The 57,671-nt window shown below is 60.7% G+C and carries 50 protein-coding genes (1 of these 50 running past the window's edge); 19 read left to right on the plus strand and 31 right to left on the minus strand.

The window, feature by feature from the left end; genetic code table 11:
• The first annotated feature begins 173 nt into the window (after nt 1-173).
• Together MCB86_RS15910 and MCB86_RS15915 are read left to right on the plus strand one after the other, a co-directional pair.
• Nucleotides 174-1,301: a DUF3182 family protein gene (locus tag MCB86_RS15910; RefSeq protein WP_239611457.1), complete on the plus strand. Its 1,128-nt coding sequence runs from the start codon at nt 174-176 to the stop codon at nt 1,299-1,301.
• Nucleotides 1,285-2,058 (plus strand): alpha/beta fold hydrolase, encoded by a 774-nt coding sequence (locus MCB86_RS15915; RefSeq protein ID WP_239611458.1) that lies wholly within the window; start codon nt 1,285-1,287, stop codon nt 2,056-2,058. The genes MCB86_RS15910 and MCB86_RS15915 overlap by 17 nt, the downstream gene beginning before the upstream one ends.
• 43 nt (nt 2,059-2,101) lie before the next feature.
• On the opposite strand, the gene MCB86_RS15920 is transcribed toward MCB86_RS15915, so the two are convergent.
• Genes MCB86_RS15920 through MCB86_RS15940 form a run of 5 tightly spaced genes read right to left on the minus strand, consistent with a single transcriptional unit; the run spans nt 2,102 to nt 7,669 of the window.
• Nucleotides 2,102-3,130 carry an ion transporter gene (locus tag MCB86_RS15920; protein WP_239611459.1) on the minus strand — a complete coding sequence of 343 codons (1,029 nt, stop codon included), beginning with the start codon at nt 3,128-3,130 and terminating at the stop codon, nt 2,102-2,104.
• Complete coding sequence (locus tag MCB86_RS15925; protein WP_239611460.1) at nt 3,123-3,713, minus strand: cob(I)yrinic acid a,c-diamide adenosyltransferase; 591 nt, start codon at nt 3,711-3,713, stop codon at nt 3,123-3,125. The genes MCB86_RS15920 and MCB86_RS15925 overlap by 8 nt, the downstream gene beginning before the upstream one ends.
• Nucleotides 3,714-3,734: 21 nt before the next feature.
• Nucleotides 3,735-5,744, minus strand: coding sequence for an ATP-binding protein (locus MCB86_RS15930; RefSeq protein ID WP_045163328.1), 2,010 nt, complete (start codon nt 5,742-5,744; stop codon nt 3,735-3,737).
• A gap of 42 nt (nt 5,745-5,786) precedes the next feature.
• On the minus strand, nt 5,787-6,704 hold the full coding sequence (locus MCB86_RS15935; RefSeq protein WP_045163327.1) for a putative 2-dehydropantoate 2-reductase: 918 nt from the start codon (nt 6,702-6,704) through the stop codon (nt 5,787-5,789).
• Nucleotides 6,704-7,669 carry a response regulator gene (locus tag MCB86_RS15940; RefSeq protein WP_239611461.1) on the minus strand — a complete coding sequence of 322 codons (966 nt, stop codon included), beginning with the start codon at nt 7,667-7,669 and terminating at the stop codon, nt 6,704-6,706. The genes MCB86_RS15935 and MCB86_RS15940 overlap by 1 nt, the downstream gene beginning before the upstream one ends.
• A gap of 141 nt (nt 7,670-7,810) precedes the next feature.
• On the opposite strand from MCB86_RS15940, the gene MCB86_RS15945 reads away from it, so the two are divergent.
• Both MCB86_RS15945 and MCB86_RS15950 read left to right on the plus strand, forming a co-directional pair.
• Nucleotides 7,811-8,290: a YajQ family cyclic di-GMP-binding protein gene (locus tag MCB86_RS15945; protein WP_239611462.1), complete on the plus strand. Its 480-nt coding sequence runs from the start codon at nt 7,811-7,813 to the stop codon at nt 8,288-8,290.
• Between the two features lie 84 nt (nt 8,291-8,374).
• Entirely contained in the window at nt 8,375-9,199 is an 825-nt protein-coding gene (locus MCB86_RS15950) for a mechanosensitive ion channel domain-containing protein (protein ID WP_045163324.1), read from the plus strand.
• Nucleotides 9,200-9,241: 42 nt separating this feature from the next.
• On the opposite strand, the gene MCB86_RS15955 is transcribed toward MCB86_RS15950, so the two are convergent.
• Together MCB86_RS15955 and MCB86_RS15960 are read right to left on the minus strand one after the other, a co-directional pair.
• Nucleotides 9,242-10,942 carry an AmpG family muropeptide MFS transporter gene (locus MCB86_RS15955; protein WP_045163323.1) on the minus strand — a complete coding sequence of 567 codons (1,701 nt, stop codon included), beginning with the start codon at nt 10,940-10,942 and terminating at the stop codon, nt 9,242-9,244.
• A 34-nt stretch (nt 10,943-10,976) separates the two neighbouring features.
• Nucleotides 10,977-11,336: an MGMT family protein gene (locus MCB86_RS15960; RefSeq protein WP_045163322.1), complete on the minus strand. Its 360-nt coding sequence runs from the start codon at nt 11,334-11,336 to the stop codon at nt 10,977-10,979.
• Between the two features lie 139 nt (nt 11,337-11,475).
• Here MCB86_RS15960 and MCB86_RS15965 point away from each other — a divergent pair, with 139 nt between their 5' ends.
• On the plus strand, nt 11,476-12,480 hold the full coding sequence (locus MCB86_RS15965) for a DUF481 domain-containing protein (protein WP_045163321.1): 1,005 nt from the start codon (nt 11,476-11,478) through the stop codon (nt 12,478-12,480).
• 65 nt (nt 12,481-12,545) lie between these two features.
• Here MCB86_RS15965 and MCB86_RS15970 read toward each other — a convergent pair whose 3' ends face one another.
• Nucleotides 12,546-13,304 (minus strand): SDR family oxidoreductase, encoded by a 759-nt coding sequence (locus MCB86_RS15970; protein ID WP_045163320.1) that lies wholly within the window; start codon nt 13,302-13,304, stop codon nt 12,546-12,548.
• A gap of 99 nt (nt 13,305-13,403) precedes the next feature.
• Here MCB86_RS15970 and MCB86_RS15975 point away from each other — a divergent pair, with 99 nt between their 5' ends.
• The 5 genes from MCB86_RS15975 (at nt 13,404) to MCB86_RS15995 (ending at nt 17,418) form a co-directional block, all read left to right on the plus strand.
• Complete coding sequence (locus MCB86_RS15975) at nt 13,404-14,108, plus strand: DUF2470 domain-containing protein (protein WP_045163319.1); 705 nt, start codon at nt 13,404-13,406, stop codon at nt 14,106-14,108.
• A gap of 126 nt (nt 14,109-14,234) precedes the next feature.
• Complete coding sequence (locus MCB86_RS15980; RefSeq protein ID WP_045163318.1) at nt 14,235-14,699, plus strand: FxsA family protein; 465 nt, start codon at nt 14,235-14,237, stop codon at nt 14,697-14,699.
• Nucleotides 14,700-14,949: 250 nt separating this feature from the next.
• Nucleotides 14,950-15,243, plus strand: a complete 294-nt coding sequence (locus MCB86_RS15985; RefSeq protein ID WP_239611463.1) for a co-chaperone GroES — start codon at nt 14,950-14,952, stop codon at nt 15,241-15,243.
• A 57-nt stretch (nt 15,244-15,300) separates the two neighbouring features.
• On the plus strand, nt 15,301-16,953 hold the full coding sequence (gene groL, locus MCB86_RS15990; protein ID WP_045163317.1) for a chaperonin GroEL: 1,653 nt from the start codon (nt 15,301-15,303) through the stop codon (nt 16,951-16,953).
• A 234-nt stretch (nt 16,954-17,187) separates the two neighbouring features.
• The gene (locus MCB86_RS15995) at nt 17,188-17,418 is read left to right on the plus strand and encodes a hypothetical protein (protein ID WP_025242763.1); all 231 of its coding nucleotides are present in this window, start codon (nt 17,188-17,190) and stop codon (nt 17,416-17,418) included.
• 56 nt (nt 17,419-17,474) lie between these two features.
• Here the strand turns inward: MCB86_RS15995 and MCB86_RS16000 are convergent, their stop codons facing one another.
• The 7 genes from MCB86_RS16000 to MCB86_RS16030 all read right to left on the minus strand — a co-directional run bounded on the left by MCB86_RS16000 (nt 17,475) and on the right by MCB86_RS16030 (nt 28,901).
• Nucleotides 17,475-20,525, minus strand: a complete 3,051-nt coding sequence (locus MCB86_RS16000; RefSeq protein WP_045163316.1) for a multidrug efflux RND transporter permease subunit — start codon at nt 20,523-20,525, stop codon at nt 17,475-17,477.
• 28 nt (nt 20,526-20,553) lie between these two features.
• Nucleotides 20,554-21,708 carry an efflux RND transporter periplasmic adaptor subunit gene (locus tag MCB86_RS16005; RefSeq protein ID WP_045163315.1) on the minus strand — a complete coding sequence of 385 codons (1,155 nt, stop codon included), beginning with the start codon at nt 21,706-21,708 and terminating at the stop codon, nt 20,554-20,556.
• Nucleotides 21,709-22,009: 301 nt separating this feature from the next.
• A complete protein-coding gene (locus tag MCB86_RS16010; protein WP_239611464.1) occupies nt 22,010-23,635 on the minus strand; it encodes a methyl-accepting chemotaxis protein in 1,626 nt (541 codons plus the stop codon).
• A gap of 122 nt (nt 23,636-23,757) precedes the next feature.
• A complete protein-coding gene (locus tag MCB86_RS16015) occupies nt 23,758-24,852 on the minus strand; it encodes a DUF1513 domain-containing protein (RefSeq protein ID WP_239611465.1) in 1,095 nt (364 codons plus the stop codon).
• Nucleotides 24,853-24,854: 2 nt separating this feature from the next.
• The gene (locus MCB86_RS16020; protein WP_239611466.1) at nt 24,855-25,928 is read right to left on the minus strand and encodes an imelysin family protein; all 1,074 of its coding nucleotides are present in this window, start codon (nt 25,926-25,928) and stop codon (nt 24,855-24,857) included.
• Between the two features lie 42 nt (nt 25,929-25,970).
• Nucleotides 25,971-27,386 carry a di-heme oxidoredictase family protein gene (locus MCB86_RS16025; protein WP_239611467.1) on the minus strand — a complete coding sequence of 472 codons (1,416 nt, stop codon included), beginning with the start codon at nt 27,384-27,386 and terminating at the stop codon, nt 25,971-25,973.
• 171 nt (nt 27,387-27,557) lie between these two features.
• The gene (locus MCB86_RS16030) at nt 27,558-28,901 is read right to left on the minus strand and encodes an imelysin family protein (protein ID WP_239611468.1); all 1,344 of its coding nucleotides are present in this window, start codon (nt 28,899-28,901) and stop codon (nt 27,558-27,560) included.
• Between the two features lie 184 nt (nt 28,902-29,085).
• On the opposite strand from MCB86_RS16030, the gene MCB86_RS16035 reads away from it, so the two are divergent.
• Together MCB86_RS16035 and MCB86_RS16040 are read left to right on the plus strand one after the other, a co-directional pair.
• Entirely contained in the window at nt 29,086-29,658 is a 573-nt protein-coding gene (locus MCB86_RS16035) for a LemA family protein (protein ID WP_045163309.1), read from the plus strand.
• Nucleotides 29,659-29,672: 14 nt separating this feature from the next.
• A complete protein-coding gene (locus MCB86_RS16040) occupies nt 29,673-30,545 on the plus strand; it encodes an E3 ubiquitin ligase family protein (protein ID WP_239611469.1) in 873 nt (290 codons plus the stop codon).
• 45 nt (nt 30,546-30,590) lie between these two features.
• On the opposite strand, the gene MCB86_RS16045 is transcribed toward MCB86_RS16040, so the two are convergent.
• The 4 genes from MCB86_RS16045 to MCB86_RS16060 form a co-directional block, all read right to left on the minus strand.
• Complete coding sequence (locus MCB86_RS16045; RefSeq protein ID WP_239611605.1) at nt 30,591-31,994, minus strand: diguanylate cyclase; 1,404 nt, start codon at nt 31,992-31,994, stop codon at nt 30,591-30,593.
• Between the two features lie 124 nt (nt 31,995-32,118).
• Nucleotides 32,119-32,802 carry a hypothetical protein gene (locus tag MCB86_RS16050; RefSeq protein ID WP_045163307.1) on the minus strand — a complete coding sequence of 228 codons (684 nt, stop codon included), beginning with the start codon at nt 32,800-32,802 and terminating at the stop codon, nt 32,119-32,121.
• Nucleotides 32,803-32,867: 65 nt separating this feature from the next.
• Nucleotides 32,868-34,928, minus strand: coding sequence for a bifunctional diguanylate cyclase/phosphodiesterase (locus MCB86_RS16055; protein ID WP_239611470.1), 2,061 nt, complete (start codon nt 34,926-34,928; stop codon nt 32,868-32,870).
• 200 nt (nt 34,929-35,128) lie between these two features.
• The gene (locus MCB86_RS16060; protein WP_045163305.1) at nt 35,129-35,752 is read right to left on the minus strand and encodes a TetR/AcrR family transcriptional regulator; all 624 of its coding nucleotides are present in this window, start codon (nt 35,750-35,752) and stop codon (nt 35,129-35,131) included.
• Nucleotides 35,753-36,002: 250 nt separating this feature from the next.
• Here MCB86_RS16060 and MCB86_RS16065 point away from each other — a divergent pair, with 250 nt between their 5' ends.
• Nucleotides 36,003-36,821 carry a transporter substrate-binding domain-containing protein gene (locus MCB86_RS16065; protein WP_045163304.1) on the plus strand — a complete coding sequence of 273 codons (819 nt, stop codon included), beginning with the start codon at nt 36,003-36,005 and terminating at the stop codon, nt 36,819-36,821.
• A 277-nt stretch (nt 36,822-37,098) separates the two neighbouring features.
• Nucleotides 37,099-39,030, plus strand: coding sequence for a methyl-accepting chemotaxis protein (locus MCB86_RS16070; protein ID WP_239611471.1), 1,932 nt, complete (start codon nt 37,099-37,101; stop codon nt 39,028-39,030).
• 278 nt (nt 39,031-39,308) lie between these two features.
• Here MCB86_RS16070 and MCB86_RS16075 read toward each other — a convergent pair whose 3' ends face one another.
• The 9 genes from MCB86_RS16075 to puuE all read right to left on the minus strand — a co-directional run bounded on the left by MCB86_RS16075 (nt 39,309) and on the right by puuE (nt 49,760).
• Complete coding sequence (locus MCB86_RS16075) at nt 39,309-40,133, minus strand: DUF5020 family protein (RefSeq protein ID WP_239611472.1); 825 nt, start codon at nt 40,131-40,133, stop codon at nt 39,309-39,311.
• Between the two features lie 78 nt (nt 40,134-40,211).
• Complete coding sequence (locus MCB86_RS16080) at nt 40,212-41,711, minus strand: nucleobase:cation symporter-2 family protein (RefSeq protein ID WP_155397663.1); 1,500 nt, start codon at nt 41,709-41,711, stop codon at nt 40,212-40,214.
• A 237-nt stretch (nt 41,712-41,948) separates the two neighbouring features.
• Entirely contained in the window at nt 41,949-43,499 is a 1,551-nt protein-coding gene (locus tag MCB86_RS16085; RefSeq protein ID WP_045163300.1) for a cation:proton antiporter family protein, read from the minus strand.
• Between the two features lie 167 nt (nt 43,500-43,666).
• Nucleotides 43,667-45,013, minus strand: a complete 1,347-nt coding sequence (locus tag MCB86_RS16090) for a nucleobase:cation symporter-2 family protein (RefSeq protein ID WP_045163299.1) — start codon at nt 45,011-45,013, stop codon at nt 43,667-43,669.
• A gap of 210 nt (nt 45,014-45,223) precedes the next feature.
• Nucleotides 45,224-46,474, minus strand: coding sequence for a urate hydroxylase PuuD (locus MCB86_RS16095; RefSeq protein ID WP_045163266.1), 1,251 nt, complete (start codon nt 46,472-46,474; stop codon nt 45,224-45,226).
• Between the two features lie 140 nt (nt 46,475-46,614).
• A complete protein-coding gene (locus MCB86_RS16100) occupies nt 46,615-47,139 on the minus strand; it encodes an ureidoglycolate lyase (RefSeq protein WP_045163298.1) in 525 nt (174 codons plus the stop codon).
• A 140-nt stretch (nt 47,140-47,279) separates the two neighbouring features.
• Nucleotides 47,280-48,275 (minus strand): allantoicase, encoded by a 996-nt coding sequence (gene alc / locus MCB86_RS16105; RefSeq protein ID WP_045163265.1) that lies wholly within the window; start codon nt 48,273-48,275, stop codon nt 47,280-47,282.
• A 40-nt stretch (nt 48,276-48,315) separates the two neighbouring features.
• The gene (gene uraD, locus MCB86_RS16110; protein WP_239611473.1) at nt 48,316-48,831 is read right to left on the minus strand and encodes a 2-oxo-4-hydroxy-4-carboxy-5-ureidoimidazoline decarboxylase; all 516 of its coding nucleotides are present in this window, start codon (nt 48,829-48,831) and stop codon (nt 48,316-48,318) included.
• Nucleotides 48,828-49,760, minus strand: a complete 933-nt coding sequence (puuE, locus tag MCB86_RS16115) for an allantoinase PuuE (protein WP_045163263.1) — start codon at nt 49,758-49,760, stop codon at nt 48,828-48,830. Before puuE ends, uraD begins: the two co-directional genes overlap by 4 nt.
• A 354-nt stretch (nt 49,761-50,114) precedes the next feature.
• Between puuE and uraH the strand changes: the two genes are divergently transcribed.
• Nucleotides 50,115-50,468, plus strand: a complete 354-nt coding sequence (gene uraH / locus MCB86_RS16120; protein ID WP_045163262.1) for a hydroxyisourate hydrolase — start codon at nt 50,115-50,117, stop codon at nt 50,466-50,468.
• 214 nt (nt 50,469-50,682) lie between these two features.
• On the opposite strand, the gene MCB86_RS16125 is transcribed toward uraH, so the two are convergent.
• Nucleotides 50,683-51,309 carry a LysE family translocator gene (locus tag MCB86_RS16125; RefSeq protein WP_045163261.1) on the minus strand — a complete coding sequence of 209 codons (627 nt, stop codon included), beginning with the start codon at nt 51,307-51,309 and terminating at the stop codon, nt 50,683-50,685.
• Between the two features lie 160 nt (nt 51,310-51,469).
• A complete protein-coding gene (locus MCB86_RS16130; RefSeq protein WP_045163260.1) occupies nt 51,470-52,816 on the minus strand; it encodes an NCS2 family permease in 1,347 nt (448 codons plus the stop codon).
• Between the two features lie 371 nt (nt 52,817-53,187).
• Here MCB86_RS16130 and MCB86_RS16135 point away from each other — a divergent pair, with 371 nt between their 5' ends.
• From MCB86_RS16135 to MCB86_RS16150, 4 genes are all read left to right on the plus strand, one after another.
• Nucleotides 53,188-53,943, plus strand: a complete 756-nt coding sequence (locus MCB86_RS16135; protein ID WP_045163259.1) for a GntR family transcriptional regulator — start codon at nt 53,188-53,190, stop codon at nt 53,941-53,943.
• A gap of 502 nt (nt 53,944-54,445) precedes the next feature.
• Nucleotides 54,446-55,117 carry an ATP-binding cassette domain-containing protein gene (locus MCB86_RS16140; RefSeq protein WP_239611474.1) on the plus strand — a complete coding sequence of 224 codons (672 nt, stop codon included), beginning with the start codon at nt 54,446-54,448 and terminating at the stop codon, nt 55,115-55,117.
• Between the two features lie 41 nt (nt 55,118-55,158).
• On the plus strand, nt 55,159-55,977 hold the full coding sequence (locus MCB86_RS16145) for a metal ABC transporter permease (RefSeq protein WP_239611475.1): 819 nt from the start codon (nt 55,159-55,161) through the stop codon (nt 55,975-55,977).
• Nucleotides 55,978-55,987: 10 nt separating this feature from the next.
• Nucleotides 55,988-56,860 (plus strand): metal ABC transporter substrate-binding protein, encoded by an 873-nt coding sequence (locus MCB86_RS16150; protein WP_239611476.1) that lies wholly within the window; start codon nt 55,988-55,990, stop codon nt 56,858-56,860.
• 304 nt (nt 56,861-57,164) lie between these two features.
• Here MCB86_RS16150 and guaD read toward each other — a convergent pair whose 3' ends face one another.
• Nucleotides 57,165-57,671, minus strand: the end of a protein-coding gene (gene guaD, locus MCB86_RS16155; protein ID WP_239611477.1) for a guanine deaminase. 801 nt of this gene lie beyond the right edge of the window; 507 of the gene's 1,308 nt are visible here — the last part of the coding sequence; its start codon lies beyond the right edge, outside the window; it ends in the stop codon at nt 57,165-57,167.

Raw genomic sequence — 57,671 nt, forward strand, 5'->3', positions numbered from 1 at the left:
ATTTTTGCGGACTGGAGGCCGGTCGCGGCTGGCTGGGCTGCAGGATAGATAGCGTAAAACAGGGGTCTACTCGATACACCGGATCCGCTTTGGTCGGGTGGAAACGAGCGAAGGAAGCGGCGATCGGTCGCTTCGTCGCGCATGTACCTGTAGTCCATGGAGCGAATCCACCTATGAAGAGTGCGGATACCCCGCAAGACACTCGAGGGGCTGTCGTAACCCTGACCAATCGACCCAACGAACCCGAGCACGAAAAGGTCGTGCACGAGCAGCTCGCCAAGCGCCTGGCAGCGCTGCAAGGGCTTGCCTTTCTCGGTGAGTACGACGCAGAGGCCAGCTATCCGTGTCCGCTCTATTTCGTGCCTTCTTCCACTGTGGTCGGTACGGATCTGGCGCGCAAACTGGGACTGGAGGGCGAGCGGGATCTGTTTGGTGGTGTCGTACCGCATGCCTTTATCGAGACCAAGGCGATCACCCATCCTCTGGTACGCCCGGATGCCGGCTCCCCCCTTGGCTGGTCGCGAGAGTTCTCCCGTCGTGTCACGGGCGGCGTTTTGCCCGGCTACAGTGTGTTTTCCCTGCACGATGCGCGTGAGGCTGGGCGGCGTCTGCTGAACGAAGGGGCGTTGAGAATCAAGCCAGTACGGGCCACCGGTGGCCGAGGACAGGAACGGGTGAGCACTGTTCAGGCACTCGATCACGCCCTGGAAAACGTGGATGAAGCCGAATTGGCCCAATTCGGGCTGGTTCTTGAGGCGAATCTGGAGCACGTGACCACGTTCAGCGTCGGGCAGATACGCGTTGCGGGACGAATTCTGAGCTATTACGGGACCCAGCGCCTGACTCCCGACAACGCGGGTGACACCGTGTATGGCGGCTCGGACCTGCTGGTCGTCGATGGCGACTTCGATACGTTATTGGACTTGGATCTGCCGGAAAGGACTCGTCTTGCCATCTCTCAGGCTCAGGTCTATGACGCGGCCGCGTCGGATTGCTTTCGTAACTTCTATGCCTCTCGACGCAACTACGATATCGCCCAGGGCATCGATGACCGAGGGCGGGCCTGTTCCGGTGTGCTGGAGCAGTCCTGGCGAATCGGCGGTGCCAGCAGTGCGGAGGTCGCGGCGCTGGAGGCATTCGCGCAGGGCCGGGGCGGCAAGGTCGTTCATGCCTCATCGGTCGAGCTGTACGGCGAATCGACCGTGCCTGAAGGCGCGACCCTGCTGTTTCGTGGTGACGACGCCGAAGTCGGATTCATAACCAAATACGCATTGGTGGAGGACTATGGCAACCCAGAGTGAATGCGTGGATATCCTTGTGGATGACGAACACATTGCCGGCACTTTCCTGTCGCCGCCGACAAAATTACCGGGCGTGCTGTTCGTGCATGGCTGGGGCGGCAGTCAGGAACGCGATTTGACACGCGCGCGCGGTATCGCTGGGCTAGGCTGTATTTGCCTGTCGTTCGATCTGCGGGGTCATGCCCTGACCTTGGCTCAACAGCAGACCGTTACGCGCGAGCAGAATCTGCGCGACCTGCTGGCGGCTTACGATTTGCTGGCGCAGCACCCGAACATCGATCCTGCCGCGATCGCTGTGGTGGGTACCAGTTATGGCGGCTACCTGGCCGCCTTGCTCACATCCTTGCGGCCGGTCAGGTGGCTGGCGATGCGTGTGCCGGCCCTATACGGTGATGATGACTGGGCCATGCCCAAGCGACAGCTGGATCGCGATACGCTCAATCAGCTGCGTGGCCGCCGGGTTGCTCCAGAGGAAAATCGGGCACTGACCGCTTGCGCCGAGTTTCGCGGCGATGTGCTGATTGTCGAGTCGGAACACGATCATCTGGTTCCGCACAGCACGATCATGAGTTATCGCGCGGCCTTTCAGCAGACGCACTCGCTGACGCACCGCATCATTCTCGGTGCCGATCATGCTCTGGCCAATGAGAGCTGCCAAAAGGCCTACACGGATATTTTGGTCAACTGGGCCACCGAGATGGTCGTCGGTTCGCGTATCGATCAACAGCACGGCGCCGCCGCCGCGAGATCATATTAGGCCGCGTTGATGTTTCGCTGCGACTCGCAGCCGGTAACAGGCCCTAGCTCGGTGGGGTTGGCGGCTCGATAGGTCCGACAAAGCGGCTCCAGCGCCGGTCGAGCACCTGCTGCTTGAGCACTTCTATGACATCGACCAGCAGTTCTTCCAGGGCGAGATCCGTGTTCTCGTCCTGGTAAACCCAGGCCTCGAAACATTCGTCAGCCAGGTTGCGGGCCAAACGTTGAAACTGAGCGCCCTGCAGACCGTCGGCCGCGCCTTGTAGCAACCGTGCGGCGATGTCGGTGAGGGCTTCGTCCAGCGTCTCGGCGACTCGGTCACCCAACGGTAGGCGGCGCAGGCGGCTCACCTCGGGATTATTCGCCAACGCCTGGTGGATCAGGCCGCCGACGTAGCCTTCGATGGCGCCACGGTTGTCTCGATAGCCGCTCTCCAACATGCTGTGCAGGCGTCGCGACAGGTCATCGAGCAGCCGCTCCTTGCGCGGCTTCACCACTTCCTCCAGCAGCCTTCGGGATAGGTCGTCGCTGGCGCCTATTTCTTGTTGCATGCGGCTGAACAGCCGGACCATGACGCGATCGGACAGCTCTTCGAGCAGAAGTGAATAGTAGCGATAGACCAGGCCGAAAATCGCCCATTGGCGGACGTCGATCAGGCCCAGGCGTTGCAGTCGAAGTAGCAGGCTGCCGACTCGCAGCACGCGTAGCCAGCGGAAACCGCTCAGCGGGATACAGCCGAGCACGTCGTACCAGTGGGCGAAGGGGTAGTAGTACCAGCGTGCGTACCGTCGTTCGAACAACGCAACGGTCCAACCGAGGAGCACGTCGAGAACGAATATGGCGACGAAACCGAGATCGATCAGTTGGAAGTTGCGGTGAATCAACGTGTCGTAACGCTGATGCAGCGTAGGCAACCATTCGGCGAATGCCTGATTGAGCGGTGCTACGGTGAACAGGCTGTCGAACAGGATCAACCCGAGGTTGATGCATACCAGCAGAACGATGAATGCTTCCCAGGCTGCGTGCAGCCCGTTACGGAAGCGTTCGTGTCGGTCTGCGCTTTGCTCAGGCATTGGCGTTGGCGGGTGCGCTGGCGGCATGCCAGAGGATTTCGGCGCAGCCTTGGCGACGCGCGATCAGCCGAGCAACGACGAAGAACAGGTCCGAGAGGCGATTGAGATAGGCCAGGCCGACTGGGCGCAGCGGCTCGAGAGCGTTGAGCTGCTGACAGCGCCGTTCGCTCGTTCGCGCCATGCTGCGGCACAGGTGAGCGAGCGCGATCAATCGTGTGCCACCCGGCATGATGAAATCCTCGAGCGGCCCGAGTTCGACGTTCCAGTGATCGATTGCGGCCTCGAGGCGAGCCACCTCTGCGTCGTTCAACGCTTGATAATCCGGCATCGCCAACTCACCGCCCAGGTCGAACAGGCGGTGCTGACAGGGGCTCAGGACTTCGATCAGTTCAGCCAGATCCGGCCAGCGTGCCTGGGCTTCGGCCAGTTCGGCGAGCAGCAGGCCCAACTGGCTATTGAGTGTATCGATCTCACCCATGGCTTCGATTCGCGGATGATTTTTGGGGACCCGGCGACCATCGGCCAGGCCGGTTTCCCCGGCATCGCCGGTACGGGTGTAGATCTTGGAGAGTCGGTTGCCCATCGGTAAGTCCCAGGTTCAGCTTCAGTTGGTATCTGAGGGCGATGTCAGTGGCAGGCGCAGGGTGAAAACGGTGCCCTGATCCGGCCTGCTCTGCACTTCCATCTGACCCTTGTGATTGTTGGTGATGATGAAATACGAAACGGAAAGACCCAGCCCGGTTCCCTGGCCCACCTCTTTGGTGGTGAAAAAAGGCTCGAAGATTCGTTTGCGAATATGCTCGGGAATGCCGACACCGTTGTCTTCCACCTGGATCTCGGCCCACGGCGGATTCAGGCGTGTGCGCAGCGTGATCTGCCCGCGGCGTCGGTCTGGTTTCTGATGGATGGCTTGCGCGGCGTTTTTCAGCAGGTTCAGTAACACCTGTTCGAGTTCGTTGCCAATGCAGGGCACACGGTCTACTTGCGGATCGAAATCGCGAATGATCTCGATGGAACGGAAATCGAAGCCGTCCAGCAGCGCGAAGTCACCGCCCGCGATCTCCAGCGCCTGATCGATCAGCACGGTCAGCTGGCAATCGGCCAGCTGCCGGTTGCTCAGGCGACTGAAGCTCAGCATATGGCTGACGATCTTGGCTGCCCGGGAGCCTGCCTGCTGTATCCCGTCGAGCAGTTGCGGGATTTCCCGCCGCTGCAGGTACTGATTCACCGCCTCCAGCAGTACGCCGGTTTCGGCGGCAGCCTCACGATTGCGTTCCAGATCTGGCGACAGGCGTCGGCGAATGTTTTGCGCGTTATGCAGAATGGCGCCCAGGGGATTGTTGATTTCATGCGCCATGCCTGCGGCGAGGCCGCCCACCGACAGCATCTTTTCCGATTGCACCATGATTTCCTCCATGTTGATGCGCTCGGTGATGTCGTCGATACGAATTACCACGCCGCGACCACCGCCGCCCATCAATGGATAAAACGTCAGCGCGTAGTGGCGGGGCTCGTCGTTGAACATCCAGGTGACTCGCTCGATCTTTTCCACCTGGTGACGTTCGGAAGTTCGGCGGATCTGGGTCAGGAAGGGTTTCAGCGGCTCGAAGGCGATGAATACCGGCTGATTCAGTGCGTCATCGATAGAGGTACCGGAAAGCGCGCTGGCCTGCTGATTCCACTGGGTCACATAAAGTTGTTCGTCCAGTGCAATGAGCACCGAGGGCATCGAATCGATGATGCTGTTCAGGTAGTTCTGAAAGCCGGTGAGCTTTTTCTCGATCTTGCTGCGAACCTGAACTTCCAGCTCTAGCTTGCGGTTGGAATGACGGGTTTCCTCCGCTAGGCCCTGGGCGTGGTCGAATGCGTCCTGGGCATCGTCGCGGGCACGCTTGAGCTGCTGTTCGCGTGCTTCCATGCGCGACAGCATCGTATTGAAGGCGTCGGCCAGATGGCCAATTTCATCCTGGTTTTTCGCCGTCGCCCGCAGGGAATAGTTTTCTTCGCGCGTGACCTGGCGGGATAGCGCCTCGAGGTCGCGGATCGGACGGGTAATCGCCTGGCGGATCTGCCGGGCCACCAACGCCCAGAGCAGCAGACTGGCCAGCAGAATGACGAGACTGGCAGTCAGGGTGCCGGTATAGAAGGCTCCGGGCAGTTCGCTGCTGGCAATGATCAGCAGATAACCCGGAGGCCCTGCGGTTTGCGGCAGCTCCACCAGCAGGTTGGCCCGCATCTCGGTCTTTTGCCAGGTCGGCAGTTCGCTGATCTGCTGCGGCAGGTCGAGCGGATCGCCGCGATACAACTGTGCCAGGCGCCGACCAGCGCTGTCGTAGACCACTGCTGCACGTAGCGGGGCGTAGTCGTTCAGCTTCTGCAGTAACTCGTCGGCAGCTGTTGCGGATTCCAGCGCGCGATCGCTCAATTCGGGTGTCGCGAGCAGCGCGCCAAGCGTGTGCATCGCCTGAGGCGCGACGCTCTGGCGGGAAATCCAATAGGCCGCACTGATGAACGCCAGGTTGGACACCAGCAGCACTGCGGCAAGCAGTACGAGCAGGGCGACCAGCAACTTGCGGCCGACCGGGAGATTTTCAAGGCGCTGGCGCAGGGTCATGGTAAGGACAGCTGAAGGGTGTTTCAGCAGGGTAGCGGTGCCTCAGTCCGCGGGCAATCCGTGATGACGTAGGAAGGTCTGGAGCCGCTCGAGCAACGTGCACAGCTCTGGCGTCTTCAAACCGTGCTGCTGCGCGGTGTGGCAGGCGTGACCGAGCAAGAAGCTGACTTCGGTCCGGCGTCCGCTTCGTACGTCCTGCTGCATCGATGAGAAGTTGTTGGCTGTCGCTTCTATGACGCGCAGCACGTCGTCTTCGAGCCCATCGGCGGCGTCAGGCTGGTTGCACGTCCGAAGCAATTCACCGAGCTCGGTGCAGAGTCCATGCAGCGGTATGCGGTGGGTCAGCAACTCGCCGTTGCGACAATCATGCAGCACGGTCAGCGGGTTGATCGCGCAGTTGATCGCCAGCTTGCGCCATAGCTTGCCCAGAATATCGTCGGCCCAGGCATAGGGGATGCCGGCAGCGTCCAGATCGGCCAGCCATGACGGAGGGGAGCAAGGGTCAGGTTCGCCCAGCCAGTTCTGGCCGTGGCCGGCATAGACGATGCGGAAATCAGCCTGTCGATAAGCCCCTTCGGTGCTGGAGACGAATACGCAGCGGCTTTCCGGCCAGCGCTCGGCAATGGCTTGCTGGCTTCCCAGGCCATTCTGTAGCAGGAGGATCTCCGCGCCCTTGATCAGTCGCGGCGCCACTGCGGCGATGGCGGCTTCGGCATCGTAGGCCTTGCAGGCGACCAGCAGTCGGCCTATCGGTGCGCTCGCATCAGGCAGTTCCGCCGGCACGGGATAGACATGCAGACTCTCATCTTCGATCAGACCCAAGCCACCCGCGGCTTGGTAGTCGGCGAGTCGTTCCGGCGAGCGCAGGATAATCCGCAGTGGTATGCCCGCGCGAAACAGGCGCGTTGCCCAGAGCCCCCCGAGGCTGCCGGCACCAAGCACATGCCAGGAGCTGCTCATCAGGCAGGCTGCGTATAACGCAGGGGCACGATACGTCCCGTGGCGTATGCGTTGGGTAACAGGGCCTCGGCGCGCGAGGTGATCGTCTGGGGCTCGGCGGGCAGCGTGCTCGCATCAAGGCTGACCAGACCGATGCCGGCCCTGATGGAAATAAAGCCCTCGCTGGTCTTGAACGCCTTGAGGTTAAGACCATCGTGCAATCGTTTGAAACTGCTCGGTGAGCAGCCGCGCAGATCGTCGACCAGAGTGAGCAGGCCGAAATGTCCCTCATCCAGGCAGCTGAGCACATCCAGTGGGCGTACCAATTGCTGTAAGCGCCTGGCCACACCTCGAAGCAGCTCCTGATGAAAATGCTCGCCGTAGCGTTCCCGTTGGCTATGAATCTCCGGCAGGCCGATTACCAGATAACACAGCGCGCCGCCGCGGCTTTCGATCTGTCGCAGGCTGTCGCCGAGCCGCTGATGAAGGTAGCGGGCATTCCCAAGGCCGGTAACTGAATCGATCAGGTTGCGCTGTTCCAGCCTGGCGATATTTTCGGTCAGCAAACGGTTTTCCCGTATCAGGCGTTGCAGCGAGCCACAGAGGCGATCGGCGGCGTATACCCGAGGTACCAGTTGATCGTTCATAGCCGACTTGCCGATGAAATCATCCACACCGTGATCGAAGGCCTTGCTCAGCACGTCCTGACCGTCGCGCCCGGTCAGCAGGATGATGTAGGTGTAATGATCGGACATTTCATCCTGCTGACGTACCTGTGCGGTTAGCTCCAGCCCGTCCATTTCTGGCATCAGCCAGTCGGCTAGCAGAACGTTCGCAGGGCGCTGCTCGATCAATTCCAGTGCAGCGCTGGCGCTATTGGCGAAGCGAACGTCTTCGTAACCGGCCTTGGACAGGACACGACCGATCATCACGCTGGAGAATTTGGCGTCGTCCACCACCAGGATGCTGAGTTGAGGGTTGGGCATGCATGGGCTCGGAGAAAGGGGAAGTGCCGTAACACCGGTAGCGGGGCCATTGGCCTGAACAGTTATAATGATGGCCCATTTGAACCGTCAAGCTAAGCGCGCTGGGTCACACCCTTGCGCCGTTCTTAAAGGAGGAAGCCCATGCCCTCGTTCGACGTGGTGTCCGAACTGGACAAGCACGAAGTTACCAACGCCATCGACAATGCCCTCAAAGAGCTGGACCGGCGTTACGATTTGCGCGGTAAAGGCACTTTTGAGCTGAAGGACCTGACGGTCCACTTGACCGCAGATGCCGATTTCCAGCTGGAACAGATGCTTGAAATTTTGAAGCTGAGCCTGGTCAAGCGCAAGATCGACATCCAATGCCTGGAATTCAAAGATCCCTACCCATCGGGTAAATCGGTCAAGCAGGAAGTCGTGCTGCGCGAAGGCATCGACAAAGAGCTGGCCAAGAAAATCGTTGCCCACATCAAGGACGCCAAACTCAAGGTGCAGGCGGCGATCCAGGGCGAGCAGGTTCGGGTGACTGGCAAGAAGCGCGATGATCTGCAGGAAGCCATTGCTTTACTGCGGGCCAAGGATTTCGGTATGCCGTTACAGTTCAATAACTTCCGCGATTGATCCGCTGGGCGCGCAGGCGCGCCCTTTTCACTCCCGAGCGGCCTGTCGGCCGACTCGCTCCGCACCCCAAGGAGACTTTTACTGATGGATTTCAGTGTCGATTATCTGGTTGATCTATCCGAGGCATGGTTGCCGATCGTTCTGCAGTACGGCGCCCAGGTGCTACTGGCGTTGGCGACCTTCCTGGTTGGCTGGTGGCTGATCAACAAGCTCGTCAGCAAAATCGGCGGTTTGCTGCAGCGCCGTCAAGTGGATCCTTCGCTGCACGGTTTCATCGAAAGCCTGTCGAGCGTCATCCTGAAGGTGCTGTTGCTGGTCAGCGTGGCGTCGATGATCGGGGTGGAAACGACATCGTTCATCGCTGTGATCGGTGCTGCCGGTCTGGCCATTGGCCTGGCGTTGCAGGGCAGTCTGGCCAATTTTGCCGGCGGCGTCTTGATCCTGCTGTTCCGACCGATTCGCGTTGGCGAGTGGATCGAGGCACAGGGTGTTGCCGGTACCGTGCATGCGATTCAGATTTTCCACACGGTGCTCAAGTCTGCCGATAACAAGACCATCGTCGTGCCCAACGGAAGCTTGTCCAACGGGCATATCACCAACTATTCGCGCGAGCCGCGTCGTCGCGCCGACATCAACGTTGGCATCGACTACGGTGCGGATATCAAGTTGGCGCGCCAGATTCTGCTGGAAATCGCGCAGGATGAGCGGGTACTACGTGATCCCGAGCCGGTGGTCTTCGTGACAGGACTGGGCGATAGTTCGGTCAATCTGTCGTTGCGGGTTTGGGTGGCGACCGGTGATTTCTGGCCGGTGACCTTCGATTTCACCGAGCGGTTGAAAGAGCGCTTCGACGAGGCGGGCATCGGCATTCCGTTTCCCCAGCGTGTGGTGCATCTGGTTCAGAGCTGAGGTTCAGCATGGAAAAGGAAAGCCGGCGATTGCCGGCTTTTTTTAGCTCCGCTCAGTGCTGGCCAGCGGATCGGCCGGCTCCGGTTGCCTGCGGCTGCGTGACCACTGCCAGGCGATCAGTACCAGGGTCGGTACACCGAGCAGTGCGGTGGCCAGGAAGAAATCGCTGTAACCGAGATGTTCGACCATGACACCGGAGTAGCCGCCCAGTAGCCGCGGCAGCAGCAGCATCAACGAGCTCAGCAGCGCGTACTGTGTGGCGGAGAATTTCAGGTTGGTGAGGCTCGACAAGTAGGCAACGAAGGCGGTGGAAGCCAGGCCTCCGCTGAAATTGTCGCAGGAAATGGTGACGATCAGCATGTTCAGATTGGCGCCCATTTCCACCAACAGCATGAACAAGAGATTGGTCGCGGCGGATGCAAGGCCGCCGATGAACAGGATCGGCAAGATGCTGAAGCGCACGATCAAGAGGCCACCGAAAGCAGCCCCGAGCAGGGTCATGATCAGCCCGAACAGCTTGCTGACACTTGCAATCTGGTCCTTGCTGAAACCCTGGTCGATGTAGAAGACATTCGCCATGACGCCCATCACGGTGTCGGACATCCGGTACGTGGCGATTAGCCCCAGCAGCAACAGCGCCTGCCAGCGATAGCGCAGGATGAAATCGGTGATGGGTGTCAGGACCGGTCCCATCAGTATCCGTCCGGGGCCGGAGAGACAACCCCAGCAGATCAACAGATACATGGTGCCACGCGGCCAGTAACCGCCCCAGTAGGACTGGAACATGCCGGTGGTCGACACCATCAGGATGATCAGCACGATCACCGAGACCGCCTGGTGGACGAAATCGAACCGTGCCGGACGCTGGCGCTGGCCGGCCTGGTGCAGCATCTGGCGAACCGGCACCAGCAGCGCGCGCCCCCAGGGCGACAGCGAACCGATGATGAACAAGAGATACAAGATCGCCCGTGGCCAGGCCTGTGCGATCAGCGCGTTGATCATCGCCGGCAGGGATACCAGCAGCACCAGCAGCAAGCCGACACCCGCCAACTGATGATTGAAACTGTACTTCGAGGGCTCGTTGGGAAGCGGCGCGGCACCCTCTGGCTCAGGGATCAGCAGGCTAGTGACCAGACCCGGCAGAATCAGCAGCGCAAAGGCAACGTAGGTGGTAGCCCATGCGCTCTGGCTGTACTCGACATTGGTGGAGCCCAGCCATTCGGCAAGAAACAGCGCGCCGGCGCTCGCCAACAGCATGGCGATCCGGTAGCCCGTCATATAGCTAGCCGCCAGCGTGGCCTGCAGTTTGTCCTCGGCAATCTCCAAGCGATAGGCGTCGATGGCGATGTCCTGGGTCGCCGAGGCGAAGGCCACCGCGACGGCGAGTGCAATCAGCATGGTCAAGTTGTATTGCGGGTTGCACAGCGCCATGCCAACCAAACCAATGGCAATCACCGACTGCGACAGCACCAACCAGGAACGGCGCCGGCCCAGCGCGCCTATCCACGGCAGACGCCATTGGTCGAGCATTGGCGACCAGACCCATTTAAAGGCATAAGCCAGGCTGATCCAGCTGGCGAAGCCAATCGTTTCGCGCGAGACGCCCGCTTCGCGGAGCCATACCGAAAGTGTGGAAAACACCAGAATAGCGGGTAGGCCTGCGGCGAAGCCGAGCACCAGCAGCGTCAGCGAGGCGGGGCTGGCATAGGCGGCGAGGGCGGCACGCCAGGTTTCACGGGACATATGACAAGACGGTTATAAACATGAAGCGCGCACTCTACCCGCTGTGCTCCGCCGAATGCCAGCCATGTCGACGTATGTCCACGCGGTCATTGACGATGGTTATCCCCTCGGCACGCAGGCGCATGCGCTGCTCATGTCCGGCGGCGCTTCCCGCGGGTAGGCTGAGTCGTCCGCCGGCTGCGATTACCCTATGCCAAGGTAGGCGGGTGCCCTCGGGCAATTGCGACATCAGCCGACCAACCCAACGCGCCGCGCGACCCAGCCCGGCCATGCTGGCCAGTTCGCCATAGCTCACCACTTTGCCCTCAGGGATTTGCGCCATGACCAGATAAACAGCCGCGCGGCGCGATTCGGCGTCGGCCGCAGGCGGTAGCAGAGGGGGTTGTTCGATCATGGAATGTCCTGTGCGTATGGGGCTTGGAGCTCTCTTGGCTGAACTCGGTTGCTATTCGGCGGTCAGTGCTTGCTGTGATTCAACGCATAAGGATAATGCCAGCCTTTCTATCCCCATCTGTCCAGAAATTCAGCCTTCTATGTTTTCCAGAACCTTGCTTTGCGTATCACTTTCGCTCTTCTCCTTGCCATCGCTCGCCGATACCGTCTGGCTTAAGAATGGCGATCGCCTGACCGGCAAGATCAGCGTGCTCGATGGTGGAAAATTGCTGATCGAAACCGACTATGGCGGCTCGATTCCGGTGAAATGGAGCCAGGTCGCGACGTTGGAAAGCAACCAGCAACTGCTGGTCAAACAGGACGATGTGACCGGGGAACTAGCCAAGTCGCTCCAGGCCGCCGACGATGGCAAGGTCACACTTAGCAACGGTGGGGTACCGCGTACGGTGCCGCTTTCCAGCATCACCCAGATCATTCATCCGAAACCGCTGATCCAGGATCTGACCTGGAAGGGCAACATCGATGTGGCGATGGATTACAAGCGCGCCGAAACCGATACCGACGACTACGACGTCTCCTTCGATACTTCCGCACGCCATGGCCTCTGGCGGCACAACGCGACGGCCAATTACAACCGCGAATATCGCGACGGCGTTACTGCGACGGACAATTGGGACGCCGAATATGCGCTCGATCGATTCCTCGATGAGCACTGGTTCTGGCAGGGGCGTCTGGAGTACAAGCGCGACAAGGTGGAAGACGTCCGTCGCCAGCGCACACTGGGTACCGGCCCGGGTTATCAATTCTGGGATAACGATCTGGGCGCCTTCTCCCTGGCCTCGCTGATCAACCGCAGTGATTATGAATTCGCCGATGGTGGCACGGAAAATTTCTACTCGCTGGCAATGAAGTGGAAGTACAACCGTTATCTGGTGGGTAAGACGTTTGAGCTGTTCAGCAACGGAGAGATTGGCAAACCGCTGGAAAACGTCGCCGATTACGAACTCGATGCAGAGGTGGGATTGCGTTACAAGGTCACCGACTGGGCCTCGTTGAACATGAAAGCCGAAAAGGACATCGTCAGCGGTGCTGAAAGCGACATGGATGAAACGCGTTACAGCATCGGCTTTGGGGTGGGCTGGTAAATCAGCTACAAGCTGCAAGAAGAGCGACGAGCGCTTCGACGTGCAGCTTGGCCTGGTGTCCCGCGTTACATCCGCAAGCCGCCGTCCAGCTCGAGAATGCGTCCGGTGTAATAGTCGTTCTCGAAGATGTAGGCGACCGAATGAGCGATCTCCATCGGTTTGCCGAGTCGCTTGAGCGGAATACCGGCAGTCATCTTTTCGAGTGCTTCGGGCTTCATACTGGCGACCATCTCAGTCTCGATGAATCCGGGTGCGACGCCAGCCACCCGTATGCCATAGCGCGCCAGTTCCTTGGCCCAGACAACCGTATCCGCTGCAACGCCAGCCTTGGCGGCCGAATAGTTCGCCTGGCCCATGTTGCCGGCGCGTGAGATCGAAGAGATGTTGACGATCGCACCTTGGCGCTTCAGTTCGATCATTTTCGCGGCCACTTCGCGGGTGCAGAGGAACACGCCGGTCAGGTTGACGTCGATTACCGCCTGCCACTGTGCCAGGCTCATCTTCGACAGTTCGCCATCCTTGAGTTTGATGGTCAGGGCGTCGCGCAGGATGCCGGCATTGTTGACCAAGCCATCCAGTCCGCCGAAATCTTCGCTGACTTGGGCAACCATATGGCTGACCTGTTCTTCGTTGGCGACGTTGCATAGATAGGCCCGCGCATCGCCGCCGGCGCTCTTGCACGCTGCCACGGCCTCATCCAGACGCTCCTGGTTGAGGTCCACCAGCGCAAGGCGGGCGCCCTTGCCGGCGAGGTATTCACCCATCGCACGTCCCAGCCCCTGACCGCCGCCCGTGATGATGATGATCTTGTCTTTTAACTGCATGGACCTTTCCTTCTTGATGAGGATGCCGGTAAACGACGCCCGCCGACGAAACCGTTATGCTGGTGGCCCGTTGAATCAGATAAGCCTTCGAGGAACACCGTGAGCGCTGAAGCCGCCAAGCATGCCCGACAACTCCTGCTCAAGGAATACCGCGGCGTGCTCTCGACGCACTCCAAGAGCATGCCCGGATTTCCTTTCGGCTCCGCAGTCCCCTACTGCCTGAGCGAGCAAGGCTGGCCGCTGATCCTGATCAGTCGAATCGCTCAGCACACCAAGAACCTCCAGGCTGACCCGCGCTGCTCGTTGTTGATCGCCGAGCGCGGTGTAGAAGATGTGCAGGCCAACGGTCGTCTTACCGTACTGGCGGAGGCTAGGGTGCTCACCGGGGCACAGGCCGTAGACGCTGCGGCGCAGCGCTACTACCGCTATTTCCCGGAGTCGCGTGACTACCATCGCGCGCATGATTTCGACTTCTGGGTGCTGCAACCGGTGCGCTGGCGCTACATCGGGGGCTTCGGCGCGATTCACTGGTTGGACGACGTGGCGCAGGCCAATCCATTTGCGCAGACGGACGGTGGCGAGGGCGAGATGCTCGATCACATGAACAGCGACCATGCCGCGGCGATAGCCCATTACGTCGTACGGGCAGGCCTGCCATCAGCGCCTGAAGCCAGCATGGTCGGTATCGACAGCGAAGGCTTTCACCTGCGCATCGGTCAGGCCATACACTGGCTGGCATTTCCAGATCCGTGCCACAACGCGGGCGCGGTGCGGCAGGCGTTAGTCGCGATGGCGCGGCGCTGATTCAGCCTGGCGTAAGCGCAGGGGTGAATAATCCGGTTACAGCCTGTTCTCTCGATGGGTTGAATTCGGTTCAGGCTGCCGTCATCTACACGAAATCGGAAGCCGTTCTTCCGTCAAGGACTATCGATGCGTATTTTCTTACTGCTGTTTCTTCTGTTTCCGCTGGCTGAGTTGGCGTTGTTGATCAAGGTCGGCAGCTCGATTGGCGTATTGCCGACCATACTGTTGCTGATTATCAGCGGCATGGCCGGCATCCTGCTTTTGCGTCTGGCAGGCTTTGCCACCGCCTGGCGTGCACGTGAGCGGTTGGCTCGTGGCGAGCTGCCGGAGCAGGAGATGCTTCAGGGACTGATGATGGCCGTCGCTGGCGGCTTGCTGTTCCTGCCGGGCTTTCTCAGCGACATCGTCGCGTTGCTGGTACTGTTTCCGCCGTCGCGCAAGCTGTTTCTCCGTTTCGTCGGCCGTCGTGTCGAGGCTCAGGCCCAACGCCGTCGTGCTTTTGCCGATGATCTGCGTCAGCAACAGGAGCGTCACGCCGGACCCCAGCGACCGAATGTGATCGAGGGCGAGTGGGAGCGTCGCGACAAGTGATGCTGACCGTTCGAGAAAAGGCATGCACAGGCATGCCTTTTTCATTTCTCAATTCAAAAAAAATCAGCCATGCGCCCTTGAAATCATTTTTCCGCGCCCGCATGTAGCGGTCACCGCAAGGTCGCTGTCGTGTTCGACAGTCCGTCTTCTGCGGCTCGCATTGCGGGCCGCAACCGGCACCGCCGGATTTGCCCAACCCGCCGATGAGTATGCATCGGCATGGAAACCACTGTACTAGGAGAGATCGACAATGAAGCTTCGTCCTCTGCATGACCGCGTCGTGATTCGCCGCAGCGAAGAAGAAACCAAAACCGCAGGCGGTATCGTTCTGCCGGGCTCCGCTGCCGAGAAGCCGAACCGTGGTGAAGTCGTCGCCGTCGGCACTGGCCGCGTTCTGGACAACGGCGAAGTACGCGCCGTGGCCGTCAAGGTCGGTGACAAGGTCGTCTTCGGCCCTTACTCCGGCAGCAACACCGTCAAGGTCGACGGTGAAGACCTGCTGGTGATGAGCGAGAACGAGATTCTCGCCGTCGTCGAAGCCTGATCAGCGCTCGCTTTAAGCGAACTGCGTTCCATCAACAGAATTTGAGGAAGAATCAACATGGCTGCTAAAGAAGTTAAGTTCGGCGACTCCGCTCGCAAGAAAATGCTGGTAGGCGTTAACGTCCTGGCTGACGCGGTGAAAGCGACCCTCGGCCCGAAAGGCCGTAACGTCGTCATCGAGAAAAGCTTCGGCGCTCCGACCATCACCAAGGATGGCGTTTCCGTTGCCAAGGAAATCGAGCTGAAGGACCGTTTCGAGAACATGGGTGCGCAGCTGGTCAAGGACGTTGCTTCCCGTGCCAACGATGACGCGGGCGACGGCACCACCACTGCCACAGTTCTGGCTCAGTCGATCGTCAACGAAGGCCTGAAGGCCGTCGCTGCTGGCATGAACCCGATGGATCTGAAGCGCGGCATCGACAAGGCGACCATCGCCATCGTCGCTGAGCTGAAGAATCAGTCCAAGCCATGTGCCGATTTCAAGGCCATCGCTCAGGTCGGCACCATTTCCGCCAACTCCGACAGCTCCATCGGCGCCATCATCGCCGAAGCCATGGAAAAAGTTGGTAAAGAAGGCGTGATCACCGTTGAAGAAGGCTCGGGCCTGGAAAACGAACTGTCCGTCGTGGAAGGCATGCAGTTCGACCGTGGTTACCTGTCCCCTTACTTCATCAACAAGCCGGACACCATGGTGGCCGAGCTCGACAGCCCGATGCTGCTACTGGTCGACAAGAAGATCTCCAACATCCGCGAACTGCTGCCGGTGCTGGAAGGTGTTGCCAAGGCCGGTCGTCCGCTGCTGATCGTTGCTGAAGACGTTGAAGGCGAAGCCCTGGCTACCCTCGTCGTCAACAACATGCGTGGCATCGTCAAGGTTGCTGCCGTCAAGGCGCCTGGCTTCGGCGATCGTCGTAAGGCCATGCTGCAGGATATCGCCATCCTGACTGGCGGTACCGTGATTTCCGAAGAAGTCGGCCTGAGCCTGGAAACCGCTACCCTGGAGCACCTGGGTAACGCCAAGCGCGTCGTGCTGAACAAGGAAAACACCACCATCATCGACGGTGCTGGTCAGCAAGGCGACATCGAAGCCCGCGTTGCGCAGATTCGCAAGCAGGTCGAAGACACCACTTCCGACTACGACAAAGAGAAGCTGCAAGAGCGTCTGGCCAAGCTGGCTGGCGGTGTTGCCGTAATCAAGGTTGGCGCCGGTACCGAAGTCGAGATGAAAGAGAAGAAGGCCCGCGTTGAAGACGCCCTGCATGCTACTCGTGCAGCCGTCGAAGAAGGCGTGGTTCCCGGCGGTGGCGTTGCCCTGGTGCGCGCTCTGCAGGCCATCTCCGAGCTCAAGGGCGACAACGAAGACCAGAACGTAGGTATCACCTTGCTGCGTCGTGCGGTCGAAGCTCCGCTGCGCCAGATCGTATCCAACGCCGGTGGCGAGCCGAGCGTTGTGGTCGACAAAGTCAAGCAGGGTTCGGGCAACTACGGCTTCAACGCTGCGACTGACGAGTACGGCGACATGATCGAGATGGGTATTCTCGACCCGGCCAAGGTTACCCGCTCTGCTCTGCAGGCCGCGGCTTCCATCGCCAGCCTGATGATCACCACCGAAGCGATGATCGCTGAAGTGGTCGAAGACAAGGCTGCTGGCGGTGGTATGCCGGACATGGGCGGCATGGGTGGTATGGGCGGCATGGGCGGCATGATGTAGGCCAGCCGGTCCCGCTACATGAAGAGCCCCGCCTAGTGCGGGGCTTTTTTATGCGTCGTTTTCCGCGCAGAAGGTTCTAGCGGTTACTGCCTGTGAGCGTCCTGGCTCGCCAATTGATACGGCGTTAGCGGAGCGCTCTGCTCAAAAATTGACCATTTATCATTTTCTTCAACGCACAGCTCGATTGTGGACTATGGTGAGCATTCGAATCACCTAATAACAAAGGCTTGCGCGATGAAGCTTGAATTTGCACGAGGATTGTTTCTAGCCGGCTCACTGGGTGTCGCCTCCCTGTGTGCCGCCGCATGGAGCGAACCGGACGCCAGGGTAGTGGCGCGTAGCGAAGTCAGTGATCACTGCCCGATTCCGCGCATGGCCCAAACCTCGATTTGGGAAGCGCGTCCCGATAAGGATCTATTGTTATTCATGTACGGCATGTCGCAAAGCTTGGTGGGCCGAGGCTAGCCGCGCCTGATACAAGCCATCCACCCGGCGCGAGCGGATGGGATATCCGATTTGCCTCAGGCTGCTGTTTGAGCTGCCGTCGTGGCGCGCTCGGGGCTTGCCAGCATCGTATAAACGGCAGGCAGGACGAACAGCGTGAACACCGTGCCGACCGTCATGCCGGTTGCGATTACCATTCCGATATCGAAGCGACTGACCGCGCCCGCACCGCTGGCTAGAATCAATGGCACCATGCCGAATACCGTCGCCGCCGTCGTCATCAATACCGGGCGCAAGCGGATCGCCGCCGCTTCTTCCACGGCCTCGCGACGGCTCAATCCGCGTTCCTGGCGCAGCTGGTTGGCGAACTCGACGATCATGATGCCGTGCTTGCTGATCAGACCGATCAGCGTCACCAGCCCGACCTGGGTGTAGATGTTCATACTCGACAGGCCCAGGAACAATGGCACCAGCGCGCCACAGATGGACAGCGGTACGGTGACAAGAATCACCAGCGGATCGCGGAAGCTCTCGAACTGCGCCGCCAGCACCAGGAAGATGACAGCCAGGGCGAGGGCGAAGGTCGTGTACAGGGCGGTACCTTCCTGGATGTACTGGCGCGATGCGCCGGCATAGTCGAACGTGAAGCCCTGTGGTGCTTCTTCTTGAGCGATGCTGCGCAGCGTGTCGATGGCTTCGCCCATGCTGACGATCGGGAAGCCCTGAATCGTCGCCGCGTTGAGTTGTTGGAACTGTGCCAACTGGGTCGGCCGTGCGCGGTCATGAACCGTGATCAGGGTGGACAGCGGTAACATCTCGTCCCGGTCGTTTTTCACGTAGTAATTGCTCAACCAGCCCGGGTTATCCCTATAGGCCTGTTCGACCTGGGCGATCACCTTGTAGCTGCGGCCCTCGATGGTGAAACGATTGATCTCGCTTTCGCCGAGCAGGGTGGCCAGGGTCATGCCGAGGTCTTCCATCGTCACGCCCATCTGTGCAGCTTTTTCACGGTCGATATCGACGACGATCTCTGGCTTGTCGAACGCCAGATCGATATCGAGAAAAGCGAACTTGCCGGACGCCTCGGCTTTTTCCTTGATACGCTCGGCGACCTGCAGCAGGGATTCGTAGTCGTTAGCCGTGTTGATCACGAATTGGAACGGCAGCCCCTCGCCGGTGCCGGGCAGGGAGGGCAGGTTGAAGCCGAAGACTTGCAGCCCGGGGATCTGATCGATCTTTGCCTGGACCAGCGGAAGTACTTCCATCTGGGTTCGTTCCCGTTCGTCCCAAGGCGTCATCAGGAACCCGCCAATGCCGCTCTGCACGCCGTTGAAGCCGTTGATCTGGAACCAGGAGTAGTACTCTGGGAACGACTTGAAAATCTCCAGGAACTGATCGGTATAGGTGTTCAGGTAATTGAGGTTGGCCGTTTGCGGCGAGCTGGCCATCATGAAGATGATGCCCTGGTCTTCCTCAGGTGCCAGTTCGCTTTCGGTGAACTTGAGCAGTACCGGAATCAGCCCGAGCACGATCAGGGCGAAAACCAGCACCACCGGACGCGTGTTCAGCGTGCCATGCAGCGCGCGCTGGTAGCGCACTTTCAATCGATCGAAGACCAGATCCAGGCGGTGTGCCAGGCCCGTCGGGTTTTCTTCATGACGTAGCAAGCGCGAGCACATCATCGGCGACAGCGTCAGTGCGACCACGCCGGATATCAACACTGCACCGGCCAATGTCAGCGCGAATTCTTGGAATAGCGCACCGGTCAGACCCTGCAGAAAGCCGATCGGCGCGTAGACGGCCGCCAGGGTAATGGTCATCGTGACCACTGGCATGGCGATCTCACGTGCTCCATCAATGGCCGCCTGGAACGGCGTTTTGCCTTCCTCGATGTGCCGATGGATGTTTTCCACCACTACGATCGCATCGTCCACTACCAGCCCGATTGCCAGCACCATGGCCAGCAGCGTCAGCAGATTGATCGAGTAGCCCATGGCTTGCATGAAGAACATTACGCCGATCATTGAAAGCGGAATGGTGACCACCGGAATCAGCACCGAGCGCAGCGATCCCAGAAACAGGAACACCACAACGATCACGATGACCACTGCTTCGGCGAGCGTTTTCACTACTTCGTCAATGGAGGCCTGGATGAAGCGTGTCGCATCATAGGCGATGGTGACTTTCAAGCTTGGCGGCAGTTGCGATTCGATCTCCGGCATGATCGCGCGCACTTCCCTGATGACGTCCAGCGGGTTTGCGCTGGGGGTCCCCTTGACACCGATGTAGACCGAGGGAATGCCATCGAAAGAGCTGATTGCGTTGTAACTTTCGGCGCCCATCTCCACCCGCGCCACGTCGCCGAGCAGCACGCGGCTATCGCCCTGGGTCTTCAACGGTATGGCGGCGAAGGCCTCAGGCGTTTTCAGTTCCGTGTCAGCGTTGATACTGGTGACGACGTATTGCCCCTTCACCTCACCGGCGGCAGCTAGAAAGTTGTACTTGCGCACCGCCTCGTTCACATCGCTTGCGGAGAGGCCGTAGGCGGCGAGTTTCACCGGATCCAGCCAGAGGCGCATGGCGAACACCTGATTGCCAAGGATCTCCGCCTCAGCCATCCCGGGCAGGGTAGCCAACTTCGGCTGGATGACCCGAGACAGGTAATCGGTGATCTGCGGATTGGTCAGCTGTTCGCTATAGAAGCTGATGTACATGAGCGCCGTGGAATCGGCGGCCTGCTTGTTCAGAACCGGGTCCTCGGCATCTTGCGGCAACTGGTTCTTCACCGAGTTGGCCTGGCTCAACAGCTCGGTGTAGAGCCGGTCGGTATCGGCTCCGATCCGCGCGTAAACCGAGATGACCGAGAGGTTCTGCTGGCTCACCGAAGTCATGTAATCCACGCCTTCGGCGCTGGCCAGACTCTGTTGCAGGGGCTGGGTGATATAGCCCTGGATGGTTTCGGCGTTGGCCCCGGGGTAGGCGGTGGTCACCGTGATCAGCGCGCTCTCCATCTGCGGATATTGGCGAATCACCAGGCTGTTGAACGCCTGAAAGCCGAGCAGCACGATCAACAGGCTGATCACGCTGGCCAGCACCGGACGGCGAATGAATGGATCGGTAAAAGCCATGACGATCTATGTCCCTGTAGTCGACGCCTCAGTGAGCGTCGGACCCGCTGTTTGGCTTGAGTTCGAGCGTGCGCTTCTTGGCGATCGCGACGTGGGCACCGGTATCCAGTTTGAGCTGGCCGGCGACAACCACCTGCTCACCAGCCTCGAGCCCTTCGAGGATCACCACACGGCCGTCGCGACGCTCCCCGGTCTCGACAAAGCGCCGTTCCACCACCAGATAGGGTTCGCTGCGCTCGGGCGCTTCGGTGCCTTCCTCGGGCTCGGGCGCCTGACCTTCCTTCACCACCAACACCGAGTTGCCATATAGCGTGTAGGTGATCGCGGTTTCCGGCACGACGACTTGGGGTTCTTCGCTGGGCAATAGCACCTGCAGATCGGCGAACATGCCGGGCAGCAGACGCTCGCCGGGGTTGGCCAACTCCGCGCGGACCTGCACGTTGCGGGTGGTGGTTTCCACCTTGGGATTCAGAGCGACGATCTTGCCCTCGAAACGCTCACCGGGAAACGCGGCTACCTGAACCCGCACGGATTGGCCGATGGCAAGCAAGGGAACCTGCTGTTCGGCCAGGTAGAAGTCGACGAATAGAGTCGACAGATCCTGCAGCGTGGCGATCGGTGTGCCGGCAGCAACGAAGTCACCGACATCCACCTGACGGATCCCGATCGTTCCGGAGAAGGGCGCAAGAATGCGTTTTTTCGCCAGGCTGGCCTTCAACTGTGCAACGGTGGCCGCTGCCTTCTGCGACTCGGCATTCAGCCGGTCGAACTCGCTGCGTGAGATGGCCTGGCGATCAATCAAACTGCGTGCGCGCTGAAATTCCACTTTCGCTAGATGCAGGTCGGCTTCGGCGGCAGCCAGGCTTGCCTGCTCGATTTCACTGTCGAGCAGAACGATCGGTTGGCCCTTGCTCACCTTTTCACCTGAGCGGAACTGTACGTCACTGATGGTGCCGGCAATCTCTACCGACAGATCAATGCCCTGAGATGCGGTGAGTGTACCGATCGCCGGGATCCGGCTCTGCCAGGGCTGACGGCTGGACTCGACGGCCTCGACATCGATTGGCGGCTTCGGTGCATTGAATTGCTGGATTTGCGAGTAGATCGAATTGAACTTCAGGGCAGCGAGGATCAGTACGACGACGATCACCGCGCCAAGCATGAGCAGCATGCGGCGCAACATTTTCCATATTCCTTGGAGAGATGAGCCGGCTGACTACTGCCAATTAATGAGGCAGCCGTTCGAGTACACACAAGTGACCGATTGCCGGCCTGACCGGGGTATCGATCTAAGGTAGTTCCGGCAATGCGCCGGGAAACAGCGAAAGTAGCCTCGAATAAGACGCGTGTAAAGGGATAGGTAGTGAAGTCCGCAGCACGCTGTAACAAGGTGTGGAATTGGCGAGGTAGAGCCCCTGAAGGACAAGGCGAGAATCATGCAACGACCCCTGCCTAAGAAGCCGTTGCGTCGATTGCGAGCTGCGTCAGCCCGCGAGGCGGTGCGTCACTTCGCTGAGCTGGGCCGATAGGCTGTGCAGATTCTGGCTGGCCTTTTCGGTGCGCTCGACATTGTCCTGGTTGGTCGTGGCGATGGCCGTTATCTCGGTCAGGTTCCGCGAAATGTCTTCCGCCACGGAGGTTTGTTCCTCGGCGGCGGTGGCGATCTGTCGGTTCATGTCGCGGATCGCTTCGACTTCACGAGTGATGCGCTGGAGCATCGAACCGGCTTCCGTCACCTGTTCGACGCCTTCGTCGCTGCGGTTCTGACCGCTTTCGATCGCACGCACCGCGTCCACAGCACCGGTTTGCACCGTGTCGATAATCTGACGAATTTCGGCAGTCGAATCAGCGGTGCGTCTGGCCAGCGTGCGCACCTCATCGGCAACCACGGCGAACCCGTGGCCAGCATCGCCAGCACGGGCGGCCTCGATGGCTGCGTTCAGGGCTAGCAGGTTGGTTTGATCCGCGATGCCTCGAATGACGTCCAGTACCTTGCCAATGCGCCCGCTGTCGGCCTCGAGGCGTCGGATGACTTCGGCGGTGTTAACGATCTCGCCGCGCATGTGGGCGATTGTCTGGATGGTCGAACGCATCATGTTCTCGCCCTGCTGCGCCGAATGATCGGCTGCATCCGCTGCGTGTGCGGCCTCGGCTGCGTGGCGTGCAACCTCCTGTGCGGTAGCCGACATTTCGTGCATGGCGGTGGCCACCTGATCCGTGCGCGAGAATTGCTCGCGTGTGCCTTGGCCCATCAGCGTGGCGATGGCGTTCAACTCGCCACTTGCATTGTCCAGGTCCGAGGTGCTGCGTTGCAGACGGGTAAAGGTATCGGCGAGGAAGTCGCGGAGCACGTTCGCCGCGACGGCCAGACGCCCTAGTTCGTCGGTACGGGACGCATCGACGCGCTCGCCGAAGTTACCCTGGCTGAGCTTGGCGATATGGTCGATCAGATGGCGAATAGGGGCGATCAGGTTGCGATTGACCAGCCACAGGCTGAGCAGACTGATCAGCGCACCAGCGGCAAGCATGATCAGCGAGCCGGTGATGATCGCTCGTTCGGCGTCACGGCTGATTTCTTCCGAGCTGCGCTGCGCAGCGTCACGCAGATGAGCGACCAGTTCGCTGAGCTGTTCACTGGTGGCGCGGTCGATACCTTTGACCGCGGTGTCGCCAGCGATTGGGTCGGCGTCCGCGGCCAGGAACGCTTCGCGGCCGCTGCGATAGGCTGCGCCCAGCTTTCGATGTTCATCGCGCAATCCCTGGATCTGGCTCGCCAGCGTTTGATCATGCTGGCTCGCCTGCATGAGTGTATCGAGCAGCATTTGGACCTTGCGTTCCTGTTCTTCGAAGCTCTGCCAGTACTTGCTCAGGTGCTCGGGTGACTTGCCGCGCAGCAGCACGTTCTTCCATTCCTGGACTTGGATCTTGAATTCAAGGTTGGCTTCATTGATAAGGCGCGAGGTTTCGATCGGACCTTTGAGCAACCTTTGGAAGGCAGAAATATCCTCGGAGAGGAACGAAAAGCTGGCCAGAGCGATGACCAAGGTCATCAACAAGCTGCCGCCAATCAGCGCCAGCAGCTGAGCACGCAGGGAGTTTTTCAGGAGCATCGTGAGCGTCTCGCATCGTATGGAAAGCACTTGCGACGAGCGCAAGGGGCGTCGGGCGGCTATCGGAATAACCGCTCGGGTCGGCCAATCTTTCGGCGCGCCGCTTCGATACTTGAATGCTTTCAGACCAGGCGCAGGTGGTTATCCCATAACCCCGCGGGCAGTTGCAGCGCGGTGCTGACGAAGCGCTTTGCGCTGCAGTCGACCAACCGGCAACGGCCTTGCCCGGAGCTCACCACGAATCCTTGCGCGACGGCCGCGACCCCGGCGCAATCCGGCAGGTGGATTTCCTCGCGCAGTGCGGCGCTGTCCAGGTCCCAGAAGAACACCTTGTTGCCGCGCGGTGCCGTTACGGCCAGCAGACGCAGGTCGTCGTGAATTGCCAGACTGGCGGTGTATTGGTTCATCGTCTGGCGCTGCGCTTCTCCCAGCGGGAAGGCCTGGAAGGCTTGGCCGGGACGTTTGATCGCCAGCAGTGGGACCGAATCCATGGGGTCGCCTTCGTACTGCTGCCCGGAAACCACCGTGCCATCGGCCGCAACCGCCAGATGGCGCACACTGTTCATCTGCTCAGGCAGTTGCTCCTTACTGATCAGCGTGCCATCGCGACGCAGCAGTACCAGGCTCGGTTCCATCGCTTCGAGGTTCATCATCTTGCGACTGTCGGCTTCGGTGCGTATGCCGCCGTTGGCGATTACCAGCGTCTCGCCGTCCGGCATCCAGAGCAACTGATGCGGGCCTATGCCATGGGTCGTATGCTCGCCGGTGCGAACCAGCCGGCGTTCTTCTACACGATAGATGCCGAGCACGCCGCGGCCGGCGTCGGTCGTGTCGTTCTCAGTGGTATAGAACCAATCGCCGCTGTAATGGAACACACCGTGGCCGTAGAAATGTCGATCGGAAGGCGAGGCCAGCACCTGCAGCAGCGTCCCGTCACGGCTGTCGATCAGATAGCTCTCACGGCTGGGCCGGCGCCCGACGAATACCGCCAGAGGCAGGTGCGGGTGGGCGTAGACGTCATGGCAGCGCTCGTTGACCGGGGTGACGAACGCTCGAGTGCCGTCGAGCCGATAGCCGACTGCATAGTGGCGGCCGTCGGCATCGTCGCGCGCGGAGAGCAGCAGCGGTTGCTCGGTGTACCGTGTGAGTGTCCAGCCGCCGACAGCGGAGGCTGCAACCAGGGCGCTGCCCAGACCGAGGAAGGCGCGGCGTCTCATGGTCAGTCTCCGTCGTGGGCGTTGAAGCCGATCTGTACGCCCAGCGCTCGGGCCAGTTCGTTCTGGTGCAGGCGATGCAGGGTGTCGATGTCCTGGTACAACTCGTTCAGTCGCTCGCGTCCGGCGTCGTCGGCAACCAGCTCGCTGAACGGCAGCATGATGTCGGCCAGTTGCTTACGGGTTGTGGCGTAGGCGACGTCTATACGCTTGATCAGATCCGCTTGTTCGGCTGGGACCAGATGCTTAAGGCCATTATCGTCGCCGCCTTGCCATAGTCGTTGCGCGCCGGCGAGGGCCGCATCGATACTTCCGAGCGTGGCATCGCTGCGCCAGGCCTCGGCCTGGAAAGGTTGTGGGAAGCCCTTGCTCTGACGGCCCAGCGGCGCGCCCAACTTCTTCTTCAAGCCATCCAGCGCCGTGACCTGCACGCGCAGCAGATCGGCGATCGCTTCCTGCGATTCGCTGTAGCGCTCGTTGGGAAACTCGCTTAGTTGAGCGGCCATGCCGTTTTCGCCTTCCCACTCCTGGAGGGTGTCGGCGGCGAGTTGCTGCTGGTGCTCGCCAATCGCTTCCAGCAATCGGCAGTAACGCGTTTTGGTCTGGCTGTCGTTCAGGTCGACCGCCTTGTCGTAGAGCACGTATTCGTATGCCGAAAGGCCCTGCAGGACGACACTGCCGTTCTCCAGGTCGGCCTGCGTCAGCTCGGGTTTGTTTTTCAGCAGGGCGGTGATCTGCCGCCCAACCAGGTTCTTCTTGTCGGGCCAGAACTGCACCTGCCAGGCGCGGTTACCTTCGCCCATTGGCCCGATCAGCATCGGTTGCAGACCTGCCCAGGCGAACTGGGCCTTCAGGAAGGCTTCGCGCGCACTCTCCAATTCCTCGTTACCGGCGCAGAAGGCGATGCTACTGGCGGCCATGCGCCGGTTGGTTTCGGCCCACTGGGTGTAGCTAGGAAGCAAAACGTCCGCGGCCAGGGTTTTGCTGGTCTCGGCAAATGGATCGGATGGCGCGCAGGCACTGAGCAGCAGGCCCAGTGCGGTGGCGGTGAACCCTGAAAGATAACGGTTGGCGTACATGTTGCTCCTCGGCAAGGCCGGACAGCTCTGGCTGGTCCGACGCTAGAGTGATTCGAGAAAAGCCAGCAGGGCGCTGCGCTCGTCTTCGTCGAAGTCGAGCACCGACTGCTTGGCCTGTTCTGCTTCGCCGCCGTGCCAGAGTACGGCTTCGAGCAGATTGCGGGCGCGTCCGTCATGTAGGAACTGGGTGTGCCCGCTAATCGTTTCGGTCAGACCGATGCCCCACAGCGGCGGCGTTCGCCATTCGCTGCCGCCGGCTTCGAACTCGGGACGGTGGTCGGCAAGCCCTTCGCCCATGTCATGCAGCAGCAGATCGGTGTAGGGGCGGATCGTTTGGTTCGCTAGCTCGGGCTCGGCGGCATCGCCGGTGGTGAACTGCGGAACATGGCAACTCTGGCAACCGGCTCGGTGGAACAGCGTCTTGCCTGCCAGTACCTGGGGATCGTCGACGTTGCGCCGCGCTGGTACGCCGAGATTGCGAGTGTAGAACAAGACCAATCCGAGAATGTGATCGCTGACTTCGAGCTCGCCGCCATCGGGCATCCCCAGACAGTCCAGCTGCCTATCGGTGCAGCTGCTGCCCGTGAAGAGACTGGTCGTCAGGCCCATGTCATTGAAGAAAGCGTCGGCGTTCTGCTGATTCAGGTTCGGTTGTCCGGCCTTCCAGCCGAAGCGGCCCATCACCGTCTTGCGCGTGACCTGGTCGAAGACCCGGTTGGGCCGACCGGAGATACCATCGCCATCGCGGTCGTCCGGATCGGCGTGGGCCAGCAGCGCGGACTCGGGAATGGCTTCCAGCAATCCGAGACCGATCATGGCCGGTGCCACACGGACGGAGAATTGAGTGTGGGGATGCATCGGGCCGTAACCCAGCTCGACGATTTCCAGCTGTGGGATTCTCAGCTCGACCTCGAAACCGTCGGAGAAACGTTCATACCGGGTGCCATAGCTCAGCCGGACCTTGCCTTCGGGCGCCACACCGGGGATTGCCATGTCCTGCAGCTGACCACCATAGGTGGGTTCTGGTGCGATGCCCCGTTGCGCGACGACTTCGGTGTGTTCAGCGCTGGCAGGAATCGACAGCCGTACCAGCATCGACACGGCATTGCCGCGCTCGGTTTCTGCCGGGCGGCCGCGGCCATCCTTGATATGGCAGTTCTGGCAGGCGTTGGTGTTCATCAACGGGCCGAGCCCGTCGCGAGCGGTGGTTGATGACGGGGCGATTACCCAGGGATTGCGGAAAAAGCTGTTGCCGACGCTGAAACCCAGGCGGCGTAGCGGGCTCAGATTGGCCGAGGGCAGCGAAAAAGCGTTCTGATCGAACTTCATCACCGTGGAGCTACCCGCGGAAAGAGCCTCCCCAGGCTCTGCTTGTGTAAAACGCGGTGTCTGCTCTTCGCAACCGATCAGGCCAAAGGCCAGCAGCAATGCGACGGCAGCACGAAAAAGCGGGTGCATCGGTGATACCAGGGTCGTGACAGGGCAGCAATCTTAGCAGGCTAATAGAGTATGAATAAGAGCAATTTGCATTTGCCGATTTCTCGTGTGGCCAAACGAACGCTGGTCGCGTTCGCGGGAAGCAGGGAGGAGGGCGACAGCGCGCCGCCCTCTATTTTCACGAGCGCCGGATCAGAACTGATGATCAGCCGTGTCCGGGTTGAGGTCGCTGATGCCCAGTGCGGCAGCGGCTTTCTCGATGGATGCGGTCTGTTGCACCAGCGCAGCGATCGCGGCCCGTACCTTTTCCTGGCCTTCTTTATTGTCGGGCGCGATCAGTTGATCGAAGGCTTCGCCGCCTTCGGCGCTGGTGACCAGCACTTGCAGTTTGGCTTCAGTGGTTTCCAGATCGGACTTCAGCGTAGTGTCGGTCTGCGGATCGACGCCTTCGACCAGCGATGCCAGGCTCGCACCGCTGAGTGTGGTGCCGTCCACGCGCTTATATTCACCGAGGTAGACGTTACGGATGCCCTTGGCGTTATAAAAGTGCGAGTTATGCGTGTTGTCGCTGAAGCAATCGTGCTCGTCTTCCGGCGAGTTGGCTTCCAGCGCGACCTTCATGCGTTCGCCGGCCAGTTCGCCGAGCGACAGGCTGCCCATGCCGAAGAACATCTTGCGCAGACCATTTTCCGCGGACTCGCTTTCCAGACTGGCGCGGTAGTTGTCAGCGACGCCGGCTCGCCACTCGCCGACCATCTCTTCGAGATCGCTGACTACCAGTTGGGTTACGGCTTTGAGGTAGGCGCGGCGGCGATCGCAGTTACCACCGGTGCAGTCGTCACCCTCGATGAAATCGCTGACGGGGCGTTGACCCGCGCCGGCCCCGGTGCCATTCAGATCTTGGCCCCAGAGCAGAAATTCGATGGCGTGGTAGCCCGTAGCGACGTTGGCTTCGGCCCCGGCCAGTTCGTTCAGGCTGGCAAGCTTCTCGCCAGTGATTTCGCTGACGTCGATCTTGTCTTCACCAACTTGCAGTTCCTTGTTGGCGATGATGTTGGCGGTAGCGCCCGGATTGCCAAGGGCGTGTTGATAGTCGCCTTGGACGTAGTCGATCATGCCTTCGTCCAGCGGCCACGCGTTGAGCTGGCCTTCCCACTCATCCACTACCGGATTGCCGAAGCGGAACACTTCGCTCTGCATGTACGGCACGCGGGCCGCCAGCCAGGCGTCCTTGGCAGCCTGCAGGGTTTCCTCGGTCGGATTGGCGAGCAGGGCGTTTACCGCATCCTGCAATTTCACGGCAGTGCTATGTGCATCGCTGAAGACGGCATGCGCGATATCTGCGTAATGCTTGACTACTGCCTGCGCAGCCTCGTCGTTCAGGGTCTCTTTTGCTGGTGCGCTCGTGGCCGGTTCACTTTGAGTGGCCTGCGGAGCGGCAGGCTGTTCGGCGGGCGCCTTGTCTTCGCCGCAACCAGCGAGTGAAATAGCGACAGCCAACAGGCTGGCGGTGGCCCAGACGGGGGTGCGTAGCATGGCGGGTTCCTTTGCTTGCAGAGGGTATTTGCGAATGTCGATAGCGAGTACCAGACGATCCGATGCGGGTCATAATGCGAAAGATTTGCATTTTGTGCAAAGGAATTGCGTGGAATAGATCGCGCTTCGCTGAATGCGGTGCCGTTAGAATGCCATCCCGATAGTTGGATTCTGGAGAAGCCCGATGAGCCTGAGCGCTGTGGTTGCATTGGTTGTGCTGTTTCTTGTCGCTGCCTATGCGGTGGTTCTCTACAACGGTCTGGTGCGCCTCAAGCACGGCGTCAGCAAGGCCTGGTCTAACATCGACGTACTGCTTCGCCAGCGCCACGAGGAACTGCCGAAACTGGTCGAGACCTGCAAGCAATACATGCAGCACGAGCGCATTACCTTGGAGCAGGTCGTCACTGCGCGCAATGCCGTGGCCAATGCGCGCGAACAGGGTGATGTCGGTGCCTTAGGACAGGCTGAAACCGGGCTGCGCGCCGGTCTGGGGCGGCTGTTCGCATTGGCCGAGAATTATCCCGAGCTGCGTGCCAGCGAGAGCTTTCGGCATCTGCAGCAGCGCATCAGTGGATTGGAGAGCGGCATCGCCGATCGCCGAGAGCTGTATAACGAATCGGTCAACCTGAACAACGTACGCATCGAGCAGTTTCCCGATGTGTTGCTGGCGCGCGCCTTCGGCTTCCGAGAGGCCGAATTGCTGCAGTTCAGCGAGGCGGAGAAGGCCGATGTCGACCTCAAACCCCTGTTCGGCTGAGCGGGGTCGGGCCGATGCTGTTCATTGGTGTGGCAATCGGCATGTGCCTGATGGGTGGCTGGCTATGGGTCAGTCGCTGGTCGAAGCTGCGCCATCTGCTGGACACACCTACCTCGAAGATTCGCTCGGCAGCGCAGGGCTACGTCGAACTTACCGGGGTGCTGCGAGACTTGCCTGACGTGCCGTCCTTGCAAGCGCCACTAACGGCCAAACCCTGTCTCTGGTGGCGCTACCGTATCGAGGAATATCGCGCCAGTGGCAAGCGCAGCAGTTGGCGGATCGTCGAGCAGGGCAGCAGCGAGAGCCTGTTGCGTTTGTGCGATACGACCGGGGACTGCTTGATTGATCCGCGCGGCGCCGAAGTGCTGCCGGCACGACGCGATAGATGGACTGGTGATCGGCGTCATCCCAGGGGACTGCCGATTCGCGGTGTGCTCGATTGGCTGACCGGTAGCCGCCAATATCGCTACACCGAGGAGCGACTCCACGCCGATGAGCCGCTTTATGCGATCGGCGATTTCCGCACCGAAGGCGGCGGCCGGCAAGGGCTCGACCTTCATGCCGCCCGAGGGCAAGTAGTGCGGGAATGGAAAGAAAACTATGCCGGGCTGCTGCAGCGCTTCGACAACAATCGTGACGGCCAACTCGATCAGGCTGAGTGGGGCCGTGTGCGTCTCGCGGCGGGCCTCGAAGCAGAACGACGTCATCGTCTTGCCAGCACGCAGCGGGCTCAGCACCGCCTCGTGCGCCCCAATGAGCCTTTGCCGTTCGTGTTATCGAGCCACGGTGAGGAGGTTCTCGCGCGGCGCTATCGCTGGCATGCCGCGGGCGGCGCTGCGTTATGCCTTCTGGGTGCGGTGATGCTGGCGTCCCGGTTGGGCGGATGAGCCGTTGAAGCGCAACGGATGCCCCCAGGCCTGGAGAAAGACGTCTTACGCGTCTTTCTTCCTGACAGTCGGATCGATCGATGCATCGTCTTGCTTTGCAGGCTGCGGGGTCTTGTCGTGTATCGTCGGGCCTAGCTTCTCCTGATACATGGCCTCGTCGGCATGCTTGAGCAACGAGGCTTCATCGGCGCCGTCCTCCGGGAAATAGGCCACGCCGATACTTGGTTGAGCCACCAGGCTCAGGCCCGCAAGCTCCACAGGTGCTTGCATGGCGCTCCGGATGTTGTCGACGACCACCATCGCATCGGCTCTTGATGGGCTGTTCTCCAGCAGTACGACGAACTCGTCGCCGCCCATCCGCGCAACCGTATCCACTTCCCGGGTGTGCTGCGCTAGCCGCCTGGCGAAGGCTTGCAAAAGTAGATCGCCGACGCTGTGACCGTGATGGTCGTTGACCTGCTTGAACCGGTTCAGATCCAGATAAAGCAGCGAAAACGGCTGACCGTTGCGACGTGCACGTGCCAGTGCGGTTTTCAGCCGGTCGAACAGGAAGGCGCGATTGGGTAAACCGGTGAGCTCATCGTATTGAGCCATCCTCTCCAGGCGGGCATGCAGCTGTTTACGTTCGATGGCCGTGGCGACCTGATTGGCGACGAATTGCAACAGCTCCCGGTCCTGCTCGCGATACGTCGCGTTCTGCGCCGCATCGCTGAGCAAGAGGGCGCCGAGACTGCCCTGGCGCGTCGATAACGGCGCAGCCAGCCAGCAGAACCGGTTCGTGTCGGCGGCCGTCTTGAGATTGCTACAAACCTGGTCATTCTGGGCGGTCAGCAGCAGGGCCTGTCCGGTACGTGTTACCTCCGTGCAGAGCGCCGCGGCCGAGTCGAAAGGGAGCTGCGTCGGATCGCCATTGGTTTTGTGATAAGGAAAAATCGGCGAGCCTGTGCCCAATGTGTTCAAGGCTACGAAAAAATTGGGTGCCGGGATGAGACTTCCGATGATCAGATGAATCTGCTCGAACAGGGCGGCGAGATCGGCGGTGTTGTGGGCCGCCTCGGATATGGCGTACACCGCCGCTTGCAGCGATTCGAAATGCTTGCGCTGGGTAATGTCACGCGCAACGCCGACGCGCAGCTGGTCGTCCTCGGACCAGCGGGCCGACCACATGATATCCACCCGCTGACCATCCTTGCGGATGTAGCGATTCTCGAAATGCAGGCTGAGCTGGCCTGACATCACTTGCTTGGCCGCTTCCAGAGTGCGCTCACGGTCTTCGGGGGCCACCATGTCTATCATCGCGCGACCGATCATTTCGTCCTGCGTATACCCGAAGATGCGTTCGCACGCAGCGCTGACGTAGACGAAGTGCCCAGTGGCATCAACGACGCAGACGGCGTCGAGCATAAGATCAAGAACGGTAGCCAGGGAGGGGGGATTCTCTGTCGTCATCGCGCGTACTGCTAATCTGCCGACCACGATGGAGCGGGTCAGTCGGGTCTGAGTGTAGCGGAGGCGATCCACAGCTGCTCACAAGTTTGATGGCTATAGGCTATCAATCGTTGCCCGTCCGATATCAGCTTCGTTTGTCGGCGATCCAAATGGTGTGGCGGGTGCCACGGTTACCGTGGGCAAACACTTGGACCTCCTCGGCCTTGAACCCCGACTGGGCCAGGCGCTGAGAAAACGCGCGGTCGGCGCTGGCCGACCATACGGCGAGCACGCCCTTGGAGCGCAGTGCCCGGGCGCAGGTTTCGAGTCCGGCTGATGAATACAGCCAGCTGTTGCCCTTGCGGGTCAGCCCTTCAGGTCCGTTGTCCACATCGAGCATGATCGCGTCGAAGCCCTGCGGCTCGTCCCGTAGGATGGCGGCGACATCGCCCAAGCGTATGCGGGTTCGTGGGTCGTTGATCGGCATGCCAGACTTTTCGCCCAGAGGGCCGCGATTCCATTCGATCACTCCGGGTACCAGTTCAGCGACATGAACCTCGGCGTCGTTGCCTAGATGCTTGAGCGCCGATGCCAGGGTAAAGCCCATGCCCAGCCCGCCGATCAGCACGCGAGGTTGGGTGCGCTGGGCGATTCTTTTGCAGGGAATCTCCGCCAAGGCATCTTCGGAACCGTGCATGCGGGTGTTCATCAGTTGATTGCCGTTGCCGCCCTGGATCTTGATGACAAAATCATCACCGTAGCTAAACAGGCAAAGTGCACCAAGGTCGTCAGGGATGTCTGCGGTGTCGATCAATTCAAAACGCTTCATGCGCGTCGCTCATGGGTAGGCAGAAGAGGAGAGGGCCGTGCTACGAGCACGGCGGACAGATGGCGTTACAGCGGTTCCGAGTTGAACCTGTGTTCGAAACGCAGGGATTGGCGCAACAGTATGGCCAGCTCGGATGCCGACAGCGGCTTGCTGTAGTAATAACCCTGGCCTTCGTTGCAGCCTTCGTCGATGAGGTAGCGTTCCTGCTCGGCGGTTTCCACACCTTCGGCGATCACCAGCATGCCGAGGCTCTTACCCAACTGAATGATGGCCCGGACGATGGTCGTGTCGCCTTGGTCGGCGGACATGTCGCGGACGAAACTCTTGTCTATCTTGATCTTGTCCAGCGGCAGGCTTTTCAGGTAGCTGAGCGAGGAATAGCCAGTGCCGAAGTCGTCGATCGCAATCAGCGCACCGGAGCGGCGCAGGCTATGCAGATTGCGGGTGGCGGCGGCGATGTCTTCCATCAATCCCGTTTCGGTAACCTCGAGCTCCAGCGTCTCGGGTGGCAGCTGGTGGGTCTCGAGCAGCTTGCTGATCATGTCCGGCAGTTCGGCATGGTGCAATTGCACCGTGGATAGATTGACCGCCATGCGCAGGTCGCTGAAACCCTGCTGATGCCATTCGCTCAATTGCCGACAGGCCTGATCCAGCACCCATTCGCCAATGCCGATGATGCTGCCGTTCTGTTCGGCGAGGGGAATGAAAATGTCCGGCGGAATCATCTTGCCGCTCGGGTGTGACCAGCGCAGCAATGCCTCGACCCCGGTGATGCGTTTCAGGCGATAGTCGATCTGCGGCTGGTAGACCAGGTGGAACTCGCCGCGCTGAAGGGCTTCTGCCAGGTCGTTCTGTAATTCCCGGCGCGCTCGCATCTGGCTATCGATGCTCGCGACATAAAACTGGTAGCGGTTGCGCGAGCGGTTCTTGGCCAGAGTCATGGTCTGCTCGGCTTTCTGCAGGAGCTTTTCCGTACTGTCGCCGTCTTCGGGATACAGGGTGATCCCGATGGTCGCGCGTAACCGTATGTTCTGCTGATCGAGGATGACGGGGCGTTCCAGATCATCAAGTATTTTTTGCGCCAGCTCCGCCGCTTCGTAGGGTTGCTCGAAGCCGAACAGTACCAGGACGAACTGATCGCCACCCAGGCGTGCGAGAGCACCGACACGCCCGCTCAAGCTGCGTAGACGTTCGGCCAGCGCGACCAGCATGCGGTCCCCGTGCTGATAGCTGAACTGCTCGTTCACACCCTTGAAGTCGTCCAGTCCGAGGCAGAGTACGGCTACGCGGCGCTGCAACCGCGCGGCCTCGCCAAGGATATTGTCGAGCTGCTGTTGCAGTTGTTGGCGATTGGGCAGGCCGGTCAGCGAGTCATACTGGGTCATGCGTTGCAGGCTGCTTTCTGCCGCGTGGCGCAACTGCATGTTGTGTTCGATGGCGGCGAGCAGGCCATTGGCGGTCTCGACCCAAAGCCCTAGCTCATTACGCTCGTGCCCCTTCGGCATCGGCAGCGAGCGTTCGCCCGGGCGGTTCGGGTTGATATGCGACAGGTGCTCGATGAGCTTGGTCAGCGGTCGTGTCAGCAGCCATTCATAGATCAGATAGAGCAGTAGGCCCAAGACCAGTGCCCGAAGAATACCTACGACAAAAATCACTCCCGAGTTGCTGACGAAATCCTCGCCATAAGGGGCAGTATCGAGCGTGATGCGTAGATCGCCATAGTACTCGTTGTAGGGCGGGCGGCCGATCAGTGGGATGGTGAACTCCTGGTCTCGGCCGAGTATCGGATCGGTCAGCCAGCGTGAAGGCGATGACATGAGCGGGCGGGATTTGTAAGCCAGAGGCTTTTCTCCCGGATGGCCGATTGACGCCTCGTGAATCGACTCGTGCTGGAACAGTCCCTCCATGACCTGCGCACCCATTTCCCGATCCAGGCTGTAGATCGCCTGGGTGGAGGGGTCGCGCGTCATGCGTAGGATTCGCTGCGCCTCCGTATTGATCAGATGGCGGGTCTTGTAAGCATCGAAGACGATTTGCGCGCAGCTCAATACCAGCCCAACGGCAAGCGCTGACAGCAGAACGATACGGAGCAGTTTCCTCGACAGGCTGTTGCGCAATGCGGTCAAAAGGATTTCCTTGTTCCAAGCCGGTGCCCAGCGCAAGTATTAGTCGTCATAGATGAAGCGTCAAAGGTAGGAAGTGCTTATAAGGCAGAACGTTATCAGAACGGCCGGCGTCCTGCAGAACCTTCCGTCGACCGTGCCGTTGCGACCATTTGCAGGTCTAGAACCATGATGCTAGACACTCTGAACGCTAAAAAGCGACTTCAGCTGACGGTGGCTGCTTCCTTTACCTCGCAGCCTTTGATGACCATACGAATGATCGTTTCGGCGGCGGCTTCATAGTCCGCATCGTCGAGCTTCGCCTTGCCTGTCACGGTGGTGATCTGCCAGTCGAAATCGGCGTAGGTCTGGGTCGCTGCCCAGATGCTGAACATCAGATGATTGGGGTCGACCGCAGCCATCAAACCCTGATCGATCCAGCCCTGAATGCAGGCGACGTTGTGGCTGGCCTGGGCGTTCAATTGTGCGGCCCGCTCGGCCGGGAGATGCGGTGCGCCATGCATGATCTCGCTGGCGAACACCTTGGAGGCGCAGGCATGCTCACGTGAAATGCGGATCTTGGTGCGAATGTAGGCGCGCAGTACGTCGGCCGGTTCGCCGGGCTGATTGAACGGAGCGGACGCCTGCAGCAGAGGCTCGACGATGCTGTCGAGCACCTCTCGATAGAGGTTTTCCTTGCTTTTGAAATAGTAGTAAACGTTGGGCTTGGGTAGCCCGGCGCGGTTGGCGATGTCACTGGTTTTACTGGCGGCGAAGCCCTTTTCGGCAAACTCTTCGCTGGCAGCGCGCAGGATCAGTTCTTTGTTGCGCTCGCGGATACTGGACATAAGACCTGTTCGATTCACAACCACCAGCCTGGTGGCCTGCCGCGGCATGCTAGCACTGGCTTCCGAATGGCCTCAAGTCGCTGCGCTGGCGGGATTTTATGTGAACAAATTCCATGATGTTTTGTATACATATATAAAAGGCTTCTGATACTGTCGTGCCATCAGTTCGACTCGTCATGTCCTGCGTTTAATCGATTACAGGACAGCTGCCGGCTGCCGAGCGGGTCGTCCAACACAACAAGGAGCTCCCATGAAAACGATTCTTGCGATCGCCTTGCTGGCGCTGTCGGCACCCGTGCTCGCCGAGCAGACTTATGTAGTCGGTGTCGAGCAGGCGGCTTTCATGCCGCACTATGACGGCGATGCGCACGGCAATTATCGGGGCTTCGCTCGCGAGCTTCTGGACAGCTTTGCCGCGCACAGCGGAGTGCGACTGGTCTACAAGGTTCTACCGGTCGAGGAATTACTACCCGCGCTGCTCGCTGGTCGCATCGATGCCAAGTATCCGGATAACCCCAACTGGTCCGCAGCCGCCAAGCGCGGCTACCGGCTGCATTACAGCCAGGCAGTGGTCAAGTATATCGATGGGGTGATGGTGGCTCCTCGACGCGCAGGGCTTGGGGTCGACGAGCTCAAGCGGCTGGCGGTGGTCGACGGTTGGACACCCTGGGGCTACGAAGATCGGGTCGCGGCCGGGCAGATCCTCCTGGTCAGCAGCCCGGATCTGCCGCGCATGGTGCGCCAGGCCCTGCTCAAGGACAGCGACGGCGCCTACTACAATGTGGTGGTCGCGGCGCACTACCTGAACAATGTGCGTGCGAAGCCGGGCGCTCTGGTATTCGAACCCGCGCTACCGCATACCCGCAGCACCTTCAATCTCTCCACGCTCGATCATCCTGAACTGGTCGAGCGCTTCGACCGCTACCTCGCTGATCAGTCGTCTGCCGTCGCCGCGCTCAAGACACGGCATCAGGTCGAGGCGAACCTGTCTTCGGAATACATCGGTATGGAGCAATGGAAAGTCGATTTTCTCGAGCGGCAGAAGCTCAAGCACGCGAGCGGTGATTGATAGAGGTTCGTCGGCAGCCGTAGGCAAGCCGCGCGTATGCATTAGCCTGTGGTTGCTGGGGCTACGCAAGGTTGGCGAGCCATCACGCCATGAGGCGCGATAGCGAACGGGATAGCGATGTCGACCGCCAGGCGCGGTGCTACCGGCCAATCAACGCCGCCGCCGAACGGTTATCAAGTTTGTCATGGCCGTACCGATAGACGAATGACGCCATGCATAAATGGCGTATACGAAAAGACGAATAAATGTATACGTAGTTCCCGCCAGAGGTCGTCACATGTCTTTCATGAAACGCAGTATCCAGTGGCAGTTGATTGTCAGCATGGGGGCTGCGTTACTCACCAGCCTCCTGATCGTCATCCTGATTTATTCATCCGCACTGAATGGTTTGGCCGAACGCTATCTGGTTGGTCAGGCCCTGCCTGCCAACATCACCGCGATTCGCAACGATATCGAGCGCACGTTGATGGCGCCGATAACCGCCACCGCCGGGATCGCGGGTAACAGCCTGGTGCAGGAGTGGCTTCGCGATGGCGAGAGCCCGGATCAGGCGGCGGCGATGGGGCGCTACCTGCAGGGCGTGAAAACCCAGGAGCAAGCGTTGACGGCCTCCATCGCGGTGCTGGAAAGCGGCAACTATTATTCCGAGACCGGTCTTTCACGCACCTTGCAACGCAGTGCGCCGGGCGATGGCTGGTTCTACAGCCTGCTCGACAGCGACATAAACCGCCGCTTCGAGATCGACATCGACAAGACCTCGCGGCTACCCACGCTGTTCATCAACCAGCGCATCACGGCCGGCGGCAAGACTCTGGGCGTTGCCGGGCTGGGCTACAGCCTGAAAAGCATGTCCGAGCTGATCAGCAACTTTCGCTTCGGTGAGCGAGGCGAGGTGTACCTGATCGATGCGAGCGGACGGGTCAAGGTTCATCCCCGTACCGAGCATAACGATCGCACCGAACTGAAGGCGCTGACCGGCGATGATGCGGCGCGTCGACTGCTGGCGGGCGAGCAAACGACGGTGAGATTCGAGCATGAGGGCGAAGCTTTTCTGGCACTGGCGCAACCGCTGGACAGCCTGAACTGGATCCTGGTCAGCACGGTGCCGGAAGCCGAAATCTTCGCTGAAGCACGACGCACCTTGTGGACTATCAGCCTGATCGCGGCCTGTATCGCGTTGTTCTTCCTGGGGCTCGTGGTGTTGCTGGCCCGTGGGCTGGTTCGACCGATCCGCCAGGTGACCTCGGCGCTGGTGGAAATCGGCGGTGGCGGCGGCGACCTGACTCGCCGCCTCGACGAGAGCCGGGCTGACGAGCTGGGTGATCTGGCGCGCGGTTTCAATCGCTTCATCGGCAGCCTGCGGGGCCTCATCGGTGACGTACTGAATACCAGCCAACAGTTGCGCGTTGCGGTCGGGCAGGTGGCGGAAGTGGTCGATAACACCGCCACCCGCGCCGGGCGCCAGCACGAGATGACGGATATGGTGGCAACCGCGGTGCATGAGATGGGCTTGACGGTCCAGGAGATCGCCCGCAACGCCAGCAGCGCCGCGCGGGCCTCCAAGGACGCGCGTGACGAAGCGGTGCAGGCGGGCCAGGTGGTGGGGGACTCCATCGCACACATCGAGAAAATGTCCGGAGAGATCGGTCACGCCGCCGAATCGGTGACCGACCTCGCGCAGCAGGTCGCGTCTATCGACAAGGTGCTCGCGGTGATCCGCAGCATTTCCGAACAGACCAATCTGCTCGCCCTCAATGCCGCCATCGAGGCCGCACGTGCCGGAGAGATGGGTCGGGGCTTCGCGGTGGTCGCCGATGAGGTGAGAACCCTGGCTAGCCGTACCCAGGCGTCGACCGACGAGATCCAGCAGATGATTCTGGGGCTCAAGAGCGGCGCGGAGACCGCGGTCAATTCGATGCACGCAGGACAGGCTGCCACTGGTACCGGTGTTCAAGCCAGCCAGCGTACCGGCCAGTCGCTGAATGCCATCACGGAGCAGGTCGAAGCGATCAGCGGCATGAATGCTCAGGTCGCCGCGGCGACCGAAGAGCAGAGCAGCGTCACCGAAGAAATCACCCACAACGTCCAGGGCATCGCCGATCTCGCCCAGGCGACCGCCAGCGACGTGCGGGGCTGCCGCGAGGACTGTCAGGCACTGAGCCGCCTGGCGGACGATCTGAGCCGGCAGATGGGCAGCTTCAAGTTGTGATGAAGGGCGCGGGTAAACGAGGCGATTGATCTCAAGGGCAGGTGCAAGATCCGCCGGGAGCGAGGCGGGCTCACCTGTTCTGGAGCGAGCGAGGCTAGTCACCATCAGATGGTTGTATCGGGGGCATTTCGGATTCGATGGCGGACCGGTCTCCGCCCAGGTTTGCCGAGTACGGGACCGTCCAAGGCGACCCACGCATGAAACGTCGTCCGAAGAAGGAATGAGACAGAGACAAAAAAGGCAGCCCCAGGGCTGCCTTTCGTTCGTCTGCAACTCGGTCAGAAGTGCGCTTTGACCAGCAGGCTGGCGGTGTTCTGATTCGTCGAGCCGACGAAGTTGCGGCTGACGAAACCGCCGTCCTCGATACCGTATTTGTCGGACCAGTAGTCGTACTCGATGCCCACGTAAAGCTTGCCCGCCTCACCGTCCAGCGCTTTGCCGAGGTCGTACTTGATCTGTGGGTTGATGTGCAGGTTCTTCGAGACGAGGTCGCCGCGGCGCTCGGAGCCGGCATCGTTGACCACCCAATCGATGAAGCCATCGAAGAGGATGTCGGACTTGCCGACCGGGAAGGTCATGGCCCAGGTCGGTGTCACCTGCCATTGGCCGCCAGGCTTGCCGGTGGTGCCATCGGGCTTGCGGTAGTAGACATTGATGGCCAGGCGATCGAAGCCGGGTACGTCGAGATCCACGGCGGGGCCGAGCAGATAGTTTTGGTTCGGCACGCCATTGGTGCTTTCACCGCGCTCGTAGGTGGCCGCGAGCAACACATCCTTGATCGGGCCGAAACTCATGTCCTGGCCGCTGACTTTGCTCAGCGACAGGCGCGGGCTGAACTCGCCGTAGTAGGTATGGCCGTCGTTGCCGGACAGGCCGTTGTACCACTTGCTATCGACGAACAAAAACATGTCGCCCCAGCTCCAGCCGCTGGCGTGTTCGAAGGTCACGGTCTGTTGAATCTCGCCCGCATCGACCTTGAAATTCTTGCCATATAGATAGGTAAGGCTGTTGTTCTGCCAATGCAGCATGCCGTCGGCGAAGGCCGGTGCGGCGAGCATGCTGCCGGCCAGCGCCAGCGAAAGGGGAGAGAGTCTGAAGTTCATGTGTATACCCTTTGGTTTTGTTGTTGTGATGGATGCGGGTGTTGCGCCTGGCGCCGCAGCGGCCAGGCGCGAGGCGGGTCAGCCGGTTGGGGTGAGGTGCTCTCTGGTGTCGTCGCTGGTCGCCTTCGAGGCAGGCTCGGCGTAGTTCGGGATGTTGACTGCCAGGGTGTTGGTACCCACCGAATCCTCGATCAGATTGTCGGGGTCGTAGTCGTCCAGCTCACCTGGTTCGCGTGGCAGGAAGAAGTTGAGCAGGATCGCGCTGAAAGCACCGATGGTGATCGGTGAGCCGAAGATGTTCTTCAGTACCTCGGGCAGGTTGGTCAGCACTTCCGGCACGGCCGCGACCCCCAGGCCCAGGCCCAGCGAGATGGCCACGATCAGCATGTTGCGGCGGTTCAGCCCCGCTTCGGCGAGGATCTTGATACCGGCGATGGCGACGGTGCCGAACATGATCAGCGTGGCGCCACCGAGTACCGGTTTGGGCATCAGTTGCAGAACACCGCCGACCACGGGAAACAGCGCCAAGAGAATCAGAATGCCAGCGATGTACAACCCTACGTGGCGGCTGGCCACGCCGGTCAGTTGGATCACGCCGTTGTTCTGGCTGAAGGTCGTCATCGGCAGGCTGTTGAAGGTGGCGGCCAGCAGCGAGCTGCAGCCGTCACCGAGAATGCCGCCCTTGATCCGCTTCATGTACAGCGGACCCTTCACCGGCTGGCGCGAGATCATCGAGTTGGCGGTCAGATCGCCTGCGGTTTCCAGCGGGGTGATCAGGAAGATCACCGCAATCGGAATGAACGCCATCCAGTCGAAGGCGAAGCCGAACTTGAACGGCTGCGGCACACTGATTGCCGGGAGTGTGGCGAGGCTGGAAAAATCCACCATGCCCATCATCCAGGCCGCAAAGTAGCCGACCATCAGTGCGACGATCACCGCTGACAATCGCAGCAGCGGAATCCCGAAGCGGTTGAGCACGATGATGGTACCCAGCACCAGACCCGCCAATGCGAGGTTGGGCAGCGCACCGGGATTCTCGACCCCGTAGCCGCCGGCGATATCCGTCATCGAAACCTTGATCAACGACAGACCCATCAGACAGATGATGGTGCCGGTGACCACCGGTGTGATGATCCTGCGCAGTCGATCGATGCAACGGCTGACGGCAATCTCGACGAAAGCGGCGCAGAAGCTGACGCCGAACAGGGTGGACAGGATTTCTTCCGGACTGCCACCGCGCCCCTTGACGATAAAGCCCGCCGCCAGGATCACGCTGAGAAAGCCGAAACTGGTGCCCTGCAGGCAGAGCATGCCGGCGCCGATAGGGCCGACCCGTTTGGCCTGGATGAAAGTGCCGAGACCTGAGACGAACAAGGCCATGCTGACCAGATAGGGCACGTAGTCGCCCAAGCCAAGCACGCTGCCGATGATCAGGGTAGGGGTAATGACACCGACGAAGCTGGCCAGCACATGCTGTATCGCGGCAAAGGTAGCGGGGAGCGGACCCGGGCGATCCTCGAGCTGATAGATCAGGTCCTGGTTGGGAGCGTCACCGCTCCTGGATTCGGTTGCGGTCATGGTCAAGCCTGCCATTAGTTATTGTTCGGTCATGGGCTTCGGGGCTGCACGGACCCCCATACGCTGATCGTCGGAAAAGCTGTTCGATCGGTCAGGATGTGCCCGACTATAGCAACCTGTGAACACACCTTTAAACAATTAATTTAAAAATTGTGCACAATTCAGATGACCGCAATCGGCAGGTGAATGATGGGTGATGGGCGATGCTGATAGCGGATGTAGGGCGAGGCAGCCGGCTCAGCGCTTGGCCAGCAACTCCAGGGCCACGTTTTCGGCGAGCCCTGCACCGGCTTCGGTCATGGTGAGGTAGGTGCGGTCGGCGCCGGCTTCCTCGATCTGTTGGGCGATGTCTTCGTACATCGCATGGGAGACGATCAATCCGTCGAAGCCTTTGCTACGCAGCTTGCGGGTAGAAATGATCTTGGCCTCCGCATCGTTCATCGCCAGGATCACCGCCTCCACCTTGTTCATTTCCAGACACGCCCAGAACATCTGGTCTTCGGCATCGGCGAATAGAACATGGCGGCCACTTTCGCTGCTTTTTTCGATGGTAACCGGGTCGGAATCGAGGCTGATCAGGCGCCAGCCCTTTTCGCGCAGATGATCGTAGGCGGCGCGGCCGGTGCGGCCCATGCCCATGATCAGTATTTGTGCGTCACCCAGTGATACCGGTTGCTCGTCGGGGTGCCGGGTGTTGCGTTCGAATGGAATCAGGCGCTTGGCCAGCCGATCGTAGAGCGGGTGGGAGATGCGATTGAGCTGAGCGGAAATAACGAACGACAGCGCCACGGTGATGGCCAGCGGTGTCAGCCACTGGGGCAACACCACGCTGGCGACGATCAAGCCGAACTCACTGTAGTTGGTCAGGCTCGAGGCGCTGAGAAAGGCGCTGCGCGCGCGCAGGCGAAAGAGCAGGAAAAGAAAGAAGAACAGCGCACCCTTGAGTGGCAACAGCACAGCCAGCGCCGCTGCGAAGAGCATGGCGCTCGTATCCGGCAGCCCGCCGATGCCAATCTGCAGAAAAAAACCGACAAGGAAGACTTCCTTGATCGCCCACAACGAGTTCGACAGTTCGGTGGCACGCTTGTGCTTGGCCAGCATGGCGCCGAAGGCCAACGCGCCCAGCTCCGAGCTGAGCCCGACATGCTCGAATCCGAGCCCGCCGACTACAAGCGCCAGGGTGAGGCCCAGCAATACCATCAGCTCCTCGTGACCGCTGTAGTCGAGCAGGCGGAACAGCAACGGACGCAACAGCGGGATGCCGAACACCAGTAATGCCCAGGCCGACGGAACCTTGCCGCTGGCGATGCTCATCACCACCAGGGCGATCAGGTCCTGGATGATTAGTACGCCGATCGCGACCCGGCCATGGAAGGCGCGCAGCTCGCGCTTGCCCTCCAGCACCTTGGCGGCCAATACCGTGCTGGAGAACGACAGCGCGATAGCCAGCAGCAGGCTCTCGCGCCAGCCCGTATCGAGAAACAGCACAATGGCAGGCATGACCAGGAGACTGGAAATGGCGAAATGCAGCAGGCCGCCGCCGATGACCTCGCGACGCAGCAGGTTGCTCAGCTTGAGCTTGAGGCCGACGGTGAACAGCAGCAGCAACACCCCTAGATGGGCGAGGTGGGCAAGAATTTCGCTGTCCTGCGGGCCGACACCGAAATGGTCGCCGAAGCCCGCCAGGGTGAAGCCGGCCCCCAGGTAACCGATCAGCGGCGGCAGGCCCACAGAGCGTGCGGCGAGACCCAGGACGAAGGCGAACGCAATCCAGCTGGCTTCAATCATCTCTAGGTGCTCGGGGCGGGCGGGACTGCATTTTAGCGAGGGCGAACGGCTTGTCGAGGTCCCGCCTGCTGTATACGACGAAACCCGCGCGCGGGCGGGTTTCGTTGCGAGGTGTCGCGGATGACCGGCAAATCCTCGCCGGCTTCAGCGCGACCTGTTTAGCACGCTCAATGCTGAACCGCGCCGGTCAGCGCGTTGCGCTCCGGTCCGCCGAGCACGTTGAACAGGAGGTTCAAGGTCACCGCGCTGAGTGTTGCTACCGCAATCCCGCTATGGGTGATCGGCTCCATCCAGTGCGGCAGGTGCGCAAAGAACTCCGGACGCACCACCGGCACCATGCCCAGACCAATGCTCACCGCGACCAACAGCTGGTTGCGCCGGTCACCGATGTCGGCTTCCTGCAGAATCTTGATGCCGGTGGCGGCGACCATGCCGAACATGGCGATGCCGGCGCCGCCCAGCACGGCGGCAGGAATCGAGGCGACCATGAACGCCGCTTTCGGCAGCAGGCTCAGACTGATCAGGAACAGTCCTGCAATCGCGGTGACATAGCGGCTGCGCACGCCGGTCATCTGCACCAGCCCGATGTTCTGCGCGAACGAGGAGTGGGTGAAGGTGTTCATGAAGCCGGCTAGAAAGGTAGCGCCCGCGTCACACAGCAGGCCACGGCGCAGCTGCTTCGGATCGACATCCTGGCCGGTGATCTTGCCCAAAGCGAGAAACATGCCGGCGGACTCGACGAAGATGATCACCACCACCAGGCACATGGACAGAATCGGTGCGAGCAGGAACTGCGGTGTGCCAAAGTGATTGGGAGTGACGACCTGGAACGCCGGTGCCGTATTGATGCCGGACAGGTCGACCATGCCCAGGCTGCCCGCCAGTACATAACCCAGGGCCATGCCGATCAGCACCGAGACATTGACCCAGAAACCACGCATGAACTGGTTGATCAGCAGAATCACCGCCAGTACCGCTGCTGCCACGCCGAGGTAGGGTAGGGCGCCGAACTGGCCGGTGCCGCTGCCGCCGCCCGCCCAGTTCACCGCGACCGGGAACAGCGACAGGCCGATCGCAGTGATCACCGTGCCGGTCACCAACGGTGGAAACAGCCGCACGATCTTGCACACGAAGGGCGCGATCAACAGGCCGAAGAAACCTGCAGCGATGGTCGCGCCGAAAATCCCGGGCATGCCGACGCCGGGCATGCCGGCCATCACCACCATGCTGCTGACCGCGGCGAAGCTGGCGCCCATCATCACCGGCATGCGGATGCCCACCGGCCCGATGCCCATCGACTGCACGACCGTGGCGATACCTGCCACCAGTAAATCGGCGTTAATCAGGAAGGCGATTTCCTCACGAGACAGCCCGGCTGCCTGGCCCACGATCAGTGGGACGGCTACCGCGCCGCCATACATCAGCAGCACGTGCTGGAAACTCACCAACAGCATCTGCAGCAAAGGCAGTCGCTTCTCCGCTGGGGCGGTTTCCCGCTCGGTCACTTCGTTCATGCAAACACCTCGGACGCTTTTGTTATTGGATGGTCGCGGTGACCCCGCTGAACGTGCGGGGCCGGATATAGGGTGCACGGGGCCGTCGTCAGACCCGCTGATGGTTATCGGACTGTACGTAATCCTCGCTTGGCGCTGCGTGGGTGGGTGGGGTTACTGGCTGCTGGATGAAAAAAAGCCGCGCCCGGGAGCGCGGCTGACGGGCGGCGATCAATCGATCGGCGCACCCTTGTCGATCCAGGCACCGAGCAGGTCGCGCTCGTCCTGGGTCATGTTGGTCATGTTGCCCAGCGGCATGATCTGACTGGCCACGGCTTGCGCATGAATCTTCGCGGCCTGCTGGCGGATCTGCTCCGGCGTATCGAACATCACGCCTGCTGGCGCTGCGCTGAACAGCGGGCTGCTCGGCTGAGCGGCGTGGCAAACCGTGCAGCGCTCATCAATCACGCTGCGAACCTTGGCGAACTCGCTATTGCTGGCCTCTGGCTCTGCCGCGGTGCCGGTCTGTTGTGCGCTCCTGCTGGCCTGCTCCGGGGAGGTTGGAGCCAGGTTGGGTGCTGCCGGCTGACGGTTAGGTGCGGTGACGAACGCCAGGCAAATCATGCCGACTGCCGCAGCGGGCAGCGCCCAGGCGAAGCGGTTGCTGTCATGGCGCGTGTTGAAGTAATGGCGTACCAGGACCGCCAGTACCGAGATACCGCCCAGGATCAGCCAGTTGTACTGGCTGCCATAGGTGCTCGGGAAGTGGTTGCTGATCATGATGAACAGCACCGGCAGGGTGAAATAGTTGTTGTGGCGCGAACGCAACAGGCCTTTGGCTGGCAATACCGGATCGGGCGTGCGGTTCTGCTCGATCGCCGCGACCAGTGCGCGCTGCGCCGGCATGATGATGCGGAACACGTTGCCGACCATGATGGTGCCGATCAGCGCGCCGGTATGAATGTAGGCGGCGCGACCGCTGAACACCTGCGAATAGGCCCAGGCGGCGAAAATCACCAGGACGAACAGCACAAGACCCAGCAGCGCGGGCTTCTTGCCCAATGGCGAGTCGCAGAGCAGGTCATAGACGAACCAGCCAACGATCAGCGAGCCGAAGCCGATGGCGATTGCCATCGCTGGCGCCATGTCGCTGCCCGGCGCAATCAGATACAGCGAAGGGTTGAGGTAGTAGACCACCATCAGCAGGGCGACGCCTGACAGCCAGGTGGTGTAGGCCTCCCACTTGAACCAGTGCAGGTTGTCCGGCATCTGCGGCGGGGCCAGCTTGTATTTTTCCAGGTGGTAGATACCGCCACCGTGAATCGCCCAGAGATCACCCGAGAGGCCATCGCGGGGGTTGGCGCGGTTAAGGTTGTTTTCCAGCCAGACGAAGTAGAACGACGCACCGATCCAGGCGATGCCGACGATCATGTGAATCCAGCGAATAGTAAGGTTCAGCCATTCGGTCAGATGTGCTTCCACGATAATTACCTCTTGCACGGCTGGCGTACCAACCGCTGTTTCTTCTTATTCGACTCGTCGCAAGTGTCCCGCTTGTTCCGAAGCACGCATGCCGGTATCGGTTGTGTTTTCCAGCCGTTCCGGTAATGGCCCCTCGGTGATCAATTGATCGCTTGTTCGGAGTCCCGGTGGGGGTCGAGGAGAACCAGCTCGTCCTCGGTGAAAAAATGCTCGTCGCAGTTGTTGCCAGAACCGCTGCGATCGACCACCAGGAATTCATCCCGCTTTTCGATCGTCAGCACCGGGTGGTGCCAGACGCCGCGGTGGTAATTGACGCCCTGCCTGCCGTTGCTGCGGAAGGCGCGGACGTTACCCGGTACAGGTGCATCGCCAAGTGGCGCGACCACGACCAGAAAGGGGTTGCCGAGCAGCGGAATGAAAGCCTGGCTGCCCTGCGGATGTCGTTCGAGCATGCGAATGACCAGCGGCATGTCCAGCGCGTCGGCGGCGAAGATGCTGATGATGGCCTGATCGTCCGGCTGCGTGGTCTCAACCGTCGCCAGCTTGTGATAGCGGCGGGTGGAACCGTTATTGATCATGAAGTACTCGCTGCCTTCGGTTTCGATCACATCACCGAATGGGGCGAAGGCTTCCTTGGTCAACGGTTCGATCTTGAGTGTGCGCATGCTGTGCTCGTTATCTGTATTGCTGATTTGTAAGGTGAGCTTGGCGGCGTTCCGCTTCAGCCCACCGCAGCCGGCCTGAGCCGGCAATGAGCCCTAGGAGCGAGGGGACGTCAATCCTTGCTCACTCCCAGGATTCCTCTTTACTTCACCGCCTTGCCGAACAACCGCAGACGGCTAACGCCACCGTCCGGGAAAATGTTCAGGCGCACGTGGGTGATCGGGCCGAGCTTGGCGATCTGCTCGCTGAACTCGTGCTCGGCGTGCATTTCCAGCTTCTGGCTCGGCAGCAGCTCGCGCCAGAACAGGCTCTGGGTTTCAATCTGGCTGTCGGTGCCGCCTTTGACGTAAGCCGCCTGGATGTTGCAGCTGTCCGGGTAGTTGCCCTTGAAGTGCAGGGTGTCGACGACGATGCGCTCGATCTCGCCGGGGGCGCCCAGCGCGACGATGACCCAGTCGTTGCCCGGCGTGCGACGGCGTGCGGTTTCCCAACCATCGCCCATATTGATGCCGCGGCCCGGGTTGAGGATGTTGCTCATGCGACCGAAATGCTCGTCGGAACAGGCCAGCGCGCGGCCGCCGTTGAGCGCCGACGCCAGGTCGAGCTGCTCGTTGTCGCCAACGCTGCTCCAGTCGCGGTACGGAATGCCATGCACGCGCAGACGGGCGACACCTCCGTCCGGGTAGATATTGAAGCGCAGGTGACTGACCGGCTTGTCGAACGCGATCTCATGGTAGTGATGGCTGTTGCCTTGCAGCTCTACCGCGGGAAGGATTTCAGTCCATACGGTGTTGTCGTCCGGGTCGCCTTCGGCGAGGAAGCAGGCTTCCAGTGAAGCGGACGGCGGGAAGTTGCCGGTGAAGAAGCTGGTATCGATGTCGACGCCCTTGATCGAGCCGGGCACGCCGAGGCGAATGACCGCATGGTCATAGCCTTCGAAGCGCTTGCGGCGCGACTCCCAGCCGTCCATCCACTTGCCGTTGTCATCGAAAACGCCCTCCTTCCATACGGCCGGCGTCGGCTGGAACAGCCGGTTGACGTCGGCAAACCAATCGTCAGTGACGGAAATGGCTTTGGTGCCCAGACGGGCGTCGGCCAGGTTGACGTATTTTTCGAAAGGTACGGCGTAGCTCTTCATACGTTGTTCTTCTCTTCGTGTCGTCTGATGGGTCTCTTGCTTACATCGCCTGCAGACGGAACAGGGCGATTTTGTTGATTTCGGCCAGGGCGCGGGCGAACTCCTGGTCCTGCGAGCTGTGCATGCGCTCTTCGAAAGCCGCCAGGATCTGATGCCGGTTACTGCCCTTGACGGCCATGATGAAGATGAAGCCGAACTTGGCTTTATAGGCGTCGTTCAGCTCGGTAAAGCGGGTGAACTCTTCGGGCGTGCATTCATGAATCCCTGCACCGGCCTGCTCGGCGGTGCTTGAGGCGGTCAGCTCACCGCGCACGGCGGCCTTGCCGGCGAGGTCCGGGTGAGCATTGATCAGCGCCAACTGGGTGTCGTGAGGGGCCGACAGCATCGCCTGCGACATGCGGGTGTGCATCACCTCGACGAAATCCAGTGTCTCGTCCACGCCTGCCTGATAGACGGTGTCGGCGACCCAGGGGGAATGCTCGTAGACATCGGCGAAGGTGGCGATGAAGGCCTCGCGATCGAGGGTGGACGGCTTGATGGTTTTGAACGGCGTCATTGGCTGCGCTCCTGGGTGAAGGGGTGAGTCGAGTGCCAGTGGCGGGCGATGTCGACACGGCGGGCGAACCACACCTGCTCATGACCCTTGGCGTACTCGATGAAGCGCTGCAGCGCGGCCATACGTGCGGGGCGGCCAAGCAGACGGCAGTGCATGCCAATGGACAGCATCTTGGGCGCACCCTCGGTGCCTTCGGCGTAAAGCACGTCGAACGCGTCCTTCAGGTACTCGAAGAAGTCGTCACCCTTGTTGAAGCCCTGCACCTGGGTGAAACGCATGTCGTTGGTGTCCAGTGTGTAGGGAATAACCAGGTGCGGCTTGTCTGGCGTCGATTCCGGATCCCAATAGGGCAGGTCGTCGTCGTAGGTGTCGGAGTCGTAGAGGAAACCGCCTTCCTCACGTACCAGCCGGCGTGTGTTTGGTCCGGTACGGCCGGTGTACCAGCCCAGCGGACGCTCACCGGTGATGTCAGTGAGGATGCGGATGGCCTCGAGCATGTGCTCGCGCTCTTGCGCTTCGTCCATGTACTGATAGTCGATCCAGCGATAGCCATGGCTGCAGATTTCGTGGCCGTCGGCGACCATGGCTTTGATCACGTCCGGATGACGCTGCGCGGCCATGGCGACCGCGAAGATGGTCAGTGGTATGTCGTGCCGGCGAAACAGCTTCAACAAACGCCAGACACCGGCGCGGCTACCGTACTCGTAGAGCGATTCCATGCTCATGTTGCGCACACCCTGCAGCGGCTGGGCTGAAACCATCTCGGACAGGAAGGCTTCGGACTCCTTGTCGCCATGCAGTACGCAACGCTCGCCGCCCTCTTCGTAATTGAGTACGAAGGACAGGGCGATACGGGCGTTGCCCGGCCATTGCGGATGGGGTGGATTCTCGGCGTAGCCGATGAGGTCGCGAGGGTAGTCTGCGCTCACTGTTGTTATTCCTTATTTGATCCGCGGGTCGCGACTGTGAAGTGTCGGCGACCGTCATGGTCCAATTGTATACAAAAGGTTTTGCGCTTTGTAAATCACAATTCGCTAATTTCTCCCATCGGTTGATCCAACGGCTGGCTCGCGGTGCTCGCGCTTGAGCGTTAACCGCGTTCTTCTGTCGCACGAGCGAGAGATCTAGAGCAGAATTAGGGCCAGGATGAGATGTTGAAAATTGTGTACAGTTTCTGTGAAAACTGTCTTTAGTTTTCTCGCGTGCATGCTATGCTCGAATCCAGTCCACACCAATCACAAGAGGAGGCAGGCATCGGCAGCCAAGCTACGATGCCGGAATCTATGGGACGTTTAACTACTCATGTGCTGGATGCAGCTCACGGCTGCCCTGGCAGCGACATCCGTATCGAACTCTATCGTGTCGATGGCGAGCGCCTCGAACTGATCGCCACGCGCCAGACCAACGCCGATGGCCGTTGCGACTCGCCGCTGCTCGAGGGCGACGACTACCGCTCCGGTGTTTACCAGCTGCAGTTCTCTGCTGGGGACTATTACCGAGGTCGTGGCGTGCAGCTGCCTGAGCCGGCCTTTCTGGATGTGGTGGTGCTGCGTTTCGGCATCAGCGCCGAGCAGGATCATTACCATGTGCCGTTATTGATTTCGCCGTACAGCTACTCCACCTACCGCGGTAGCTGATGCCATCTGCCGCGCAGCGACGCGGCAGATACCTCTCCCATGCGTGAAACTTTGGCTCCCTGAGCCTACGACCCGCCCCTGATGGCGGGTTTTTTTTGACCCGGTAGTGAGGGGCTTTCGCGAGGGGGCGGGTTTTGCTTACGAAGCGCTTGGGTTTTGGATTCGCGAGCAAGGATTGGGCGTCCCCTGTGCGCCTACAAAAGCACTATCAACTTCACCGACTCATCAACGAAGCCGCTCCCGCGCCCCCAAACAGCGCCGCGCTGGTGCGGTTGAACCAGACCTGCCCCTTGCCAGTGCGCAGATAACGCGCCGCGCCATGAGCGCCAAGACCGTAAGCGAGCTTGCAGCACAGGTCCAGCACCGCCCAGGTGAAGATCATCACCAGCAGCTGCGGCACGAACGGTCGATCAGCACTGAGAAACTGCGGCAGAAAGGCCGCAAAAAACAGAATGTCTTTGGGATTGCTCGCGCCCAGACCAAAGGCGCGCCAGAACAATTGGCGGAAGCGGGGACTGACCTCGGAAGTCGCCACGCTGGGCCCGCTGGCGGGGCGGCGTGATTCCTGCCAGCTCTGCCAGGCGAGATAGAATAGGTAGAACGCACCCACGATCTTCAACAGGCTGAATACCTGCTCCGAGGCCAGCAGAAGCGCACCGAGCCCAAGAGCGGAGGCGCTGAGCAGGCATATCGATGCGCTGACACCGCCAACGAACGCCGGCCAGGAGCGACGCAGGCCGTAGTTGAGGCTGTTGCTGATCATCAGCAGCGACAGCGGGCCGGGGATCAGAATCACCACCAGCGCCGCGCTCGCGAATAACAACCAGGTTTCCAGACTCATCTCAGTGCTCCTCGGCAATGTTGCGTTCCAGGTGTTTCGTTCAGCTGTTTTTCGATGGTGATGTCGCGGGCCGTCGCGCTATGGATAGCCCAGGGCGCCCATGCTGGAAATACAACAGGCCCCACCGCAAAAAGCGATGGAGCCTGATCGTTCGCTCTCCTTAAAGGAAAGCGAACTTGGCGATGAAGATCACACACAGCACATAGAGGCTGATCGACACCTTGTCGCGCTGACCCGTCAGCAGCTTGAGCGTCGCGTAGGTCAGGAAGCCCAGCGCGATACCGTTGGCGATGGAGAAGGTCAGCGGCATCATGACTACGGTAACGATAGCCGGAATGGTGTCGGTATGGTCCTTCCAGTCGATATGCGCCAATCCGCTCATCATCAGCATGGCGACATAAATCAGCGCGCCCGCGGTCGCATACGCTGGGATCATGCCCGCCAGCGGCGCGAAGAACATGGCGACCAGGAACAGTGCGCCAACGGTGACAGCGGTCAGGCCGGTGCGACCACCAGCGGCGACACCCGAGGCGCTTTCGACATAGCTGGTCACCGGCGGGCAGCCGACGAAGGCGCCGACGACGCTGGAGGTACTATCGGCCTTCAGCGCACGTGACAGGTTCTGGATCTTGCCATCATCGTCCACCAGGTGCGCCCGGTGCGCGACGCCCATGAGCGTGCCGGCCGTGTCGAACATGTTCACGAAGAGGAACGCCAGGATCACGCTGACCATCGCTACATTCAGCGCGCCGGCGATGTCCATTGCCAGCCAGGTCGGTGCCAGGCTCGGCGGCATCGAGACGATACCGTTGTACTCCACGAGCCCCAGGCCCCAGCCGATGCCCGTGACGGCTAGCATACTGAGCAGGATCGCACCGAATACATTGCGATGACTCAGTACCGCGATCATCAGGAAGCAGATCGCGGCCAGCAGCGCGGTGGGTTCGCCGAACGAACCCATGGTTAGCAGCGTCGCGGGGCTGTCGACGACGATACCGGCGGTCTTCAGGCCGATCAGCCCTAAGAACAGCCCGACGCCAGCACCCATCGCGAAGCGCAGGCTCATCGGGATGCTGTTGAGCAGCCATTCGCGGATGCGTGACAGGCTCATGATCATGAACAGCACACCAGAAATGAACACCGCGCCGAGTGCAATCTGCCAGCTGTAGCCCATCTCGCCGACCACTGTGTAGGTGAAGAACGCGTTGAGGCCCATGCCCGGCGCCAGACCCACCGGCCAGTTGGCATACAGGCCCATGAGGAAGCAGCCCAGCGCCGCACCGATACAGGTTGCGACGAACGCCGCGCCATGGTCGACGCCCGCATCGGCCATGATGTTCGGGTTGACGAAGATGATGTAGGCCATGGTGACGAACGTCGTCAGGCCGGCAAGCAGTTCGGTTTTGATGCTGGTGCGATGCGCGCTGAGCTTGAAGAATCGGTCGAGCCAGCCAAGATTCTTCGCTTGCAGCGCGAGGGTGTGCTGTTCCTGCTTTGTGGTTTCCACAAGGTGTTCCTCATCGTTCTTGTTGTCTATCACCCAGAGCGGTGCTCTCGAGGTCAGGTGATGGTGAGAGCTCTTTCTGTTCGGGTTTTTGACCGAAGAGTCAGGAAGGCTTGACGCGATTATGCTTTTGTATACAAGAAATGCAACAGGGATTTCTGAATGCTCGCTGATTCAGCGGCTCTCGACGCACAGAGCGAAAACTCCTTGCCAAATTATTGGGGTTGTCTAGCAGGGCATGGAGAAGAATCTGAAACATTTGATTGTGCACAATAAATATCGAATTTTTTCCGTATTTCGCCGCTGGCTACTGCCAGCCGGATGCCGAAAGGCAGTAAAGTTCGGTTCTGCCGACATTTCCGACGCGAGTCACCATGAACGAACAGTTGCAGCCTCTAAAAAAGCCGACACGAAGCGGCAAGGCCCGGACGGGGACACAGGACGACATCGTTTACGCCCATATTTTCGACGCCATTCTTGAGCAACGCCTAGCGCCAGGTACCAAGCTCAGCGAAGAGGCCCTGGGTGAGATCTTCGGCGTGAGCCGGACCATCATCCGTCGCGCATTGTCGCGGCTGGCCCATGAAGGCGTGGTGCTGTTGCGACCGAATCGGGGCGCTGTCGTCGCGAGTCCCAGTGTCGAAGAGGCGAGACAGATTTTTTTCGCCCGCCGAATGGTAGAACGCGCCATCACCGAACTGGCCGTTCAGCACGCCAGCAGCGAGCAACTGGCGGAGCTGCGCAAGATGGTGGCGGACGAGCAGGATTGCTTCGCTCGGGGTGATCGAGGCGCCGGCATCCGTCTGTCCGGCGAGTTTCATCTCAAGTTGGCCGAGGCGGCCAAGAATGCGCCGTTGGTGAGTTTCCAGCGCAGCCTGGTTTCCCAGACATCGCTGATCATTGCCCAGTACGAGAGCGGCAACCGCTCGCATTGTTCCTTCGATGAACACAACCAACTGATCGATGCCATCGCTGCGCGAGACAGCGACAAGGCCGTAAGCCTGATGATGCATCACATGGATCATATCGACAGCAAGCTCAACCTCGACGAAGACAGCGCTTCGGATGATCTGCACGCGGTCTTCTCGCACTTGGCATTGGCAAAGAAAAAACCTCGTACGGCCCGCTAGGCCATCACTGCTTTGGCTCGAGGCGGTTACGGTTTGGAGCTCTTAAGGGCGTTGCGAGCTGAGCGCCCCTGCATTTGCCGCCAAAAGTTGGTTCTGTACCGCTGCGTCTGTGAGGGCGCACTTGCCCTGATTTGACGTACCTCCTGCTTTGGCCCCCAGCCTCGGGGGAGGTTGCTTGTCGATTCCAGCGTTCCGTCGTGAGAGGGATGTGTCAGCGTCGATCGTTAACGGTTTATGTTCAGGTCGTAGCACGCCTAATTGGCGATACCTGCCAGTCATTCACGTCGTTCCAAGTGTTGCCCCTCCGATTGACCATTTCAAAGCACCATCTCGCCTGATCGCCTCGTTGCAAGCGTTCGGGTCAATACGCATAATGTTATGTTATAACTAATACATTCATGGCGCTCCAGTGCCTGACCATTCGCCGCCGGCTTCCGCTGCAACGCTGAAGCCGGTCCCGACTGCGGAGCGCCTGGACGGACCCCGAATCTGCGAGGTGACGATGATCGAATGCCATGCTTTGCAATGGGGCGCCGGTGGAACTGCGCTCACGCCGCCCCTCGACTTGAAGCTGCCAGCCGGGAGCCTGACCGCCGTTATCGGCGGCAACGGCTCGGGTAAAAGCAGCCTGCTCAAGGTAATCGCCGGGTTGGATCGACCACTGGCGGGGCGAATCGAGGTGGGCGTTCCGCTTCTGGGGGGCGTTTCCTATCTGCCGCAACAGCAGCAGGTGGATCGGCAATTTCCGATTCGTCTGGCCGAGCTAGTCAGTGCCGGTCTCTGGCGCAGCCGTATCGGTCGTAGCGAACAGCGGATGCGCTTGCGCCAGGCTTTGGCGGATTGGGGGTTGCTCGATCTGCAAACGCAAGGACTCCATGCCCTGTCCGGTGGCGAATTGCAGCGTGCCTTGCTGGCTCGTCTGAGCTTGACCGATGCGCAGCTGCTGCTGCTCGACGAACCCGAGGCGGCGCTGGACGAAGTAGGGGTACGGTTGCTCTGGCAGCACATCGAGCACTGGCAGCGGCAGGGACGGACGCTAATGTGGGTCAGCCACAACCTCGCCGGGCTGAGCCAGAAGCACTGCGAGGCGCTGATGATTGCCCGCGGTGGTTGCATCTTTGCGCCGATCGGGCAGTTCATCACCGACCGGCAACGGTTCGGGCAGGTCGCGTGACGCCGGAAATATTGTGGGCGCCCTTCGGTGAGTTCGCGTTCATGCGTCGCGCTCTGATCGGTGGGGTGGCGCTGGCCTGCAGCGCCGGGCCCCTGGGAGTGTTTCTGATTCTGCGGCGGATGAGCCTGATCGGTGATGCCATCGCGCACGGCATCCTGCCAGGTGCGGCGCTGGCGTTCTGGCTATTCGGCTTGAGCCTGCCGGCGCTGACGGCCGGTGGGCTGGTGGCTGGCCTTGGCATGGCCGGTGCCGCAGCCTGGGTCAGCCGGCGTACCGGGCTGCGCGAGGACGCCAGTCTCGCCGCGCTCTACCCCATTTCGCTGGCCGGCGGCGTGCTGCTGCTCGGGTTGGCGGGACGCAAGCTGGACCTGCTGCATCTCCTGTTCGGCTCGGCGTTGGCGGTCGATACCACAACCCTGTACGGCATGCTTGGCACCGCAGTGTTCAGCCTGGTGGTGCTTGCGCTGAGCTATCGCGCCCTTGCGCTGGACAGTCTCGATCCACTGTTCCTGCGCAGCATCAGTCGCTTCGGGCCGTTGGCGCATGCGGCCTTCCTGACGCTGGTGGTGCTCAACCTGGTGATTGGCTTTCAGGCCATCGGAGCGCTGATGGTGGTCGGGCTGATGATGCTGCCTGCCGCTGCGGCGCGCTTCTGGAGTCGACGTCTCATTGTTCTATTGCCGCTGGCCGCACTGTTCGGCGCGATCTGCGTGTGGTTGGGACTGCTGCTGTCGTTCTGCGTCAGCCTACCCAGCGGGCCTTGCATCGTGCTGCTCGCAGGCACGTTCTATCTGTTCTCGGTGATGGCGGGGCCGGTCCAAGGCCTGCTGCGCTCGACTTCTTTACCCATGACCGTCTGAGGTGTTCATCATGCGTTACCTGCTCATCGTGCTGGCCCTGTGGCTGCCTCTCTCACTGCACGCGGCCGAGCGGCTCAAGGTGGTCACCAGCTTCAGCATCCTTGAAGACCTGACCCGTGAGGTCGGCGGTGAGCGTATCGAACTGTCTAATCTGGTCGATGCCGACGCCGATGCCCACGTCTACGAGCCCAGCCCGGACGATGCCAAGGCACTGCTGCGTGCCGATCTTATCGTCGCCAACGGCCTGGGTTTCGAGCCTTGGCTGGAGCGCCTGCTGGCCAGCAGCGAACCGACTGGCAAGCGCATCGACGCCAGCGCCGGTGTCGTTCCGTTGATGCTTGAGGAAGAAGGCGAACGGGTGCCGGATCCGCACGCCTGGCAGAGCCTGAACAATGCCGAGATCTACGTGCGCAACATCACCAAGGCGCTCGTGCAGCTCGACCCCAGCCACCGGGAAGAATACGAAGCGCGTCGCGATGACTATCTGAGCCGTCTGCATGCGTTGCTCAAGCGCGCCGATGCCCGCATCGCCCGCCTGCCGGCCAGCCAGCGCAAGGTGGTAACCAGCCATGATGCCTTCGGCTATTTGGGGCAAGCCTGGCAATTGAAATTCATCGCGCCACAGGGGCTGTCTACCCATGACGAACCATCGGCCGCCGAGGTGGCGGCCTTGATTCGCCAGGTGCGCAGCGAAGGCGTACGGGCAGTGTTTGTGGAGAACATTCGCGATCCCCGGCTGATCAAGCAGATCGCCGACGAGGCCGGCGCCACCGTTGGCGGTACCCTGTATTCCGATGCGCTGGCCAGCGACGGACCGGCCAGTACCTACCTGGGCATGTTCGAACACAACCTCGACACGCTGATGGCAGCGCTCAAGCCGTAGGGTGGATCACGCCTTATCGATCCACGCGTTCGTCGAGCCCTGAGCGACCCGATGGTGGATGTAAAAAAGCGACATTCACCCTACGCACGGCTGTGACTCCGAGCCGGGTGGATCACGCTTTATCGATCCACGCGTCCGTCGAGCCTCCGAGCGACCCGATGGTGGATGTAAAAAGCGACATCCACCCTACGCACGGCTGTGGCTCCGAGCCGTAGGGTGGATCACGCTTTATCGATCCACGCGGCCACGCCTGTAGCTTGCGTCGATGGCGAGACGGTCAATCAGCAAGTCCTGGTACCGCTGTTCACGATGTCTTTCGATGCACCGAAACCCCGGCGGCGTAGGTCTCCTTCACCGCGCGGTCGTCGCCGAGAATCATCAGCGCGAAAAGCTTTTCCTGCAGCGCCGTGGCCTGGCTCAGGCGGTAGTCGATCAGCGGAGTCGCCTTGTAGTCGAGCACGACGAAGTCGGCATCCTTGCCCGGCTGCAGATTGCCGATCTTGTCATCCAGATACAGCGCGCGTGCGCCGCCGAGCGTGGCGAGGTATAGCGCCTTGAACGCATCGAGTTTCTGCCCTTGCAGCTGCAGCACCTTGTAGGCCTCATTGAGGCTTTGCAGTTGCGAGAAGCTGGTGCCGCCGCCGACATCGGTGCCCAGGCCGACGCGCACACCGAAGCCTTCCACCTTGGCCAGATCGAACAGGCCGCTGCCGAGGAACAGGTTGGAGGTCGGACAGAACGACACCGCCGAGCCGGTCTCACCCAGGCGTTTGCACTCGTCGTCGCACAGGTGGATGCCGTGGGCGAACAC

It is taken from the genome of Pseudomonas sp. KSR10 (assembly GCF_022355455.1).
GTDB classification, from domain to species: Bacteria; Pseudomonadota; Gammaproteobacteria; order Pseudomonadales; family Pseudomonadaceae; genus Stutzerimonas; species Stutzerimonas stutzeri_E.

Coding starts and splice junctions, on each gene's coding strand:
- MCB86_RS15910 (WP_239611457.1), top strand. CDS start 174: ATGAAGAGTGCGGATACCCCGCAAGACACTCGAGGGGCTGTCGTAACC.
- MCB86_RS15920 (WP_239611459.1), bottom strand. CDS start 3,130: ATGCCTGAGCAAAGCGCAGACCGACACGAACGCTTCCGTAACGGGCTG.
- MCB86_RS16030 (WP_239611468.1), bottom strand. CDS start 28,901: ATGCTACGCACCCCCGTCTGGGCCACCGCCAGCCTGTTGGCTGTCGCT.
- uraH (WP_045163262.1), top strand. CDS start 50,115: ATGGGACGTTTAACTACTCATGTGCTGGATGCAGCTCACGGCTGCCCT.
- MCB86_RS15925 (WP_239611460.1), bottom strand. CDS start 3,713: ATGGGCAACCGACTCTCCAAGATCTACACCCGTACCGGCGATGCCGGG.
- MCB86_RS15950 (WP_045163324.1), top strand. CDS start 8,375: ATGGATTTCAGTGTCGATTATCTGGTTGATCTATCCGAGGCATGGTTG.
- MCB86_RS15940 (WP_239611461.1), bottom strand. CDS start 7,669: ATGCCCAACCCTCAACTCAGCATCCTGGTGGTGGACGACGCCAAATTC.
- MCB86_RS16070 (WP_239611471.1), top strand. CDS start 37,099: ATGTCTTTCATGAAACGCAGTATCCAGTGGCAGTTGATTGTCAGCATG.
- MCB86_RS16080 (WP_155397663.1), bottom strand. CDS start 41,711: ATGACCGCAACCGAATCCAGGAGCGGTGACGCTCCCAACCAGGACCTG.
- MCB86_RS15945 (WP_239611462.1), top strand. CDS start 7,811: ATGCCCTCGTTCGACGTGGTGTCCGAACTGGACAAGCACGAAGTTACC.
- MCB86_RS16145 (WP_239611475.1), top strand. CDS start 55,159: ATGCGTCGCGCTCTGATCGGTGGGGTGGCGCTGGCCTGCAGCGCCGGG.
- MCB86_RS16025 (WP_239611467.1), bottom strand. CDS start 27,386: ATGCACCCGCTTTTTCGTGCTGCCGTCGCATTGCTGCTGGCCTTTGGC.
- MCB86_RS15965 (WP_045163321.1), top strand. CDS start 11,476: ATGTTTTCCAGAACCTTGCTTTGCGTATCACTTTCGCTCTTCTCCTTG.
- MCB86_RS16075 (WP_239611472.1), bottom strand. CDS start 40,133: ATGAACTTCAGACTCTCTCCCCTTTCGCTGGCGCTGGCCGGCAGCATG.
- MCB86_RS15960 (WP_045163322.1), bottom strand. CDS start 11,336: ATGATCGAACAACCCCCTCTGCTACCGCCTGCGGCCGACGCCGAATCG.
- alc (WP_045163265.1), bottom strand. CDS start 48,275: ATGAAGAGCTACGCCGTACCTTTCGAAAAATACGTCAACCTGGCCGAC.
- MCB86_RS16040 (WP_239611469.1), top strand. CDS start 29,673: ATGCTGTTCATTGGTGTGGCAATCGGCATGTGCCTGATGGGTGGCTGG.
- MCB86_RS16010 (WP_239611464.1), bottom strand. CDS start 23,635: ATGCTCCTGAAAAACTCCCTGCGTGCTCAGCTGCTGGCGCTGATTGGC.
- MCB86_RS16005 (WP_045163315.1), bottom strand. CDS start 21,708: ATGTTGCGCCGCATGCTGCTCATGCTTGGCGCGGTGATCGTCGTCGTA.
- MCB86_RS16140 (WP_239611474.1), top strand. CDS start 54,446: ATGATCGAATGCCATGCTTTGCAATGGGGCGCCGGTGGAACTGCGCTC.
- MCB86_RS16100 (WP_045163298.1), bottom strand. CDS start 47,139: ATGCGCACACTCAAGATCGAACCGTTGACCAAGGAAGCCTTCGCCCCA.
- MCB86_RS16135 (WP_045163259.1), top strand. CDS start 53,188: ATGAACGAACAGTTGCAGCCTCTAAAAAAGCCGACACGAAGCGGCAAG.
- MCB86_RS15985 (WP_239611463.1), top strand. CDS start 14,950: ATGAAGCTTCGTCCTCTGCATGACCGCGTCGTGATTCGCCGCAGCGAA.
- MCB86_RS16045 (WP_239611605.1), bottom strand. CDS start 31,994: ATGACGACAGAGAATCCCCCCTCCCTGGCTACCGTTCTTGATCTTATG.
- MCB86_RS16150 (WP_239611476.1), top strand. CDS start 55,988: ATGCGTTACCTGCTCATCGTGCTGGCCCTGTGGCTGCCTCTCTCACTG.
- MCB86_RS15930 (WP_045163328.1), bottom strand. CDS start 5,744: ATGACCCTGCGCCAGCGCCTTGAAAATCTCCCGGTCGGCCGCAAGTTG.
- uraD (WP_239611473.1), bottom strand. CDS start 48,831: ATGACGCCGTTCAAAACCATCAAGCCGTCCACCCTCGATCGCGAGGCC.
- MCB86_RS16090 (WP_045163299.1), bottom strand. CDS start 45,013: ATGAACGAAGTGACCGAGCGGGAAACCGCCCCAGCGGAGAAGCGACTG.
- MCB86_RS16065 (WP_045163304.1), top strand. CDS start 36,003: ATGAAAACGATTCTTGCGATCGCCTTGCTGGCGCTGTCGGCACCCGTG.
- MCB86_RS15995 (WP_025242763.1), top strand. CDS start 17,188: ATGAAGCTTGAATTTGCACGAGGATTGTTTCTAGCCGGCTCACTGGGT.
- groL (WP_045163317.1), top strand. CDS start 15,301: ATGGCTGCTAAAGAAGTTAAGTTCGGCGACTCCGCTCGCAAGAAAATG.
- MCB86_RS16020 (WP_239611466.1), bottom strand. CDS start 25,928: ATGTACGCCAACCGTTATCTTTCAGGGTTCACCGCCACCGCACTGGGC.
- MCB86_RS16085 (WP_045163300.1), bottom strand. CDS start 43,499: ATGATTGAAGCCAGCTGGATTGCGTTCGCCTTCGTCCTGGGTCTCGCC.
- MCB86_RS16050 (WP_045163307.1), bottom strand. CDS start 32,802: ATGAAGCGTTTTGAATTGATCGACACCGCAGACATCCCTGACGACCTT.
- MCB86_RS15970 (WP_045163320.1), bottom strand. CDS start 13,304: ATGCAGTTAAAAGACAAGATCATCATCATCACGGGCGGCGGTCAGGGG.
- MCB86_RS15955 (WP_045163323.1), bottom strand. CDS start 10,942: ATGTCCCGTGAAACCTGGCGTGCCGCCCTCGCCGCCTATGCCAGCCCC.
- MCB86_RS16000 (WP_045163316.1), bottom strand. CDS start 20,525: ATGGCTTTTACCGATCCATTCATTCGCCGTCCGGTGCTGGCCAGCGTG.
- MCB86_RS16125 (WP_045163261.1), bottom strand. CDS start 51,309: ATGAGTCTGGAAACCTGGTTGTTATTCGCGAGCGCGGCGCTGGTGGTG.
- MCB86_RS15935 (WP_045163327.1), bottom strand. CDS start 6,704: ATGAGCAGCTCCTGGCATGTGCTTGGTGCCGGCAGCCTCGGGGGGCTC.
- MCB86_RS16015 (WP_239611465.1), bottom strand. CDS start 24,852: ATGAGACGCCGCGCCTTCCTCGGTCTGGGCAGCGCCCTGGTTGCAGCC.
- MCB86_RS15980 (WP_045163318.1), top strand. CDS start 14,235: ATGCGTATTTTCTTACTGCTGTTTCTTCTGTTTCCGCTGGCTGAGTTG.
- MCB86_RS16060 (WP_045163305.1), bottom strand. CDS start 35,752: ATGTCCAGTATCCGCGAGCGCAACAAAGAACTGATCCTGCGCGCTGCC.
- MCB86_RS15915 (WP_239611458.1), top strand. CDS start 1,285: ATGGCAACCCAGAGTGAATGCGTGGATATCCTTGTGGATGACGAACAC.
- MCB86_RS16035 (WP_045163309.1), top strand. CDS start 29,086: ATGAGCCTGAGCGCTGTGGTTGCATTGGTTGTGCTGTTTCTTGTCGCT.